This is a genomic window from Rhizobium sp. WYJ-E13 (genome assembly GCF_018987265.1).
Taxonomy (GTDB): Bacteria; Pseudomonadota; Alphaproteobacteria; order Rhizobiales; family Rhizobiaceae; genus Rhizobium.
In genome coordinates, this window is the sequence record NZ_CP076853.1 from 167,489 (window position 1) to 223,493 (window position 56,005).

54 protein-coding genes and 2 tRNA genes (2 of these 56 cut by a window edge) are annotated in these 56,005 nt (G+C 60.7%); 31 read left to right on the forward strand and 25 right to left on the reverse strand.

Annotation, left to right across the window (positions count from 1 at the left end; genetic code table 11):
* Together KQ933_RS00835 and KQ933_RS00840 are read left to right on the forward strand one after the other, a co-directional pair.
* On the forward strand, positions 1–284 hold the 3' portion of the coding sequence (locus KQ933_RS00835) for a DUF952 domain-containing protein (protein WP_216756945.1). It extends 70 nt beyond the left edge of the window; 284 of the gene's 354 nt are visible here — the last part of the coding sequence; the start codon falls outside the window, past its left edge; it ends in the stop codon at positions 282–284.
* Positions 281–1,369, forward strand: coding sequence for a quinone-dependent dihydroorotate dehydrogenase (locus KQ933_RS00840; RefSeq protein WP_216756946.1), 1,089 nt, complete (start codon positions 281–283; stop codon positions 1,367–1,369). The genes KQ933_RS00835 and KQ933_RS00840 overlap by 4 nt, the downstream gene beginning before the upstream one ends.
* Here the strand turns inward: KQ933_RS00840 and KQ933_RS00845 are convergent.
* From KQ933_RS00845 to KQ933_RS00855, 3 genes are read right to left on the reverse strand one after another with little or no spacing between them, the layout of a single operon-like run.
* The gene (locus KQ933_RS00845) at positions 1,345–2,691 is read right to left on the reverse strand and encodes an MATE family efflux transporter (RefSeq protein WP_216756947.1); all 1,347 of its coding nucleotides are present in this window, start codon (positions 2,689–2,691) and stop codon (positions 1,345–1,347) included. The two genes, KQ933_RS00840 and KQ933_RS00845, sit on opposite strands and share 25 nt — an antisense overlap.
* Positions 2,692–2,723: 32 nt before the next feature.
* On the reverse strand, positions 2,724–3,221 hold the full coding sequence (locus KQ933_RS00850) for a CAP domain-containing protein (RefSeq protein ID WP_216756948.1): 498 nt from the start codon (positions 3,219–3,221) through the stop codon (positions 2,724–2,726).
* A 1-nt stretch (position 3,222) separates the two neighbouring features.
* The gene (locus KQ933_RS00855; RefSeq protein WP_007821228.1) at positions 3,223–3,489 is read right to left on the reverse strand and encodes a DUF6460 domain-containing protein; all 267 of its coding nucleotides are present in this window, start codon (positions 3,487–3,489) and stop codon (positions 3,223–3,225) included.
* A 140-nt stretch (positions 3,490–3,629) separates the two neighbouring features.
* On the opposite strand from KQ933_RS00855, the gene KQ933_RS00860 reads away from it, so the two are divergent.
* The 3 genes from KQ933_RS00860 (at position 3,630) to KQ933_RS00870 (ending at position 5,672) form a co-directional block, all read left to right on the forward strand.
* A complete protein-coding gene (locus tag KQ933_RS00860) occupies positions 3,630–4,562 on the forward strand; it encodes a class I SAM-dependent methyltransferase (RefSeq protein WP_216756949.1) in 933 nt (310 codons plus the stop codon).
* 195 nt (positions 4,563–4,757) lie between these two features.
* The gene (locus tag KQ933_RS00865; RefSeq protein WP_216756950.1) at positions 4,758–5,393 is read left to right on the forward strand and encodes a YitT family protein; all 636 of its coding nucleotides are present in this window, start codon (positions 4,758–4,760) and stop codon (positions 5,391–5,393) included.
* A 108-nt stretch (positions 5,394–5,501) separates the two neighbouring features.
* Positions 5,502–5,672 (forward strand): hypothetical protein, encoded by a 171-nt coding sequence (locus KQ933_RS00870; protein ID WP_183729246.1) that lies wholly within the window; start codon positions 5,502–5,504, stop codon positions 5,670–5,672.
* Positions 5,673–5,737: 65 nt separating this feature from the next.
* Here the strand turns inward: KQ933_RS00870 and KQ933_RS00875 are convergent, their stop codons facing one another.
* Positions 5,738–6,199 carry a carboxymuconolactone decarboxylase family protein gene (locus tag KQ933_RS00875; RefSeq protein WP_216756951.1) on the reverse strand — a complete coding sequence of 154 codons (462 nt, stop codon included), beginning with the start codon at positions 6,197–6,199 and terminating at the stop codon, positions 5,738–5,740.
* Positions 6,200–6,248: 49 nt separating this feature from the next.
* The gene (locus KQ933_RS00880) at positions 6,249–6,749 is read right to left on the reverse strand and encodes an Rrf2 family transcriptional regulator (protein ID WP_216756952.1); all 501 of its coding nucleotides are present in this window, start codon (positions 6,747–6,749) and stop codon (positions 6,249–6,251) included.
* Positions 6,750–6,845: 96 nt separating this feature from the next.
* On the opposite strand from KQ933_RS00880, the gene KQ933_RS00885 reads away from it, so the two are divergent.
* Both KQ933_RS00885 and pdeM read left to right on the forward strand, forming a co-directional pair.
* A complete protein-coding gene (locus KQ933_RS00885; protein WP_216756953.1) occupies positions 6,846–9,356 on the forward strand; it encodes a ligase-associated DNA damage response DEXH box helicase in 2,511 nt (836 codons plus the stop codon).
* Between the two features lie 35 nt (positions 9,357–9,391).
* The gene (gene pdeM, locus KQ933_RS00890) at positions 9,392–10,117 is read left to right on the forward strand and encodes a ligase-associated DNA damage response endonuclease PdeM (protein ID WP_216758801.1); all 726 of its coding nucleotides are present in this window, start codon (positions 9,392–9,394) and stop codon (positions 10,115–10,117) included.
* Positions 10,118–10,155: 38 nt separating this feature from the next.
* Here the strand turns inward: pdeM and KQ933_RS00895 are convergent, their stop codons facing one another.
* Positions 10,156–10,737 (reverse strand): transglycosylase SLT domain-containing protein, encoded by a 582-nt coding sequence (locus KQ933_RS00895; RefSeq protein WP_216756954.1) that lies wholly within the window; start codon positions 10,735–10,737, stop codon positions 10,156–10,158.
* 57 nt (positions 10,738–10,794) lie between these two features.
* Positions 10,795–11,736 (reverse strand): alpha/beta fold hydrolase, encoded by a 942-nt coding sequence (locus KQ933_RS00900; protein ID WP_216756955.1) that lies wholly within the window; start codon positions 11,734–11,736, stop codon positions 10,795–10,797.
* An 86-nt stretch (positions 11,737–11,822) separates the two neighbouring features.
* Here KQ933_RS00900 and KQ933_RS00905 point away from each other — a divergent pair, with 86 nt between their 5' ends.
* On the forward strand, positions 11,823–12,419 hold the full coding sequence (locus KQ933_RS00905; RefSeq protein WP_216756956.1) for a TetR/AcrR family transcriptional regulator: 597 nt from the start codon (positions 11,823–11,825) through the stop codon (positions 12,417–12,419).
* On the opposite strand, the gene KQ933_RS00910 is transcribed toward KQ933_RS00905, so the two are convergent.
* The 8 genes from KQ933_RS00910 to KQ933_RS00945 form a co-directional block, all read right to left on the reverse strand.
* Positions 12,406–12,966 (reverse strand): dihydrofolate reductase family protein, encoded by a 561-nt coding sequence (locus KQ933_RS00910; RefSeq protein ID WP_216756957.1) that lies wholly within the window; start codon positions 12,964–12,966, stop codon positions 12,406–12,408. The two genes, KQ933_RS00905 and KQ933_RS00910, sit on opposite strands and share 14 nt — an antisense overlap.
* A gap of 236 nt (positions 12,967–13,202) precedes the next feature.
* The gene (locus KQ933_RS00915; RefSeq protein WP_216756958.1) at positions 13,203–14,003 is read right to left on the reverse strand and encodes a TIGR02186 family protein; all 801 of its coding nucleotides are present in this window, start codon (positions 14,001–14,003) and stop codon (positions 13,203–13,205) included.
* Positions 14,003–14,926, reverse strand: coding sequence for a sulfite exporter TauE/SafE family protein (locus KQ933_RS00920; RefSeq protein WP_216756959.1), 924 nt, complete (start codon positions 14,924–14,926; stop codon positions 14,003–14,005). The genes KQ933_RS00915 and KQ933_RS00920 overlap by 1 nt, the downstream gene beginning before the upstream one ends.
* Before the next feature lie 225 nt (positions 14,927–15,151).
* The gene (locus tag KQ933_RS00925; protein ID WP_216756960.1) at positions 15,152–18,871 is read right to left on the reverse strand and encodes a peptidoglycan-binding protein; all 3,720 of its coding nucleotides are present in this window, start codon (positions 18,869–18,871) and stop codon (positions 15,152–15,154) included.
* Positions 18,872–19,154: 283 nt separating this feature from the next.
* Positions 19,155–19,520, reverse strand: coding sequence for a VOC family protein (locus tag KQ933_RS00930; RefSeq protein ID WP_216756961.1), 366 nt, complete (start codon positions 19,518–19,520; stop codon positions 19,155–19,157).
* Positions 19,521–19,608: 88 nt separating this feature from the next.
* Complete coding sequence (locus KQ933_RS00935) at positions 19,609–20,310, reverse strand: SDR family NAD(P)-dependent oxidoreductase (RefSeq protein ID WP_216756962.1); 702 nt, start codon at positions 20,308–20,310, stop codon at positions 19,609–19,611.
* Between the two features lie 78 nt (positions 20,311–20,388).
* On the reverse strand, positions 20,389–21,072 hold the full coding sequence (locus KQ933_RS00940; RefSeq protein WP_216756963.1) for a DNA-3-methyladenine glycosylase I: 684 nt from the start codon (positions 21,070–21,072) through the stop codon (positions 20,389–20,391).
* A gap of 72 nt (positions 21,073–21,144) precedes the next feature.
* Positions 21,145–21,534: a hypothetical protein gene (locus tag KQ933_RS00945; protein ID WP_216756964.1), complete on the reverse strand. Its 390-nt coding sequence runs from the start codon at positions 21,532–21,534 to the stop codon at positions 21,145–21,147.
* Positions 21,535–21,754: 220 nt separating this feature from the next.
* On the opposite strand from KQ933_RS00945, the gene KQ933_RS00950 reads away from it, so the two are divergent.
* The 3 genes from KQ933_RS00950 (at position 21,755) to KQ933_RS00960 (ending at position 27,149) form a co-directional block, all read left to right on the forward strand.
* Positions 21,755–23,548, forward strand: coding sequence for an acyl-CoA dehydrogenase C-terminal domain-containing protein (locus KQ933_RS00950; protein WP_216756965.1), 1,794 nt, complete (start codon positions 21,755–21,757; stop codon positions 23,546–23,548).
* A gap of 166 nt (positions 23,549–23,714) precedes the next feature.
* Positions 23,715–24,923: an acetyl-CoA C-acetyltransferase gene (locus KQ933_RS00955; protein WP_216756966.1), complete on the forward strand. Its 1,209-nt coding sequence runs from the start codon at positions 23,715–23,717 to the stop codon at positions 24,921–24,923.
* 12 nt (positions 24,924–24,935) lie between these two features.
* Positions 24,936–27,149 carry a 3-hydroxyacyl-CoA dehydrogenase NAD-binding domain-containing protein gene (locus KQ933_RS00960; RefSeq protein WP_216756967.1) on the forward strand — a complete coding sequence of 738 codons (2,214 nt, stop codon included), beginning with the start codon at positions 24,936–24,938 and terminating at the stop codon, positions 27,147–27,149.
* A 162-nt stretch (positions 27,150–27,311) separates the two neighbouring features.
* Here KQ933_RS00960 and KQ933_RS00965 read toward each other — a convergent pair whose 3' ends face one another.
* Positions 27,312–27,623 (reverse strand): helix-turn-helix transcriptional regulator, encoded by a 312-nt coding sequence (locus KQ933_RS00965; RefSeq protein ID WP_216756968.1) that lies wholly within the window; start codon positions 27,621–27,623, stop codon positions 27,312–27,314.
* A gap of 259 nt (positions 27,624–27,882) precedes the next feature.
* Between KQ933_RS00965 and KQ933_RS00970 the strand changes: the two genes are divergently transcribed.
* The gene (locus KQ933_RS00970) at positions 27,883–28,905 is read left to right on the forward strand and encodes an LLM class flavin-dependent oxidoreductase (protein ID WP_216756969.1); all 1,023 of its coding nucleotides are present in this window, start codon (positions 27,883–27,885) and stop codon (positions 28,903–28,905) included.
* Positions 28,906–28,923: 18 nt separating this feature from the next.
* On the opposite strand, the gene KQ933_RS00975 is transcribed toward KQ933_RS00970, so the two are convergent.
* Positions 28,924–30,111: an MFS transporter gene (locus KQ933_RS00975; RefSeq protein ID WP_216756970.1), complete on the reverse strand. Its 1,188-nt coding sequence runs from the start codon at positions 30,109–30,111 to the stop codon at positions 28,924–28,926.
* Positions 30,112–30,347: 236 nt separating this feature from the next.
* Here KQ933_RS00975 and KQ933_RS00980 point away from each other — a divergent pair, with 236 nt between their 5' ends.
* Positions 30,348–30,911: a TetR/AcrR family transcriptional regulator gene (locus tag KQ933_RS00980; RefSeq protein WP_216756971.1), complete on the forward strand. Its 564-nt coding sequence runs from the start codon at positions 30,348–30,350 to the stop codon at positions 30,909–30,911.
* A 3-nt stretch (positions 30,912–30,914) separates the two neighbouring features.
* Here the strand turns inward: KQ933_RS00980 and KQ933_RS00985 are convergent, their stop codons facing one another.
* Positions 30,915–34,415 carry a PAS domain-containing hybrid sensor histidine kinase/response regulator gene (locus KQ933_RS00985; protein WP_216756972.1) on the reverse strand — a complete coding sequence of 1,167 codons (3,501 nt, stop codon included), beginning with the start codon at positions 34,413–34,415 and terminating at the stop codon, positions 30,915–30,917.
* A 219-nt stretch (positions 34,416–34,634) separates the two neighbouring features.
* On the opposite strand from KQ933_RS00985, the gene mscL reads away from it, so the two are divergent.
* Together mscL and KQ933_RS00995 are read left to right on the forward strand one after the other, a co-directional pair.
* Positions 34,635–35,072, forward strand: a complete 438-nt coding sequence (gene mscL / locus KQ933_RS00990; protein WP_183728382.1) for a large conductance mechanosensitive channel protein MscL — start codon at positions 34,635–34,637, stop codon at positions 35,070–35,072.
* A 122-nt stretch (positions 35,073–35,194) separates the two neighbouring features.
* Positions 35,195–36,361 (forward strand): pyridoxal phosphate-dependent aminotransferase, encoded by a 1,167-nt coding sequence (locus KQ933_RS00995; RefSeq protein WP_216756973.1) that lies wholly within the window; start codon positions 35,195–35,197, stop codon positions 36,359–36,361.
* On the opposite strand, the gene KQ933_RS01000 is transcribed toward KQ933_RS00995, so the two are convergent.
* Entirely contained in the window at positions 36,358–37,038 is a 681-nt protein-coding gene (locus tag KQ933_RS01000) for a Type 1 glutamine amidotransferase-like domain-containing protein (RefSeq protein ID WP_216756974.1), read from the reverse strand. The genes KQ933_RS00995 and KQ933_RS01000 overlap by 4 nt on opposite strands.
* 474 nt (positions 37,039–37,512) lie before the next feature.
* On the opposite strand from KQ933_RS01000, the gene galE reads away from it, so the two are divergent.
* From galE to KQ933_RS01015, 3 genes are all read left to right on the forward strand, one after another.
* Positions 37,513–38,547 carry a UDP-glucose 4-epimerase GalE gene (gene galE, locus KQ933_RS01005; protein WP_216756975.1) on the forward strand — a complete coding sequence of 345 codons (1,035 nt, stop codon included), beginning with the start codon at positions 37,513–37,515 and terminating at the stop codon, positions 38,545–38,547.
* 110 nt (positions 38,548–38,657) lie between these two features.
* The gene (locus KQ933_RS01010) at positions 38,658–40,613 is read left to right on the forward strand and encodes a bifunctional diguanylate cyclase/phosphodiesterase (protein WP_216756976.1); all 1,956 of its coding nucleotides are present in this window, start codon (positions 38,658–38,660) and stop codon (positions 40,611–40,613) included.
* Between the two features lie 67 nt (positions 40,614–40,680).
* Entirely contained in the window at positions 40,681–41,742 is a 1,062-nt protein-coding gene (locus tag KQ933_RS01015; protein WP_216756977.1) for an enoyl-CoA hydratase/isomerase family protein, read from the forward strand.
* Positions 41,743–41,826: 84 nt separating this feature from the next.
* Here the strand turns inward: KQ933_RS01015 and KQ933_RS01020 are convergent, their stop codons facing one another.
* Together KQ933_RS01020 and KQ933_RS01025 are read right to left on the reverse strand one after the other, a co-directional pair.
* Positions 41,827–43,887, reverse strand: a complete 2,061-nt coding sequence (locus KQ933_RS01020; protein WP_216756978.1) for an ATP-dependent helicase — start codon at positions 43,885–43,887, stop codon at positions 41,827–41,829.
* Positions 43,888–44,099: 212 nt separating this feature from the next.
* On the reverse strand, positions 44,100–44,384 hold the full coding sequence (locus KQ933_RS01025; protein WP_216758802.1) for a hypothetical protein: 285 nt from the start codon (positions 44,382–44,384) through the stop codon (positions 44,100–44,102).
* 211 nt (positions 44,385–44,595) lie between these two features.
* On the opposite strand from KQ933_RS01025, the gene KQ933_RS01030 reads away from it, so the two are divergent.
* The gene (locus KQ933_RS01030) at positions 44,596–44,814 is read left to right on the forward strand and encodes a BON domain-containing protein (protein ID WP_253958262.1); all 219 of its coding nucleotides are present in this window, start codon (positions 44,596–44,598) and stop codon (positions 44,812–44,814) included.
* An 83-nt stretch (positions 44,815–44,897) separates the two neighbouring features.
* Positions 44,898–45,161 (forward strand): hypothetical protein, encoded by a 264-nt coding sequence (locus KQ933_RS01035; protein ID WP_216756980.1) that lies wholly within the window; start codon positions 44,898–44,900, stop codon positions 45,159–45,161.
* 235 nt (positions 45,162–45,396) lie between these two features.
* On the opposite strand, the gene KQ933_RS01040 is transcribed toward KQ933_RS01035, so the two are convergent.
* Both KQ933_RS01040 and KQ933_RS01045 read right to left on the reverse strand, forming a co-directional pair.
* Positions 45,397–45,639, reverse strand: a complete 243-nt coding sequence (locus tag KQ933_RS01040) for a DUF982 domain-containing protein (RefSeq protein WP_216756981.1) — start codon at positions 45,637–45,639, stop codon at positions 45,397–45,399.
* Between the two features lie 148 nt (positions 45,640–45,787).
* A tRNA-Thr gene (locus KQ933_RS01045) sits at positions 45,788–45,862 on the reverse strand.
* A 154-nt stretch (positions 45,863–46,016) separates the two neighbouring features.
* Between KQ933_RS01045 and KQ933_RS01050 the strand changes: the two genes are divergently transcribed.
* The 11 genes from KQ933_RS01050 (at position 46,017) to KQ933_RS01100 (ending at position 53,411) form a co-directional block, all read left to right on the forward strand.
* The gene (locus KQ933_RS01050; RefSeq protein ID WP_216756982.1) at positions 46,017–46,226 is read left to right on the forward strand and encodes a hypothetical protein; all 210 of its coding nucleotides are present in this window, start codon (positions 46,017–46,019) and stop codon (positions 46,224–46,226) included.
* A 116-nt stretch (positions 46,227–46,342) separates the two neighbouring features.
* A complete protein-coding gene (murA, locus tag KQ933_RS01055; RefSeq protein WP_216756983.1) occupies positions 46,343–47,635 on the forward strand; it encodes a UDP-N-acetylglucosamine 1-carboxyvinyltransferase in 1,293 nt (430 codons plus the stop codon).
* Between the two features lie 114 nt (positions 47,636–47,749).
* On the forward strand, positions 47,750–48,187 hold the full coding sequence (locus KQ933_RS01060) for a DUF2948 family protein (RefSeq protein WP_216756984.1): 438 nt from the start codon (positions 47,750–47,752) through the stop codon (positions 48,185–48,187).
* Between the two features lie 34 nt (positions 48,188–48,221).
* Complete coding sequence (gene hisD / locus KQ933_RS01065) at positions 48,222–49,520, forward strand: histidinol dehydrogenase (RefSeq protein ID WP_216756985.1); 1,299 nt, start codon at positions 48,222–48,224, stop codon at positions 49,518–49,520.
* A 4-nt stretch (positions 49,521–49,524) separates the two neighbouring features.
* Positions 49,525–49,998 (forward strand): UPF0262 family protein, encoded by a 474-nt coding sequence (locus tag KQ933_RS01070; RefSeq protein WP_216756986.1) that lies wholly within the window; start codon positions 49,525–49,527, stop codon positions 49,996–49,998.
* A complete protein-coding gene (locus KQ933_RS01075; protein WP_216756987.1) occupies positions 49,995–50,480 on the forward strand; it encodes a low molecular weight phosphatase family protein in 486 nt (161 codons plus the stop codon). Before KQ933_RS01070 ends, KQ933_RS01075 begins: the two co-directional genes overlap by 4 nt.
* Before the next feature lie 120 nt (positions 50,481–50,600).
* Positions 50,601–50,819, forward strand: coding sequence for a translation initiation factor IF-1 (gene infA, locus KQ933_RS01080; RefSeq protein ID WP_003545338.1), 219 nt, complete (start codon positions 50,601–50,603; stop codon positions 50,817–50,819).
* Positions 50,820–50,877: 58 nt separating this feature from the next.
* Positions 50,878–51,498 (forward strand): Maf-like protein, encoded by a 621-nt coding sequence (locus KQ933_RS01085; protein ID WP_216756988.1) that lies wholly within the window; start codon positions 50,878–50,880, stop codon positions 51,496–51,498.
* 122 nt (positions 51,499–51,620) lie between these two features.
* Entirely contained in the window at positions 51,621–51,833 is a 213-nt protein-coding gene (yacG, locus tag KQ933_RS01090; protein ID WP_216756989.1) for a DNA gyrase inhibitor YacG, read from the forward strand.
* A gap of 175 nt (positions 51,834–52,008) precedes the next feature.
* Positions 52,009–52,084: transfer RNA gene (locus KQ933_RS01095), tRNA-Phe, on the forward strand.
* 520 nt (positions 52,085–52,604) lie between these two features.
* Complete coding sequence (locus KQ933_RS01100; RefSeq protein ID WP_216756990.1) at positions 52,605–53,411, forward strand: Ku protein; 807 nt, start codon at positions 52,605–52,607, stop codon at positions 53,409–53,411.
* Positions 53,412–53,436: 25 nt separating this feature from the next.
* Here KQ933_RS01100 and ligD read toward each other — a convergent pair whose 3' ends face one another.
* Together ligD and KQ933_RS01110 are read right to left on the reverse strand one after the other, a co-directional pair.
* Positions 53,437–55,962: a DNA ligase D gene (ligD, locus tag KQ933_RS01105; protein ID WP_216756991.1), complete on the reverse strand. Its 2,526-nt coding sequence runs from the start codon at positions 55,960–55,962 to the stop codon at positions 53,437–53,439.
* A gap of 2 nt (positions 55,963–55,964) precedes the next feature.
* Positions 55,965–56,005, reverse strand: the final stretch of a protein-coding gene (locus KQ933_RS01110) for a Ku protein (RefSeq protein WP_216756992.1). Its footprint extends 802 nt past the window's final position; 41 of the gene's 843 nt are visible here — the last part of the coding sequence; its start codon lies off the right edge, out of view — the gene reads right to left on this strand; it ends in the stop codon at positions 55,965–55,967.

Consider the following 56,005-nt stretch of genomic DNA (forward strand, 5'->3'; position numbering starts at 1 on the left):
TTTTTCATGGCGCGGGCATCGATCAGAAGGACGGCTTCATCCATTTCTCGACGGCAGATCAGGTCAAGCAGACCGCAGCCCTGCATTTTGCCGGTCAGACCGGCCTTGTCCTCGTTGCTATCGATGGCCGCAATTTCGGCGACAAACTGCTCTTCGAACCCTCGCGCGGCGGCGCGCTTTTCCCGCATCTTTATGCCGATCTGCCGCTTTCGGCGGTGCTTTGGGAGGCGGCCTTGCCGCTCGATGACGCAGGCGCCCACATCTTTCCGGAGCTCGCACCGTGATCGATCCTTTCAAGAGCATCGCCCGCCGCGGCCTCTTTCTCTTTGATCCCGAAACCGCGCATGGCATGTCGATCGCGGCGCTGAAATCCGGCGTCGTGCCTGCCTGCCGCTTCGCGCCGGACCCGCGCCTGCGCCAGACCGTTGCCAACATCGACTTTCCCAACCCGCTCGGCATGGCTGCGGGCTATGACAAGAATGCCGAAGTGCCGGAAGCCCTGCTGAAGCTTGGCTTCGGTTTCACCGAGATCGGCACCGTCACGCCGAAGCCGCAATCCGGCAATCCACGCCCGCGTATCTTCCGCCTTGTGGAAGATGAAGGCGTCATCAACCGCCTCGGCTTCAACAATGAAGGCCATGAAGCAGCCTTCCGCCGTCTCTCGCAGATCGGCCGCGCCGGCATCGTCGGCGTCAACATCGGCGCCAACAAGGACAGCGATGACCGGATCGCCGATTATGTCGCCGGTATCCGCCGCTTCTATTCCGTCGCCCGCTATTTCACCGCCAACATATCCTCGCCCAACACGCCGGGCCTGCGCGATCTGCAGGCGCGTGAAAGCCTCGCCGCACTTTTGTCGGCCGTGCTTGCTGCACGCAACGAAGAAGCCGAGAAGGCCGGTCGAAAAATCCCGGTCTTCCTGAAGATCGCCCCCGATCTGACCGAGGAAGGCATGGATGACATCGCCGCCGAAGCTCTCTCGCATGCGCTGGACGGTTTGATCGTTTCCAACACGACGCTTTCTCGTGACGGCCTGAAGGACCGGGTCCAGGCGAAGGAAACAGGGGGCCTTTCCGGCGTGCCGCTGTTCGAGAAGTCGACGGTCGTGCTCGCCAAGATGCGCAAGCGTGTCGGTTCGGCCCTGCCGATCATCGGCGTCGGCGGTGTCTCATCGGCCGAAACCGCGCTGGAAAAGGTCAGAGCAGGGGCCGATCTCGTACAGCTCTATTCCTGCATGGTTTATGAAGGTCCGGGCCTTCCCGGCACGATCGTGCGCGGCCTGTCGAAACTGCTCGATCGCGAAAAGGTTGCCTCGATCCGCGATCTCAGGGATATCAGCGTCGATTACTGGGCGGCGCGAAACGTCTGAGCTGCGCGCGGCTTCACCAGCACCGCCAGGAAGAAACCACGAAACAGCAGGAAGGCGTTCATCGCCAGCCACAGGCCGTGATTGCCGAAGAGCGGCACGAAGACGGCGAGCATGGCGAGATACCCCGCGAACGACATCAGCATGCGGTTACGCATGTCGACGGACCATGTCGCGCCGATGAAGACGCCGTCCATCAGGAAGGCGAGCGCGCCCGTCAGCCCCGTCACCGCCGCCCAGGGCATATAGGTCTCGGCGGCTGCCTGTACCTCCGGCGAACTCGTCAGCCCGGCAATGAGGGCAGGACCGGCAAAATAGAAGAAGGCGGAAATGATTGCTGCGAGCCCGAAGGACCACAACGTCGTGAGCCTCAGACCGCGGTCGAAGGCCGGCCTATATTGCGCACCGATCGCCCGCCCGGTGATCTGCTCCGCGGCGTTGGCAAGACCGTCGAGATAGTAGCCTGACAACAGGAAGAAGTTCATCAGCACTGCATTGGCCGCAAGGGTAATGGCACCGAAGCTGGTGCCGATGCGGGTCATGATCGCGAAGGAGCCGATCAGCACGAAGGTGCGGATCAGGATATCGCGGTTCAGCGCGAAAAGCTCGGCAAGCTTGGCGCGCGAAAACACCTCCGTCCGGTTTGGCCGATGTGCCCGATCGAAGCTGCGCAGCACGATGAAGAGACCGGCAAGCGCGCCCGCCGTTTCGCCCGCCATCGTGCCCCAGGCGACACCGGAAACACCCCAGTCGAGCGACAGGCCGAGATAGATGGAAAGCAGGATGTTGATGCCGTTGATCAGCGCCTGCAGCAGCAATCCCGTGCGACCCTGTCCGCGGCCAAGCACGAAGCCGAGCAGCGCGTAATTGGCAAGTGCTGCCGGTGCGGCGAGAATGCGGATCGAGAAATAGGTGCTGGTCGCCTCGGCAATACGGCCCTCGGCCCCCATCAGCTTCAGTCCGACAAGGATCAACAGCGGCGACAGCACGAGAAGGGCCAGGCCGGAGCCGAGCGCCGAAACGATCGCCCGCCAGAAGACAGCTTGCTGCTCATGCGCATCGCGCCGCCCGAGCGCCTGTGCCGTCAGCCCGGTCGTAGACGCCCGCAGGAAATTGAAGCTGCCCATGATGAGGTCGAACAGCATGGCGCCGATGGCGAGCCCCGCCAGCGCTTCCGGATCACCCATACGACCGACGACGGCGGTATTGGTAATGCCGAGCAGCGGCGTCGTCATGAAGCCGAGCGTCATCGGAATGGCGATCGACAGCACCAGTTGGTGCGTCACGTCGAATGCCAATGCGTTTCTGGGTCTGCCGGTATCCATATTCGCCTCTTGGGGAGAGAGGCGGAATCGCCTCAGCTGGAAAGCACCATGGCCCAATAGGGCAGGTTCCTGGAAGACGTATTATGTGCAACGGCAACGCCGAGACCGCTATAGCGCCCGAGCATGTTTTCCAGATGGTGGGGCGAGTTGATCCAGGCGGTGACGACCGCATCGACGCTCTGCTGGCCCGAAGCGATGTTTTCGGCGGCCGGCAGTGCAACGCCGCTCGCCTTCACGCGGGCGCCGAAACTGTCCGACATGCCCATCAGATGCTTCATCCTGCCCGCACTTGCCATGCGCTTGGCCTGGAAGATCGCGGCGGCACTTGCATGCGGATCGACGCTGAGCGGCGGCAGGCCGTTCTTGGCGCGCAGCTGGTTGACGAGCGGCAGGGCCGAAGCGGTCTGGTCCGTGGCGTCGGACGGCGTGCTCGCGAGTTTCGGAGTGGTCGTGCAGCCGGCAACGCCGGCCACCAGTGCAAGACCTGAAAGCTGCAGCAAGCCGCGGCGTGAAAGGATGATTGAAGCCATGTTATTTTCGATAGCTGAAGAGACGGATGATGATGAAGATCGGGATGACGATGGTGGCGCCGAGGATCAGATAGTCGCCGACGCGGCCAAGCGCAGAGAAGCCCTGCCGCCATAGATGGATCACGAAATCACGAAAGTTGTAGATAAGTTCCCAGGGGGTCAGCCCGAAGATGGCCATGACGAAGCCGACGATCAGCGAAACCACCAAGAGCTTGATGATCGTGCGGCCAATGGAATCGCCGAGGAACCTGTTCACCTGATCGGACATGCGCCATCTCCTGTTTGCCTTGAGATACGGTCGCGGCGATTCGCCCGCAAGCCTTTTCCGCCAAGACAGCACCGCCTCTGAAATAGGACTTGAGTTTTTTTGTGGCCGAAGCCAAATGCCGCCAGCCAAAGGGTCCAATCATGCAGCCAAGCCAGCTTTCCTCCGGCGACGTCATCGCCGACCGCCGCGCCGATTACGCCAGGATGCTGGATGAGGGCGGCGAGCCGGAAGCGGCGGCCGAACTGATGGAGCAGGCACTGGAACTGACGCCGGCCTGGGCAGCAGGCTGGTATCGCCTCGCCACATACCGCGAAAAGGCAGGCAAGGCGGACGCTGCCGTCGAAGCCTACCGCCGCACGCTTGAACTCGACTCCGAAGATATTTTCGGCGCTGGCTTGAAGCTCGCCTTGCTCGGCGACACTGAGACGCCAGCCCAGCCGTCGAGCCGCTATGTCGAGCGCCTCTTCGATGACTATGCCGACCGTTTCGAGACATCCCTCGTGGAGAAGCTGGATTATTCCGTCCCGCAGAAGCTTGCAGCACTCGTCGCGTCCACCGGCCGGCAATATCAATACGCTGTCGATCTCGGCTGCGGCACGGGCCTGCTCGGCCCTGAAATCCGTACCCGGGTCGCACAACTCGAAGGCTTCGACCTCTCGCAGAACATGCTGGTGAAGGCTGCCGAAAAGCACGTCTACGATCATCTTGCGCAGGCGGACTTGTCGCTGTCGCCCGAAGCCTCCGGCCTCTTTGCGGATGGCGCCCGGCATCGCGCCGACCTCGTAACCGCCGCCGATGTGCTGATGTATCTCGGCAATCTGGAAAATGTCTTCGCGATCCTCGACGAGCTCCTGGCTCCTTGCGCCGACTTCGCCTTTTCCGTGGAGGACGGTGGCGAAGGAAATGGTTTTCATCTGGCGCCGTCGCTGCGCTATGCCCACTCCGAGACCTATGTCGAAGGGCTTGCCGTCGCCCATCGGCTCCAAATCCTCAAGACGGTCAAAACCACCATTCGCAAAGATGGCGGCAAACCGGTTCTCGGTATTCTATTCCTTACGCGCAAGACCGCCTGAGCGCATATTTCTTGCGATTTTGAAATAGGTCAGCATTGCTTACGTATTTCGCTTGCGCACCACCTTGGAAGGCCTGATAATACGGCCATTCAGCGAGAGGCGACGCGCTCCCTGGAGCGCAACACGCGCCGCATCCACCCAGACATTCCCTTCTCCTCCGGTCGGCCCGGAGCAGCCGCTATCGGAGATCGCGACATGAGCCAGCTCATCAATGCCCTTGGGTTCTGGAATACCACCGCGACACGTCACACGCCGGTCGAGGATGTGCAAGGTGTGTTCTCCGGCAGCCTCGTTTCCGCGCTCGGTCTTTACATTCTTGCCAGCGCCGGCCTTCTCACCGGCAGCACCGCCGGCATTGCCTTCCTGCTGCATTATGCCTTCGGCGTGAATTTCGGTCTCGCCTTCTTCCTGCTCAACCTGCCCTTCTTCTATCTCTCGTGGAGGAGTCTCGGCATGGCCTTCACGATCAAGACCTTCATCGCCATCGGTTTGACCTCGGCATTGACCAGCCTGCAGCCGAAGGTCATGGAAATCGCCGCCATTCATCCGGCCTGGGCAGCTCTCCTTGGCGGCCTGCTACTGGGTTACGGCCTTCTTGCGCTCTATCGCCACCGCGCCAGCCTCGGCGGCGTCGGCATTCTCGGCATCTATATGCAGGAGCGTTTCGGCATCCGCGCCGGCCTCGTACAGCTTGCCATCGACATGTGCGTCTTGGCGGCCGCATTCTTCGTCACCACGCCGCCGGTCGTCTTCTATTCCGTGCTCGGTGCAGTTGTTCTCAATCTCTTCGTTGCGATCAATCACAGGGCCGACCGCTACATTGCGCTCTAGGCAGCTCTAACCTTACAAATCGGTAAGCCATTATAAACAAAACGTAACTTGCCTGTGATCGGCCCCGGCGCGACACTTTTCCTTGCGCCGGATATGATGAGGTAAGCTATGTCAGATTTGGAAAAGCTTGTCAGACGCCGCATGCAGGAAGAATACGCCAAGGGCTCTTCCGCAAAGGAAATCGCCAAGGTCGTTCGTGACATATTCAACAGCATCGACCTCTCGGGCAAATTGCCTGAAGCTGTTGCCATGAGATCCGATACGCACCACGGACGATGAAATATTCAACCGACCCGATCTCTCGGGTCGGTCACCGGACAAAGCTCCCTATCAGCAAAGAGATATCAGGCTGCCTTCTGCGGCGCATCGATCGGATGCTGGCTGCGGAAGCCGACGGCAAGCCGGTTCCAGATATTGATCGTGCCGATCGCAACCGTGATCTTGGTCATTTCCGCTTCCGAGAAATGCGCCTTCAATGCTTCGTAATCGGCATCCGGTGCACCGGTCTCCGCAATCTTCGTCACCGCATCGACCCAGCCGAGCAGGGCGCGTTCACGGGCGTCGTAAACCGGAGATTCCCGCCAGACGCACATCAGGTTGATCCACTGTTCGGAAAGGCCGTGATGGCGTGCTTCCTTCGAATGCATATCGACGCAATAGGCGCAGCCGTTGATCTGCGAAGCGCGAAGCTTGATCAGGTGAATGAAGCGCTTATCCAGTCCGGATTCCTGCACATATTGCTCCAGCGCGACGACGGCCTTGTAGGCATCCGGAGCGGCTTTGCCGAAGTTGAAACGTGCTTGCATGATATGTCTCCTTAGGTTTGGAATTGGGGGTTGGGGTTTGTGTTGCGGCTCAGCGAGCCGTATTTCTCTCGTGTATTTCCATGAAGGCGCAGCCTCTGGCGGCGATCCCGCCGTCATCATCCGCGGAAAGTTCGGCCAGGATGTCGGCGATGCTGGTGTTTGCGAGTTCGGCGCGGTAGGCGCGCTCGGCCCTCAGCATTGCCGCCGTGATCTGGCAGGGTTTGGTGAAATAGCGCTGCGGCAGCGGGTTCGGTCCGCGCTGACGGATCTCCGAACAGCGGAAAGCCGGTGCCGGTCCCTCGACTGCGAGCACGATCTCAAGCAGCGAAATATCCTCCGGCTTCTTCGCCAGCCGGTAACCCCCCTTCGGCCCCGGTACCGTCTCCAGAATTCCGGCTCCCGAAAGCGCCTGCAGGTGCTTCAGCAGATAGCTCGTCGACACGCCATGGAATTCGGCAAGGGCCGCCGCCGAAAGCACGCCGCCAGCCGAAAGCCCTGATAGTACCGCCGTGCAATGAATGCTCTGTTCGACGCCGTCACCAAGTTTCACAGCTGATCTCCTTTAATCGTAGATATTATTTATCCATGATTATCGCGAGGAGTCAATAGCGCTTCTATTCGCCCGCGTTTGAACTACATTTGCCCCGTGGATCAGATCGAAACCGACCTCAGCCTTGCCTTGCCCGCTCCCTTCCTCCGCTGGTTTGCGGAAAAGGGCTGGCGTCCCCGCGCCCACCAGCTCGAGCTCCTGTCTCGTGCCGAAGCTGGCGAGAGCACGCTGCTGATCGCGCCGACCGGCGCCGGCAAGACACTCGCCGGTTTCCTGCCGTCGCTGACCGATCTCACGCGACGCGGCAAGATCCCGCCGGGTTCGGCATTTACCGGCATCCATACGCTTTACATCTCGCCGCTGAAGGCGCTGGCCGTCGATATCGAGCGCAACCTCACGAAGCCCGTCACCGAGATGGGCTTGCCGATATCGATCGAGAACCGCACAGGCGATACGCCGAACGCCAAGCGCCAGCGCCAGAAGCTCAATCCGCCCGATATATTGCTGACGACCCCGGAACAGGTGGCGCTGCTCCTGGCAAACCGGGAAGCCGAACGTTTCTTCAGGGATCTGAAATACGTCGTCTTCGATGAGCTGCACTCGCTGGTCACGTCCAAGCGCGGCCACATGCTCTCGCTCGGCCTTGGCCGGTTGCGCCGGCTGGCACCCGATCTGAAAACGATCGGCCTCTCGGCCACCGTCGCCAATCCCCTGGATCTACAGAAATGGCTGGTGGCGCAGGAGGAGGGCAGGGAAAACCATGCCGGCCTCGTTCTCGTCGAAGGTGGCGCCAGGCCCGATATCTCCATTCTCGACACCGAAGAGCGCATTCCCTGGGCGGGCCATTCCGCCAAATACGCAATCCCGGATGTTTATCGCCAACTGATCGACCACAAGACGACGCTGCTCTTCGTCAATACCCGCTCGCAGGCCGAAATGCTCTTTCAGGAGCTCTGGACGGTCAACGAGGAAAACCTGCCGATCGCGCTCCACCACGGTTCGCTCGATGTTGCCCAGCGCCGCAAGGTCGAAGCCGCCATGGCCGCTAACCGGCTGCGGGCCGTTGTCGCAACCTCGACGCTCGATCTCGGCATCGATTGGGGCGATGTCGATCTCGTCATCCATGTCGGCGCGCCCAAGGGAGCCTCGCGCCTTGCCCAGCGCATCGGCCGCTCCAATCACCGCATGGACGAACCATCAAAGGCAATCCTCGTGCCCGCCAACCGCTTCGAGGTCATGGAATGCCAGGCCGCACTCGATGCGAACTATATCGGCGCGCAGGACACGCCGCCCGTCGGCCGCGGTGGACTTGATGTGCTCGCCCAGCACGTGCTCGGCATGGCCTGCGCTGAGCCCTTCGACATGCTGGAACTCTATGACGAGATCACCAGCGCCTCGCCCTATGCCGACCTTTCGTGGGAAACCTTCGAGCGCGTCGTCGATTTTGTCGCGACCGGCGGTTATGCGCTCCGCACCTACGAGCGTTACGCCCGTATTCGCAAGACCAAGGAGGGTCGCTGGCGCGTCTCCAATCCGCAGGTCGCCCAGCAATATCGCCTGAACCTCGGCACCATCGTCGAGGATCCGATGCTGAATATTCGCATGGCCAAACGCGGCGAGGGCGGCAGGCTCGGTCGCCCCGGCGCCGTGCTTGGAAAAGTCGAGGAATATTTCCTCGAACAGCTCGCTCCCGGCGACACTTTCATCTTCTCCGGCAAGGTTTTACGCTTTGAGGGCATCAGGGAGAACGAGGCGCTGGTAAGCCAGGCCTATTCCTTCGATCCGAAAATCCCTTCCTATGCCGGCGGAAAGTTCCCGCTCTCGACCTACCTTGCCGATCAGGTCCGCTCGATGCTGGATGATCCCGATCGCTGGCCCCGCCTGCCGGACCAGGTGCGCGACTGGCTCTCGCTGCAGAAGGAAAAATCCTTGCTGCCGAAGCGCGACGAGCTGCTGATCGAGACCTTCCCGCGCGGCAGCCGCGGTTACATGGTCATCTATCCCTTCGAGGGGCGGCTGGCGCACCAGACGCTCGGCATGCTGCTCACACGCCGGCTGGACAGGGCAGGGGCAAAACCGCTCGGTTTCGTCGCAACCGATTATTCCCTCGCCATATGGGGCCTGGAGGATCTAGGTCTCAGGATCGCCAATGGCCACCTCAGCCTCTCTGACCTCTTCGATGAGGATATGCTGGGTGACGATCTGGAATCCTGGCTGAACGAATCCTTCCTTTTGAAGCGTACCTTCCGCAATTGCGCCGTGATTGCAGGCTTGATCGAGCGGCGCCATCCGGGCAAGGAAAAGACCGGCCGGCAGATCACCGTCTCCGCCGATCTGATCTACGATGTGCTCCGAAGCCACGAGCCCGACCACATCCTGCTGCAGGCAACGCGGCAGGACGCAGCGACCGGTCTTTTGGATATTTCCCGCCTTGGCGATATGCTGAGGCGAATCAGGGGCCACATCACCCACCGGGCGCTGGACCATATTTCGCCGCTCGCCGTGCCGGTCATGCTGGAAATCGGCCGGGAATCGGTGCCGGGTCAGGCCCACGATGCGCTGCTTGCCGAAGCCGCGGACGATCTGATCGCCGAGGCCATGTCCTGAGAAATCGGGCCTGAATTATTGGGAATACGAGAGTGATGAACCGCTTGGCGCTCGCGCGCGACATGATTGGTCTTGCCGCAATACCGGGCGTCGAAACCGCCGTTCACGGTGTCGCTGCCGTCTGTGATCCCTTGGGCGCGCTCTATCTGCCGGATGCCGGCATTCTCGTCGTCTCTGACCTGCATCTGGAAAAAGGGGCAGCCTTCGCCCGCCGCGGCATGATGCTGCCGCCCTACGATACGCTGGCGACGCTCACCGTGCTCGCCGCCGTCATTTCCCGTTATGATCCAAAGATCATCATTTCGCTCGGCGACAACTTTCACGATCGCGTTGGCTCCGAATATCTGCCGGATTCTTTCCGCACGCTGATCGTCGAAATGGCCCGCAGCCGCGAATGGATCTGGATCAATGGCAACCATGATCCCGATGGCACCGTCGACCTGCCCGGCACCTGTTCGGACGAGCTCTATTATGCCGGCCTGACCTTCCGCCACGAGCCGCGTGACGGCCTGCAAAAAGGCGAGATCGCGGGCCATCTGCATCCGGCTGCGACCGTCCGCCGCCGCGAGAAATCCGTCCGCCGTCCCTGTTTCGCGACAGATGGCGACCGCCTGCTGATGCCTGCCTTCGGCGTCATGAGCGGTGGCCTGGATCTCGGCCATAAGGCCATGAAGGGCCTTTTCGACAAGACCTCGCTGATCGCCCACCTGCTCGGTCGTGATCGGATCTACTCGGTCCGCTATGGCAATTTGCGCGGCTGACACGCGCTACCTTCTGACTTGGGGAGATGGGAAGAGGCTCAATTACATCCCTGCAATTGCTGCTGATAGGTCCCGGCCATCCTTGCGAACTTCTGTGCCGTCTGCTGCAACTGACCATTGCTGCGCCAATCGCCGCGCTTGTAGCCGGTCGGGCCGGAATAATAGGCGAGGTAAAGGCTGTAGGCGTCGTTGAGCGGAATGCCCGTCGCTTGGGCGTTGCTGTAGTGGTACCAGCCAATGAAATCGATCGCGTCGGCGAAGTTTGTCCTCGTTGCAGACCAGTTGCCTGTGGCGGACTGGTAGTGATCCCAGGTTCCGTTCAGCGCCTGCGAATAGCCATAGGCCGTCGAGGGCCGTGTCCAGGGAATGAAGCCGAAGAGCTTGGTGCGCGGCGGTCGTGCATAGGGCTGGAAGCCGGATTCGACATACATGGTCGCCATCAGGATCGGCACCGGCACGCCGTATTTCTTCTCGGCACGCTCCGCAGCCCCCTGCCAGCTGGTGAAGAGACCATCCTTCTGATCGAAAACAGCGCAGATATTACGCGTCTGGCGCGGCGCCGTCGCACAGCCGGCAAGCAAAGCCAGCCCGACGACCGCAAGCACGGTGGGAGTACGCATGATACAAACCTCTCATTTCCGAGAGATTACTAACTCGTAAACGTTAAAGAGCGGTTTTTATGCAAATACGAGATGTTCCGGTGGTCTTTTGCCGGGCCAGGGATTGGTCCCGTCCCGCAGCCAGAGCAGGGTATCGAGCCAGAAACCGGTGGCGTGGCGCGCATGAAAAAGATCGAAATGCCCGATCCTCGGAAATCCGAGATCTTCCGGCCTCAGCAGCACCTCCTCCACTTGGGCATTGCGATAATGGGAAAACCCGCGGCGAATGGCCTGAACGGTGGCGATCTCGTCGTCCGAAACGGCGAGGCTGAGGACCGGCGCACGAAAGCTGTCGAAGCGATTGAACGCCACTGTCCATTCTCTCGCCGCGTGAGGATCTTTCCATCCCCGCTGAAAAGCCCAGTCGAGCGCGACGTCCTTCGGCAGATCCTCAAGCCAGCCAAGGCGCCGTCCGGGAAAGTAGCCGAAGAGCAATGTGGTTGCCGGCATGACGACGTGCCATTTCAGGAACAATCGCCACCGGTGTGCTGCCGCATAGTCCCGCGGATTGCCATATTGGGCGCCGACCGCCAGCATGCGTGTGATACGGCCGGCATGCGCCGAGACACCCGGTAGGAACCCGCCGATACTGTGGCCGACGACGAGAAGCGCTCGACCGGGCCGCCGGCTTTCCATGAAAAGCAGCGCCGCATCGAAATCCAGCTCGCCCCAGTCCTGCCAGCGATAGCCCGATCCCTTTAATCGCTCCGGACGGGACAGGCCGATACCGCGATAGTCATAGGTCAGTACATCAAAACCATGTTCGGCGAGAAAGCGCGCATAATAGTGATAGTAGCGTGCCGCAACCCCGGTCGCCGGATTGATGACGACGCTCCCATTGGCACCACTACGGGCGCCGTTCCAGATATGACCGCGGAGTTCAACTCCGTCACGGCAGTGGATCGAGACGGCTTCCGCTTCTCGTGCGAACTCGCTCTGCCTCCGTTTGCTCTCCGGCATTCGTCATCTCCTCTGCGGATATTTCGGCAGGACGATAGGCAGATGCGTGCGTTGATGACACTCACTAGTCGGTATACATTGGCTGAATGGCAAGATCAGGAATCGATACGCGCGAACGCATTATCGCGGCCGCTGCAAAACTCTTCTATAACGAGGGTGTCAGGGCGGTCAGCGTCGATGCCGTGGCCGAGAAGGCTGATGTCACGAAGCGCACCCTCTATTATCATTTCGACAGCAAGGACGACCTGATCGCCGCCTATCTCGAAACCCGCGACCAGCCCAACCTTGCTGTCTATCGGCGGTGGTTTGCGGAGACGGACGGACATCTGCCAGCGAAGATAAAGGGCATTTTCGACAATCTGGCCCGCTCGGCCCGGCATCCGAAATGGAAGGGCTGCGGTTATCTCAGAACATCGGCCGAGCTTGCAAACATGCCTGGCCATCCCGCCATCAAGGTGGGGGCCGCACACAAGAAAAATGTCGAGCAATGGCTGGCGGCTCTCTTCGAGGAACAGCATCTCGCCGCGCCGCCAAAGCTTGCCCGCCAGATCGTTCTGCTGCTCGACGGCTCCTTTGCCGCCGTGCTCCTGCATCGCGATCCGACCTATATGGAAGCTGCAGGAGAAGCGGCCGCAGCCTTGGTGGCTGCGGCCAGCGCGGGCAAAATGATCAGGCTGCCCTGACCGGCTCGTAGCGCAGGATCACCGCGCCGCTCTTCGTCACCGAGGACTCGAGCAGTTTCAGGGGTTGCTGCGCGTCCGCCGGCTTGAAATGCGGATTGCCGCGGCCGAGGATGACGGGCACCAGGCAGATGCGGATTTCATCCACCAGTCCCGCCTTCAGCAGGGTATCGGCAAGCTCGGCGCTGCCGAAGACGAAGATCGTCTTGCCGTCCTGCTCCTTCAGTCTTCTCAGTTCGGAAACCGGATCGCGAACCACGCACGTATTGTTCCAGTCCGCCTTTTCCATGCTCCGCGAGACGGCGATCTTGGCAATGCTGTTCATATAGGCCTTGATCTTGTCTTCACTCTCGGCGCTCGGCCAATAGGCCGCCATGCCCTCATAGGTCTTGCGGCCGAAAACCAGCAGATCACCTTCTTCGCCGAACTGCTCAGCATATTTTTCAAGCTCCGGCCCCCAGGCCAGATTGTGGAATTCGATATCCCACGGCTTCGTCCCTTCGAAATAGCCGTCCAGCGTCATCAGGTTCCAGACAACCAGTTTCCTCATCTCCTCCTCCTTCCAGGCCGCGCCTTCTTTAAAACCGGTTGCCATAAACAACTGGTTGTAAAGATAAGCAGACTGATAGTGAAATGTAAGCGGTATTCGCGGAAGAAAGTGGAAGAGCCTCACGCTTCAGCTGAATCGAGTTTCTGGACAGGTTTTGCCGCCGGGCACGTATCCGTGCCCGGATATTCGATCGAAGCCTGTCTGAAAGTCGTCGCCGGACGACGGAAACCCGCCGATCAATCCTTGCGGAAGATCAGACTGGCGCCCCATCCCGTCAGCACGGCCAGCAGCACCGCAAAGCAGCCATAAAAGATTGGCTGCTCATGCGCCGCATCGGTGATCGTCTGTTCGATACCCGTCTTGATGACGCGCAACGGCTGCGACTTCTGCGTCACGAACTTCCCGCTCTTGAACAGGTAGGCGCGTACGGTGTGCACGCCGTTCGGGATGTTCGCCGGCAACCGCAGGCTTGCCTTGAAGAGATTGGAGGAGACGAAGCGAACGCCGCTCGGGTCACGCTCGTAAAGCCCGCCTACCTGCTGCAGGCGCCGGAAGGCAGTGCGGAATTCGTTGAGACTGTTGAAGTTGCCGGCAAAATCGATCGGTCGCAGCGGAATATGGTCGATGCCGATACCCTCTCCGGTCAGGTCGAGCGGTGTCGTTATGTCGTCGATGGAGCGCGAACTCGACATCGAATAGGAATGCGGCACGTCGGCGAAGGTCATCGACGAGGCATTGATCCAGATGCCGAAGACCCGCTCTTTCCTGCGTACCGTGGCGTCTTCGCGCGGACCTTCCAGAACCACGACAACGTCATACTGGCCGATGGCAAGCAGCAGGTCGTCTGTGTTCGTCACAGCGCCGAAAATCGTCAGGTCCGCGCCGCGGAAATCGGAGGTGATGGCGATTTCGCTGGTAGAGGTGCCGATTTCCAGCCCCTCGCGCTCGACCTGTGTCCCCTGCCCAGGCAGCATCTGCGCCGCCACCAGCGATGGCAGCAGAAGCGCAAGCAGCAAGGGCAGAACACGCCAGGGCATCAGTTCCCCACTCCCATGACCACCGAATAGATATCTTCCGGCGTCACGACCAGCGCGACGGCGAGACGTAGGCCCACCGCGAGAACCAGGAGACCGAGCAGCGCGCGCAGCTGTTCGCCGCGCAGCCGCTGCCCGACGCGCACGCCATATTGCGCGCCGATGACGCCGGCGAGCATCAGGAAGAAGGCGAGCACGATATCGACGGAGTAGTTGGTCGCCGCCTGCACGATCGTCGTATAGGCGGTCACGAAGATGATCTGGAAGAGCGAGGTTCCGACGACGACATTGGTCGGGATGCGCAACAGGTAGATCATCGCCGGCACCATGATGAAGCCGCCGCCGACGCCCATGACCGAGGTGAGGATGCCGATCGCAAATCCGAGCGTCACGATGGGGATGACAGACAGATAGATCTTCGATTTCTTGAAGCGCACCTTCAGCGGCAGCTTATGCACCCAGTGCTGATGGCCGGGCCGGCGCGGAACCGGTGGCTCGTTGCGGGCGGCGCGGCGCATGGCGTTGACGCTCTCCCACAGCATCAGCCCGCCGACCGCGCCGAGGAAGACGACATAGAGAAGCGAGATGAAGAGGTCGAGCTGGCCGATCGCACGCAGCAGCGAGAAGATCCAGATACCGACTGTCGCCCCCGACAGACCGCCGACGAGAAGCACCGAGCCGAGCTTCAGGTCGAGGGAGCCGCGCCGGAAATGCGTGATCGCCCCCGATATCGAAGAAGCCACCACCTGGTTGGCGCCTGTCGCGACGGCGACGACCGGCGGAATATTGTAGAAGATCAGGAGAGGGGTGATCAGAAAGCCGCCGCCGACGCCGAACATGCCGGACAGGAAGCCGACAGCTGCCCCCATGCCGAGAATGATGAAGATGTTCACCGACAATTCTGCGATGGGCAGATAGATTGTCAAAGCCGACCCCGATTATCGCCGCGCCCGCCGCGGCGGCCTGTGTCACGTTCCCGTTCGAATGGCGCATCCTACTGTGAAATCGTTGCCAGAGGCTTTCGAAGGAAAAAAGCGCAACCAGCCGGATGCAGGCCCCGATATGTCCCGCATAATCCGGCTTTTTTCAGGTTTTGTGACAGCCGGTTCCAAAAGCCGGAAAGCCCGGTGGCGGAGTGCCGCCGAGGTGTCTTAGATGGCCTTGGCGCGCGGTTTGTTGCGCTCCAGAAGCGCCTTCACAGTATCGTCGTTGACCTTGCCGCTCGGTTCCTGGCCGATCGACTTCTGGAAGTTCTTGATGGCGGTCACCGTCTTGGCGCCCATCTCGCCGTCGGGCGGGCCGGCGTCGAAGCCGTTATTGTTCAGGATCGCCTGGATGTTGCGGATCGCCTTCTTCATGTCGACGGTTGCCGTCTTTGGGGCAGCGCCGTTTGCCCAGGTGTCCGGGATTTCGATGCCGTTCGCCTTGTTGTCGAGCGGCTGCGGCTTCCAGAGGTCGGCCTTGGCGCGGGCGCGTTCGAGTTGGCCCGGCTTCATGGCATTGGCCACTTCGTCGCGCTTCTGGGCGGCGTCCTTGTCGCCTGCTTTGGCGGCGATCGCGAACCACTTGTAGGATTCTTCCAGATCGGCCGGAACGCCATTGCCGCGGGCGCAGAGGATGGCGAGGTTGAACTGGCTGTCGGTGATGCCGAGATCGGCCGCCTTCTGGAACCAGGAGGCCGCCGTCGCATAATCCTGCTGGCCGAGCGCGCCGGAGGCGTAAAGCACTGCGAGATTGTGCATGGCGCCGGCATTGCCCTGGCTTGCGGCTTGCTCGTAGAGAGCCTTGGCCTTCTGCACGTCGCGATCGACGCCGTTGCCCTTCTCATACAGGCTGCCGAGGCGGTATTGCGCCGGGGCGAAGCCCTTGTCGGCCGAAAGCTGATACCAGCTCGCTGCCTGCTTCTGATCGGCGGCGAGGCCGTTGCGGCCCTCGGTATAACGCGCGCCGATCTCGAAGAGCGCCAGTGCATCGCCGTTGCGTGCCGCATCGGCAAGCGGCTGTGGCTGGATCGTGTCGGGAACGATGATCGAGGCAGCCGCAGGAGCTGCTGGCGTATTCGGAACGAAGCCGGAGGCATCCTGTGCCGGTGCCTGGTCGAATCCTTCCGCACCTTCGCCGTCGAGCGGCGCGGTGTCGGTCAGGTGATCGGACACTGCGGGAGCAGCCGCCTCGGGAGGAATTGTCTCCGGTGCGATTGCCGGCGGCTGGACGGCCATTTCCGGTGCCGATGCTTCCGGCGCAACCGGCATTGGGGCTGCCATATTGGCCTGCGGTGTTTCGGTGGCGTCGGTCAGGGCCGAGACTTCAGCCGGCGGTGGGGCCTTTTCGCCTGTCGTCAGCGTGCGGGCGAGCGGGAAAGCCATGATGGCGAGCAATACGGCGCCGACTGCCAGCAGGATCGGCCGGCGGAAGCGCTGGAAGGTGCCGCCCTTGCCGGTTTTTTCCGGCTTTGCGGCGCGGCGTTCGGCGCGCGTCGCCGGCTTTGCGTTGCTGTCGATTTCCATGGCGGCGGCCTGCGCGGCGCGGCGCGCGGCGGCGATATAGTCCGCACGATCGTTCTCGGTGGCCGGCTTGCCGCGCTGGGCGTTCTGGCTGGCGCGTACGCGCTCCAGGATCTTCTTCACGTCGGGAGCGCCGGAGCCGGGTTCCAGCAGCTCGTTTGCCGCTTCGGCCGGCACCACATCGACGGGATCGATCGATGGAGCCGGATCGATAACCGTGCGCTCGGCAGCTTTTGTTTCCGTTTTGCGGGCAGGCATCAGCTTGCGGCCGAGGCTTGCGAGCAGGCTGCCTTTGGCGGGAACGGCCGGCTTTTCCGGCTGGATGTTGGCTTCGATTGCGATCGCGCTGGTGCTGTCGGCCAATGCCGCTTCCGATACGCGGCCTGTCGGCTCTTCGGCGATATCAGCCGTATGCAGCACGGGCGAAGCCTTCGGCGCTTGCATTACCGGAGCTCTGGCCGGCTCCCTGCCGGCATCGACCAGCGCGTAGGGATCGAAGTCGAAATCGGCATTGGCAGCCGGCATCCTCGCGGCAGGGCGCACCCGCTCTTCCATTGTGTCCAGCCGGTCGGCGATGTGCACCAATGTCTCGTGCAGGGCCTGGAAGGTCTTGTGGGTGCGCTCCTCGCCGTCCCGGCTCAAATCTTCCAGATGCCGCAGATCTTCGGCGAGCGCGGCCAGCGCCGACATATCGGCTGCCGCCGGCGCGGTTCCCTGTACCCCGCCGTTGCGCGAATAGGCGTCGACGACGGCCTCCGCCGCCTGTCGCGCGGCTTCGATGATATATTCGTCGTTCGTCGCGATGTAGTCTTCGATCGCGCCCATGCGGCGGTCGAGATCCGCCGATGCCTCGGCGTTCTCGCGCGGCGCGCTCAAGAGGTCGGAGAGATTGGCGATCTGGTCTTCGAGGTTCTTCAGCGCGCGCGCGTCGGTTGGCGCAGCCGCCGTGCTTTCCTCCAGCCGAGCGGCGATGTCGCTCAGCCGACCTTCGAGACGATGGAAGGCGCTGTCGTCGATTTCCACTGCCGGGGCAGGGCGGATTTCTATCTCGTCGATACGCCGTGCGAGATAATCGAGCCGCTTGGCGAGCGCATCGTTGACCGAGCCGCTTTCCAGCGCGTCGATCTTGCGGGAGATGTCGGAAAGCGCGCCGGTCAGATCCTGTTGCGGCGGAGCCTTCTGGGTACGCTCGAGCAGGTAGGAAAGATGCTCGAGCCGCTCATCGAGACGCGAAGTCGCCTCGGTCTTGGCAAGATCTTCGACACGCGCCGTCAGCGCCTCCAGCCGGCTTGCCATCTCATCGGCGGGGTTGGGGTGGCTCATGGCGGCCCTGCCCATCAGCTCGATCTGTTCGCCGAGTGCGGAGAGACGATTTTCCAGCCGCTGCATCAGCGCCGGGTCGGTGCCGGCGGAGACACGCCCGCTGGCGGCGATCGCGCGGCTGATCTCGTCGAGCCTCGTGTCCATGGCCGCGAATTGTTCGGACATGATCCGGTCGTGCGGCTGGATCATGTTGCCGAACTGCTCGACGGCAGAGGCAATCGTGATGAGCTTGTCTTCCAGCGCCCGCACTGCCGGGCTTTCGCCCATGCCGCCGAGATGGCGCTTGATGTCATCAAGCCGGTAGGCAAGCGAGACCAGCTCTTCCTGGAGCCCGACCGTATCGAGCTCTGCGAGGCGGCCTTCCACATTGTCCCAGCGCCGTTCAATGTGGCGCAGCGAATCCTCGCGCGCCAGCCCGTCCATCAGCGAACGCAGTTCTTCGAATTCGTTGCGCAGGCCAGCGGCTTCCGGCCCGACCGAGCGGCTGGTGAGCTGCGCGATGCTTTGCGAAAGGCGGCCCATGTCGGCGCGGAGGTCGTCGGCGAAATGCCGGTCCTGTGCACTGGTCTTGATCTCGCGCAGCTCGCTGCGCAGCGCGTTCATTTCGCGCGTCACGCCTTCGGAAATGTCGCGCTTCAGGTCCTGCCGCAGGTTGACGAGCGCCTGGGCGATTTCCGTCATCGTGTCGTCGGATGCGCGGTAGGGCGGTGTTACCGGCTGCGGCGCCGAAGCGCGCTGCGGGGCAGGGACCGATTCACGCAGGAGGGCCGGCGCTGGTTCGCGCGTATAGGCCCGCTCGCGGTTTTCCCTGCTGGCGTCGAGCGCGCGCTGGCGCTGGCGGATTTCCGCAAGTGGATCGGCTGCGCGCGGCGCGGGGGAGCTGGCATAGAGATCGCGTTCGGGCGCCGTGCTGCGTGGCCGCTGCTCGCGCCCGCTGCCCATCAGGCCTTCGATCCGCGCTTCGAGCCCCTCGATGGTGCGGTTCAACGCGTCGAGCGAGGTCCTGTCGGAATGCCGGGAAGAATGTGATCGCGATCCGTTCATGTTCTTGCTCGCTTCGATTGCCCGGTCAGGGCTCGATCAATGCCTTTCCGAAACGCACCAAGGCGCGCGCCGGAGAGCGCCGTTCTTAAGGAAATAATCAATTAGACTTTCCTCAAGCTTGACGGACTGTTAGCGGCACTCCTGAAACGCGAGACAAAGAAAAGGAATGCAGATCGCCAATGCTCACCGCGCACCTTTTACGAAACGTGGTAAAGAACTCGTTAACCTCGATGAGAATTTTTTAACTTTTGCTTTTTTGGGCCAATTGCGGGCGCCGAAACCTTTAAAGCGGCCGCTTGTACTGCAACTCGATCTTCACGCCCTCAGGCCCGTAGATGAATACCTGTCCGAGATCAGTATCCGGAATATCGCGATATTCGTAGCGATAGCCGCCGGCTTTGATGCGAGCGAGCGCCGGTTCGAATTCGAAGAGGCTGAAGGCCACATGATTGAAGATGCCGGGTGGAAAATCACCTGCCCGCTCTGTCAGGCTCAAATGGATCACCGGCTTGTCGTCGAGATAAAGCCAATGGCCGCGCGAGGAAAAGGGTGGCCGATAGCCTTCCTTCACGCCAAGAATGTTCTCGAAAAAAGCGATCATGGCAGGCGCATCGCGTGTATCGATCGTCACATGGTCCAGACGCAGCATCGTTCCCTCCCAGGCTGTCGAAGCCGGTCCGATCCTACCGGTTTCGACGCCTTCGGGAAAGCATGTATGCTCAATGAGACCGGCTGGATCAGAAGTTCTCCGTCCACGGCCGCAACTCCACCTCCTGCGACCAGGCGCTGCGGTGCTGCAGCAGCACGTCGATATAGGACTGCGCAATCGCATCGGGCGAAAGCGTACCGTCGGGCTTGTCTTCCCTATCCGGCCTTGTGGCGGAGCGCACGGCACCGTCAATGATGAAATGCGCCACATGGATCCCGAGCGGCCCAAGCTCGCGGGCGGCACTCTGCGCCAGTCCGCGCAACGCGAATTTCCCCATGGCAAAAGGCGCCGATTGTGCATAGCCCTTGATGCTGGCCGTCGCCCCTGTCAGCAGGATCGCGCCGCGCCCCCGGGGGATCATGCGTTTTGCAGCCTGTTGCGTGACGAGGAATCCGCCGAAGGCACTCGTCGCAATCGCCTGTTCCACGTCGGCAGGATCCAGATCGGCAATCGGCCCGCGCACGCGACCGCTGGCATTATAGATCACGATATCGGGCTCGCCGATTTCGGCATCGACACGTTCGAACAGTGCCGAAACTGCCGCCGGCTGCGCGGCATCGGTGGCGAAAGCCTTGGCTCCTGTTTCATCGAGCAACGGCCCGAGCTTGCCGATATTGCGCGCTGCAAGGCCGACCTTCACGCCGCGTTCTGAAAGCTTGCGGGCGAGCGAACCACTGATGCCGGAACCGGCGCCGACGATCAGCGCGCTGCGATAGGGAAACTCGACCATGAGATCTTCTCCTTCGGATGAACCTTTGGGAGAAGTAGGCAGTCCCGGCCTTCCAAAAAACGGCCGGCCTGAAATATTTCACTCCTTGGGGGCGTCGATCGAAAGCCCGCAGATGCGCGAGAGATAGGCGAGCGGCAGTTCCGTTTCCCTGGCCCAGCGGTTGAAGGTCTGTTGGATCAGTTGCTGGTCCTTCTTGCCGGTTCCGGATGCTGAAAGCGGCACGCCCGCATCCCGCAGGCAGGCCAGAACATCTGATGTCATGATGAAGCCGTCGCGGCCGATGCCGCGCAGGAAATATTGACCGGTGGCTCCGCCCAGCCGGTTGCCGCGTTTGTTGAGTATCTCAAGCAGGCCAATATGATCCTCGCGCGGCCAGTCGGCGAAGAAGGCGCCGGCGCTGCCTGCCTCGTTCGCCAATTCTCGCACGAAGGCGGCGTTGGCGCGTACCGACATGATCTTCGCGCCATTCTTGACGATGCGGTCATCAACAGTCAGATCATGCCAGTATTCGTCGGGAGCAATGTTGAGCGCGGCGGGATCGAAGCCATCGAAGGCCTCTTCGAAGCCAGGCCATTTATTGTCGATCACCTTGTGCACGAAGCCGCTGTAGAAAATGCGCCTGGTCATCTGCGACAGTATGCGGTCGTCAGGCAGGGCGCGCAGCGCCTCGTCGTCCGGCATTGCCGGCAGCATCGCTATCAACGCATCGGCGCCGCCTTTTCTCTGCTCGGCGCGCTGACGGATGATATCGAAATCGCTCAAGGCTCGGCTCCCGGAATAGAGGTTGCTGGCGCAAACCTATTCCGGGAACTGCCTTTTCTTCAAGATCAATGCTCAGGCGGCGACGGGTTCGCGCACGTCATCGAGCAGGAAATGCACGACCAGATAATCGGTCCTGTAGTGACGACCGCTATCGCCGACCTTCTCTTCTGAGCCGCCATCGGCGGGGTGCCAGGGGTGATAGTGCGGATTGGTGGCGATCAGCGTTATCGCCTTGCCGGCATAGGGGCCTTCGGCCGGCCGGAAGCGCATTTCGGCGAGCGGCCAGATACGCTCATAGGTTTCCATGGGAATGCGCACTCTCAGTGCCTTGCGCGGAGCAGGCGGCTCGTCATGCGCAACCAGCCTTTCGCCTTTGACCGGCTCGACCACCACGGGTTCGATCGTCACTTCCTCCGCCGCATCGAAAATGGAATTGAACTCCGCAGGCCACATTCTTCTCATGAAATAGCTCCTCCCAAGCTGTTTCTGCAGGTCCGGATGAATGTAGCGCGCTTAGCCGGAGAAGAAAACGGGGGCGACAGCATTCTGTTTGAAGCGCCTGCTTGATCCACTTCACAAAATTGCGCGTACGCAAAATTTGACGTTTACGCAAACGTCAATATTTTGTAAGAGAGTCTCAAGGCCGGAGCAATCCGGTTACCGAATTGGAGGAATTCGAACCATGCCAGTCTACAAGGCCCCGGTGAACGACACGCTCTTCGTGCTGAACGACGTGCTGGGTCTCGAGCGATACAATAATCTCCCGGGTTTTGCCGATGCCACGCCTGATATGGTGGAGGCTATTCTGAGTGAGGCCGCGAAGTTGGCCGAGGAAGTTGCGTTGCCCGTGAATTATTCCGGAGATCAGGAAGGCTGTACGCGCCACGACAACGGCACGGTGTCGACGCCGAAAGGCTTCAGAGAGGCCTATCAGGCCTATCGGGAAGGTGGCTGGATCGGGCTTGCCGTGCCGGAAGAGTTCGGCGGTCAGGGCCTGCCCTATACGCTGCATACCGCGGTCGGCGAATATACTTCTGCCGCCAATATGTCGCTCATGATGTATCCGGGGCTGACGCAGGGTGCCATCGCCGCGATCCTCGCCCACGGCACCGATGAACAGAAAAACACTTATCTGCCGAAGATGGTGGATGGCACGTGGTCCGGCACCATGAACCTCACCGAGCCGCATTGCGGCACAGATCTCGGCATGCTGCGCACCAAGGCGGTGCCGCAGGGCGACGGCAGCTACAGGATCTCTGGCCAGAAGATCTTCATCTCCGCAGGCGAGCACGACCTGACCGACAATATCGTCCACTTGGTCCTCGCTCGCATCGAGGGTGCGCCTGAGGGCACCAAGGGCATCTCGCTTTTCATCGTCCCGAAATTCCTCGTCGGCAAGGAGGGTGCACTCGGCGCCCGCAACGGCGTTTCCTGCGGCGCCATCGAACACAAGATGGGTATCCACGGCAACGCCACCTGCGTCATGAACTACGACGAGGCGACGGGCTTCCTGATCGGCGCAGAGAATCGCGGCCTCAACGCCATGTTCGTGATGATGAACGAGGCCCGTCTGATGGTCGGCCTGCAGGGCATTGCCATTTCCGAGATCGCCTATCAGAACGCTGCCAGCTACGCCCGCGATCGCATCCAGGGCCGCTCGCTTTCAGGCCCTAAGGCGCCGGACAAGAAGGCCGATCCGATCATCGTCCATCCGGATATTCGCCGCGCATTGATGACCATCCGGTCGTTCAACGAGGCCGGCCGCGCTTTCCTGCTCTGGACTGCGCTCAAGTCGGATATCGCCCACCGGGCCACCGATGAGAGGGAGCGCCAGACGGCTGACGATATTCTCGGCCTCGTCACGCCGATTCTCAAGGGCGTCATGACCGACAAGGGCTTCGATCATGCCGTCATGGCTCAGCAGGTCTTCGGCGGCCACGGCTACATTGAAGAGCACGGCATGAGCCAGTATGTGCGCGATGCCCGCATCGCCATGATCTATGAAGGGGCGAACGGCATCCAGGCGCTCGATCTCGTCGGCCGCAAGTTGGCGCTGAACGGTGGCCGCGCTGCCATGGCGCTCTTCAAGGAGATCGGCGATTTCTGCGAGGAGAACCGCAACGACGAGCAGTTGACCTTCTTCACCAAGCACCTGAAGAAGGGCTTGAACGATGTGCAGGGTGCGACCATGTGGTTCATGCAGAATGCCATGGCCAAGCCCGACAATGCCGGCGCCGGCTCCACCGATTACATGCACCTCTTCGGCCTCGTCATCATCGGCTATATGTGGGCGCGCATGGCCAAAGCCGCCAACGAACGTCTTGCCGCTGGCGATGCGCGCGAGGATTATCTGAAGAACAAGCTGATCACGGCGAAATTCTTCATGGAGCGCATCATGCCCGAAACCGCATTGCGCAAGGCCCGCATCGAAACCGGCGCCGACACCATGATGGAACTGGCCGCCGAAGCGTTTTGAGCCGGTTCTCCCTTGTGGGGAGGGCTGGGGGTGAAAGGCGGTCGGCGCAGCCGGCGAAACGATCCGGTGGATCGTTTCGAGCGCCGAACGCCCTGAGCTTGAGCGAAGGGCCGGATAGTCTTCGCAGATTTCATAGGCGCGTCTGCGCCGCCAGGGAGATGAGACAATGACCGAGGTTTTCATTTACGATCACGTCCGCACGCCCCGCGGCCGCGGCAAGAAGGATGGCGCGCTTCATGAGGTGCCCTCCGTGCGTCTCGCGGCAAAGACGCTGGAGGCGATCCGCGACCGCAGCGGGCTGAATACCGAAACGGTCGACGACATCATCATGGGCTGCGTCGATCCGGTCATGGATGCTGGTGCCGTCATTCCCAAGGCCGCTGCTTTCGAAGCCGGTTATTCGACGAGGGCGCCCGGCATGCAGATCTCCCGCTTCTGCGCCTCAGGCCTGGATGCGGTGAATTTCGCCGCCGGCAAGATTGCACAGGGCGCCGATGACATCGTCATTGCCGGCGGCGTCGAGAGCATGTCCCGCGTCGGCCTCGGCATGTCCGGCGGCGCCTGGTTCATGGACCCCTCAGTCAACTTCCCCGCCTATTTCATGCCGCAGGGCGTCTCGGCCGACCTCATCGCCACCAAATACGGCTTCTCTCGCGATGACGTTGACGCTTACGCCGTCGAAAGCCAGAAGCGCGCGGCGAACGCCTGGGAAAAGGGCTGGTTCGAGAACTCGGTCATCCCGGTCAAGGACCAGAACGGCCTGACCATCCTTGCCCATGACGAACACATGCGCCCCGGCACCGACATGCAGGCGCTCGCCTCCCTCAATCCTTCCTTCCAGATGCCGGGCGAAATGGGCGGCTTTGAGGCCGTCGCCATCCAGGCCCATCCGGAAGTCGAGCGCGTCAACTATGTCCACCATGCCGGCAATTCCTCCGGAATCGTCGATGGCGCAGCTGCCGTCCTGCTCGGTTCGAAGGCGGGAGGAACAAGCATGGGCCTGAAGCCCCGCGCCCGCATCAAGGCTTTCGCCAATATCGGCTCCGACCCGGCCTTGATGCTGACCGGCCCCGTAGATGTTACCGAAAAGCTCCTGAAACGATCAGGCATGACGCTTGCCGATATCGACCTCTTCGAATTGAACGAAGCCTTCGCCGCCGTCGTGCTGCGCTACATGCAGGCCTTCGATATCGAGCACGACAAGATCAACGTCAATGGCGGCGCGATTGCTATGGGCCATCCGCTCGGCGCCACCGGCGCCATGATCCTCGGCACCGTGCTGGACGAGCTGGAGCGCCGCGATCTCAACACCGCGTTGGTCACCCTCTGCATCGGCGCCGGCATGGGCACGGCAACCGTCATCGAACGCGTCTAAGGGAGAGAGACGATGAGCTACACCAACTTCACCGTCGAGACCGATGCGGATGGTATTGCCCTGGTCACCTGGGACATGCCCGGCAAGTCCATGAACGTCTTCACCGAAGAGGTGATGAACGAACTCGATGCCATCATCGATACGACCGTCGCCGACAGCGCCGTCAAGGGCGTCGTCATCACCTCGGGCAAGTCCTCCTTTTCCGGCGGCGCTGATCTGTCGATGATCAAATCCATGTTCACCCTCTACCAGCAGGAGAAGTCGGCAAACCCTGACGGTGCTGCGCAAAAACTCTTCGATCTCGTCGGTCGCATGACCGGCCTCTTCCGCAAGCTCGAAACCTGCGGCAAGCCCTGGGTCTCGGCCATCAACGGCACCTGCATGGGCGGTGCCTTCGAAATGTCGCTCGCTTGCCACGGCCGCGTCGCCTCCAATGCCAAGAGCGTCAAGATCGCCCTGCCGGAAGTCAAGGTCGGCATCTTTCCCGGTGCCGGTGGCACGCAGCGCATCTCGCGTCTGACGGATGCCCAGTCCGCCTTGCAGATGATGACGACAGGCCAGTCGCTGAACGCTTCGCGCGCCAAGGCCATGAACCTCGTCCATCAGGTGGTCGAGCCGGATCAACTGATCCCCGCCGCAAAGCAGATGATCAAGGATGGCTTGAAGCCTGTTGCCCCCTGGGACGAAAAGGGCTTCAAGGTTCCCGGCGGCGGCATCTGGACACCCGCCGCAGCCCAGCTCTGGCCGGCAGCGCCCGCGATCCTGCGGCGTGAAACATCAGGCAATTATCCGGGTGCCCTCGCCATCCTGAAATGCGTCTATGAAGGCCTGCAGGTACCCTTCGATACGGCGCTCAAGATCGAGCAGCGCTATTTCACGCAGGTGCTGCAGACCACCGAGGCCTTCTCGATGATCCGCTCGCTCTTCATCTCCATGCAGGAACTCAACAAGGGCGCCCGTCGCCCGGCAGGCGTTCCGAAGACGGAGCTGAGGAAGGTCGGCGTCGTCGGCGCCGGTTTCATGGGCGCCTCCATCGCTTACGTCACGGCAGCCGCCGGCTTCGAAGTCATCCTGATCGACCGCGATATCGAGGCTGCCACCAAGGGCAGGGGCGTTGGCGAAGGCCTCGTCAAGGATTCTATCGGTAAGGGTCGTCTTACACAGGACGAGGGTGCCGCGCTGCTTTCCCGCATCACACCCTCGGCGGACTATACCGATTTGAAGGATGCCGATCTCGTTATTGAAGCGGTCTTCGAAGACCGCGCCGTCAAGAAAGCGGTCATCGAACAGGTCGAGGCCGTCATCCCGGAAACCACGATCTTTGCCTCCAACACTTCGACCCTGCCGATCACGGGCCTTGCCGAAAATTCCAAGCGCCCGGAGCAGTTCATCGGCGTACATTTCTTCTCGCCGGTCGAAAAGATGATGCTGACCGAGGTCATCCTTGGCAAAAACACCGGCGACCGGGCGCTCGCCGTGGCGCTGGATTATGTCGCCGCCATCAAGAAAACGCCGATCGTTGTCAACGATGTCAGGGGCTTCTTCGTCAACCGCTGCGTCTTCCGCTACATCCACGAAGCCTATGACATGCTGATCGAAGGCGTGCCGGCGGCAATGATCGAGAATGCTGCCAAGATGGCCGGCATGCCGGTCGGCCCGCTGTCGCTGAATGACGAAGTGGCGATCGATCTCTCGCAGAAGATCCTCAAGGCCACGGTCGCCGATCTCGGCCCCAAGGCCGTCGACGCGCGCCACCTTGCCCTCATCAACAAGCTGGTCGACGAACTCGACCGCCGAGGCCGCAAGAACGGCAAGGGCTTCTACGAATATCCAGCCAAGCCCGCCAAGAAGTTCCTCTGGCCTGAGCTGAAAACACTCTACCCACAGAAGCCGGCCGACGAGATCGACGTGAGCATTCTGAAGCAGCGCTTCCTGGTAACGATCGCGCTCGAAGCTGCCCGCACCATGGAAGAAGGCATCGTCACCGATCCGCGTGAGGCCGACGTCGGCTCCATCCTCGGCTTCGGCTTTGCGCCCTATACGGGCGGTGCGCTGAGCTATATCGACGGCATGGGCGTCAAGGCCTTCGTAGACCTCGCCGAAAAGCTGGCCTCCGCCTATGGCGATCACTTCAGGCCGACACCGCTGCTGAAGGACATGGCCGCCAAGGGCGAAACCTTCTACGGCCGCTTCGATCCCTATCCGGCGACTGACCGGGCTGCATAAGCAACGAGGCGGCAAGGCTCGCTGCAGCCTTAGCCGCGCTCCCGTTCTTGTTAAATCCAGCCCCTGTGCGATGAGGAGCTTCAAGCTGGCAGTAGCGATGATGCGATCCACGCAGATTCGTATGCAGGCATATAAGATCCGTGGAAGTTCTGCCCACATTCCTTAAACGGCGAGGCGGAAATCTTCTATCTGACTATCGTCAAACATCTGGCGCAGCATCTCCAGGATCACATGGACCTTGTCGGATTTGACCGAGTAGTAGATCGTCTGCGCATCACGCCGCGTCTTGACGAGGTCCTTGCTGCGGAGCTTGGCAAGGTGCTGGGAGAGGGCGGATTGGCTGATGCCGATTATATCGGCAAGATTGTTGACCGCGACCTCACGCTCCGCCAGGGTCTGCAGCACCCTCAGCCGATGGGCATTCGCCATGACCAGCAACAGCTCGGCTTTCTTTTCATAACTGTCGGTATTCATGAGTTTCCCTTCGCAATTGATAAACGGTAATTTCACATAACTAATACAGAATTATCTTAATATGGCAGAAAGGCGTAATTTTCCCTCTCTGCCTTCTAAACGCTTCCGGATAGGCTCGCTCTTTCGAGCAGGCGCTCCTGCCGCATTCATATTTCATCAGGCATTGCGGCTCACAAATCTCTCGCATAGCGCCTATATGCGTATCCGGAATCATGCAAAGAAAAGTGCCACCGCACATTTCAGTTCAAGCGATGGAATCATGAAGAAGATCGGTTTTCTCTCTTTCGGGCATTGGACGCCCTCGCCGCAATCTCAGACGCGCTCGGCAGGTGATACGCTGCTGCAGTCGATAGACCTCGCCGTCGCCGCCGAGGAATTGGGGGCGGATGGCGCCTATTTCCGCGTTCACCACTTCGCCCGCCAGCTTGCCTCGCCATATCCGCTGCTTGCGGCTGTCGGCGCAAGGACGAGCCGCATAGAGATCGGCACGGCTGTTATCGATATGCGCTACGAAAACCCCCTCTACATGGCGGAGGATGCCGGTGCGGCCGATCTGATTTCGCGCGGGCGCCTGCAGCTCGGCATCAGCCGCGGCTCGCCCGAGCAGGTCGTCGATGGCTGGCGCTATTTCGGCTACAACCCGCCGGAAGGCCAGAGCGATGCCGATATGGGCCGCCGCCATGCCGAGGTCTTCCTGGAAGTGCTGAAGGGCGAAGGTTTCGCCGAGCCCAATCCACGGCCGATGTTCCCCAATCCGCCCGGCCTATTGCGCCTCGAGCCGCACTCCGAAGGCTTGCGTGACCGCATCTGGTGGGGCGCGGGCTCGAACGCCACGGCGGTCTGGGCTGCCAAGCTCGGCATGAATCTCCAGAGCTCGACGCTGAAGGACGATGAGACGGGCGAAGCGTTCCATATCCAGCAGGCCAAGCAGATCCGTGCCTATCGAGATGCCTGGAGGGACGCCGGCCATGCCCGCGAGCCGCGCGTTTCCGTCAGCCGAAGCATCTTCGCGCTGGTGAACGATCGCGACCGCTCGTATTTCGGCTATGGCAATGATGGGCAGGACAAGATCGGCTTCATCGACGAGAATACCAGGGCGATCTTCGGCCGCTCCTATGCCGCCGAGCCTGATGCTCTCATCGAGGAGTTGAAGAAGGACGAGGCGATTGCCGAGGCCGACACGCTGCTGCTCACCGTGCCCAACCAACTCGGCGTGGAGTATAATGCCCACGTCATCGAATCGATCCTGAAATATGTCGCCCCGGCGCTTGGCTGGCGCTGATGATACTGCGCGACGGCGTCATGCCGTCGCCGTTTCTCTGGTGTTCCGCACCGCCATCAGCCCGGCAAGGCTGACGAGGATGATGGCTGTGGCATAGATATCCGTCGTTGCTCCATAGCCGATCGACTTGACGAGGAAGCCGGCAAGGATCGCCGGCAGGCTGAAGGCGAGATAGCTCTGGATGTAGAAGGCCGACAACAGGCCGGCCCGCTCTTCCGGCTTGGCCAGCGGCATGATCGTCCCGATAGAGCCGAGAAAGTTTGTGCCGAAGCCGGCACCGGTCAAAAGCGTGCCCATCAGCAACAGCGGCACGCTGGCGAGATGCACACCTGCCACGACTGTCAGAATGCCGAGCGTCTGTGCACTCACGCCGAAGGCGAGATTGGCCTTCGGGCTGCGGCTGCGACGCAGGAACACGGAGACTGCGCCTGATAACATCAGTGCAGCAACGACCGCCCCGCCCGTCAGTGGTGCGCGGCTGCCTGTGGTGGAGGCGACCAGCGAAGGCACGAGCGACAGGTAAAAACCACCGAGCGTCCAGTTGGCAATATTGATCGGCGTCACCAGCGACAGCGACCGCTTCACCTGCTGCGGAATGGAAATGGCCGGCTTCAACGATCCGAAGACGCCAGGCCGCGTGCCGCCCGTCTCCCGCGTCAACCACAGCGCAATGGCCTGCACCGCAAAGGCGGCAAGCAGCAGGGCATAGACGAGATGCAACGGTTCCGGTCCGTACTGGATCAGCGCACTGGTGCCGATCGTTCCGATCGCCATGCCGGAAAGCGGCGCGATCGAATTGACGATCTGCCCATTGGCCCGGTCGATATCGACAAGAGCGGCGCCGAGGGAGGCACCGGCTATACCGGTGGCGATACCCTGCACGATGCGTGCGGCGATCAGCCATTCCGGACCGCTGGCGATGGAAAACAGCGCCATGGCAATGATTTCGAGGATCAGCGCGCGGAAGATTACCGGTCGCCGCCCGAGATGATCGGAGATCGAGCCGGCAATCAGCAATGCTCCAAGCAGCGCGAAGGCGTATACTGCAAAAATGACAGTGATGAGGATGGGAGAAACGGCAAAGGCTTCCTGATAGATGCGATAGAGCGGCGTGGGCGCCGCCGACGCGCCGAAGAAGACGGCAAGCGTCAGAGCGTGGAAGCCCATGGGCGACGAATTCTTGATGGATTCGGGAGCGGCGACCATATATAAGCCCCTTAAAGCTAAGTCGTTGCGTTAGCTCTATCTAGGCAAGGCAAAACATAAAAGCAAATAATTTGCGTTAATGGATATATGAAAGTTTCTGAACTGTTGATGCTGGAGCAATTCCAGCAAAAGTGTGCAGCGGTTTTGCGTCCGCGACAGGCGAAAAAAAACCTGGAGCGTGCCAGGCGGATCTGAAAGATCGCAGCACGCTTTAGGGGGAGGAGGTTGGGTTCGAAATGGCAGTGAAAGAGAATATCCGTCCCGGTGGCAGAAGTGCGCGTGTCCAGGCTTCGGTGCATGCGGCAGTCCGCGAACTCCTGGCAGACATGAGCCGCGCGGAGATCACTGTTCCGCTGATTGCGACACGCGCAGGCGTGACCCCGTCCACCATCTACCGCCGCTGGGGTGACCTGCAGGAATTGCTTGCCGATGTCGCCGTCGAGCGTCTGCGTCCCGACATGGAGCCGGTCGATACCGGCAGTGGCGCCGGTGACCTGGAAGCCTGGGCCGAGCAATATGCGGAGGAAATGTCCTCCGGCCCCGGCCGCGAATATATCCGGGACGTGCTCTCAGCCCAGACAGGTGACAATGCCAATAAATGCTGCAACTTTACCCGCCAGCAGATCGAGACGATTGCCGGCCGGGCGAAGGAGAGGGGTGAGGTCTTTCCCGATGTCGATGTCGTGATGGACCGCGTGGTCGCCCCTATCATGTACCGCATCCTGTTCGGTGATGTCCCGACCGCCGCCCGTGTGCAGGAGCTTGTCGGCCACGTCTTCGGCCGGCGTAAGGCCGCCTGATCTTCACTCGGCGGCGGTGCGCTTCAAGCCGGAAATCTGTGTGATGTAGGCGCGCAATGCCGCCGGGCGCACCGGCTTGTGTTGTACCGCGATGCCGTGCTTTTCCGCCTCGGCCCGCACTTCCGGTGTCCGGTCGGCGGTAACGAGCAGGGCTGGAATATCGATGCCGAAATGCTGCCGCAGGTGCAGGATCGCTTCGACCCCGGTTCCGTCAGCGAGATGGTAATCGGCAATGACGAGGTCCGGCGGCTGCCGCATCGAAAGCATCCGGACAGCGGAAAGCGAATCCACCGCCTGCGTTTCACAGCCCCATCCGTCGATCAGCAGCCGCATGCCTTCGAGGATCTTCGGTTCGTTGTCGATGCAGAGGATGCGCAGATCCTGCAACGGCTGCGCCGTCCGGTCGACGGGAAGTATGGCTGCAGCGGTTTCCGCACTCTTTGAGATATCGAGCGGAATGAGGATTCGGAATTCCGTACCTTTGCCATGGGTCGAATAAAGCTCGACTTTATGGCTGAGCACGCGGGCGATGCGGTCGACGATGGAGAGCCCGAGCCCCAGGCCCGATGCGGTTTTGGCGCCCTCATCGAGCCTCGCGAATTCCTTGAACACCGTCCGGAATTTCGAGGGCGGAATGCCGATGCCGGAATCCATCACCTGGATCACCACTTGATTGCCACGCCGCCGCGCGCCGACCAGCACCTTGCCGCTGACGGTATATTTGATGGCGTTGGAGACGAGGTTCTGCACCAGCCGCCGCAGCAGGTTCGGGTCGGAGCGAACGCGCAGGGACGTCGGCATCACTTTGAGCTTCAGCTTCTTCTCGCGTGCGATCGGCGCAAAATCGGTCTCAATGCGTTCCAGCAGGTCGGACAGCGGCACGGATGCCAGCCGCGGCCGCATGGCGCCGGTATCGAGGCGGGAAATATCGAGCACGGCGCCGAGAATGCTCTCAACCGATTCCAGCGCAGAATCGATATTGCGCACGATCGGGCTGTTTTCCGATTGCGCCATGCGCTCGACGAGAGCGGAGGAGTAAAGCCGGGCGGCATTGAGCGGCTGCAGGATATCGTGACCGGCAGCGGCAAAGAAGCGGGTCTTGCCGATGTTGGCCTCGTCTGCCGCAGCGCGCGCCTCGCCGAGTTCCCGGTTGACGCGGGTCAGTTCTGCGGTTCGCTCCACGACGCGCTGCTCCAGCGTCTCGTTTGCCTGCTTCAGTGCCCGGTCGGCGGCGACGCGCTGAGTGATGTCGGTAAAGGTCGCGACGATACCTTTGTCCGGCATGGCATTGGAGCGCACTTCGATGATGCGTTCGCCGCCTCCGAGCACGAGCGGGAAGGGCTTGTCGAGCGTCAGGAAGTGCCGCACGGCCTGTGACTGGTCGCCGGGTGCGATATCGCCGCGCTGGCTCAGGATGTTGACGATCTCCGAGAGCGGAAAACCGACCTGACCGGCATTTTCCGGCAGGTCCAGCAATTGCCGGAAACGTCGGTTCCAGATGGTCAGCCGATTGGAACTGTCGAAGACAGCGATGCCCTGGTCCATCTGTGAAAGTGCGGTCTGCAGCATGTCCTGATTATATTGCAGCGCTTCGCTCGCCTGATCGAGCAGCCATGCCGTATCGGACGAGGCATCCTCGATCTTCTGCAGGATCAGGGACAGCACCAGCCGCGCCGAGGAGGAGCCGATGGCGCTGCCGAGAAGCTGCTCGGTGAAATGGATAAGCGCCATGTCGGCCGGCTGGTCGTCCTCCAGTTTGCGCCCGGAACTCTGCTCGTAGGTCGCAAGCGAGCGCTGCATGCGCTCCTCGCCGAGATAGCGGGCGATCGCCGTCTTGAGATCGCCGACGCTGATGCGGGTCTTCCAGCCGCGCGTGGCAAATTGCGAGCGCGAATGCCGCTTGACGAAGATGCCGGCCTGGATGCGTTCCAGTGGTTTGGCGTTGCGTGTCAGCGAGCCGACGATGAAGGCGGCGGTGTTGACGAGCAGGCTCATCGCCGTCGCATTGACAAGCGGATCGGTATCCGGGCCGGTAAAGAGCGTCGTGCCGGGAAAGATGAAGCCGAGGAAGGTGCTTGCCACATAGGAATAATCCGGGCCTCCGAGGGACGGCAGGAACAGCAGGTAGACCCAGATGATGAAGCCCGACGATAGGCCGAGGATGGCGCCGCGCGCATTCGCCCGCCGCCAGATCATGCCGCCGAAGAGGGCGGGTGCAATCTGCGCGATGGCGGCAAAGGAGAGCAGGCCGATCGAAGCAAGCCCTGCCGTGCTGTCCGTCGAGCGATAATAGGCATAACCTAGCAGCAGCACGGCGAAGATGGCGCTGCGGCGGATATTGAGCAGGCTCTTTGCGAAGTCGTCGCGCTGGCTCGCAAGACCCGCGAGCTTCCGGCGCAGGAAGAACGGCATGACGATGTCGTTCGACACCATGATGGAAAGCGCCACGGAATCGACGATCACCATGGCGGTCGCCGCTGAAAAACCGCCGATGAACGTGATCAGCGAGACTGCAGGCATTTGCCCTGCAAGTGGCAGGGTAAGAACATAAAGATCGGCGTTGCCGTTGCCTCCGAAGATGAGCAGCCCGCCGATGGCGACCGGCAGCACGAAGAGATTGATGGCAATCAGATAAAGCGGAAAGAGAATACCCGCGAGCCGGAGCTGCTTTGCCGTGCGGTTTTCGACGACGGTGACATGGAACTGGCGCGGCAGCATGATGATCGCAAAGGCGGAGAGCAGCGTCAGCGTGATCCATCGGCTGAGCGGGGTCTGATAGTCGAGTGCGCCGGTGACCAGGGTGTTCTCCGATCCCTTCTGCCACAGGTCGCTTGGCCCGTCGAACAGGAACCAGATGACGCAGACGCCTGCCGTCAGGAAGGCAACGAGCTTCACCATCGATTCCATCGATACCGCGAGGATGAGCCCGTCCTGATGTTCGGTCGCATCGGTGTGGCGGGTGCCGAACATGATGGCGAAGCAGGTTAGCACCAGCGTGACGATCAGCGGCAGGTCGAGGAAGTAGAGATTGCCGCTGCCGATGCCATAGTCGGATGGATTGACCATGGCCGTGACGGTCGCCGAAATGGATTTCAGCTGCAGCGCGATATAGGGAATGGTGCCGATGAGGCAGATCAGCGCCACGATGGTGGCAACCGTGGAATTTTTGCCGTAGCGCGCGGCAATGAAATCGGCGACGGAGGTCAGCTTCTCGGCCTTGGCGAGTTCGATGATACGCCGGAGCAGCGGCATGCCGAGTGTGAAGACGAGGATCGGCCCGATATAGATGCCGGCAAATTCCAGCCCGTTATGGGCAGCTAAGCCGACGCCGCCGAAATAGGTCCAGGACGTGCAGTAGATCGCCAGGCTGAGTGCATAGACCACCGGCCGGCCGCCTTCCGGCACACCGAATTTCCGGCTCCGGCGATCGCCATAGCTTGCCACTGCGAAAAGCAGCAGAAGATAACCCAAGGCAAACGCAAATATGATCCAGCCTGGAAGCATTGACCCTCCGCCGGCGGACAATCCGCCGTCCTCCGGAACAGTTTGAAGATTAGGGCAATTCAGCAAGTTTGAAAATTGCCGCGGCCTTGGTCTTAAGTTCTACGCGGAAGGGGACAGTGTTCGAATATTTCCAATTGTCGATTGATTAATTGAGATGGAGGTGTAGCTAATGAAAACAACGGCATGTCTTTGAAAATGCATCAAGGGGAGACAGATCTGATGCTCAATGAGTTCAAAGCATTCATCGCCCGCGGCAATGTCATGGATCTTGCTGTCGGCGTTATCATCGGCGGCGCCTTCGGGGGCATCGTCAAATCTCTGGTCGACGATATCATCATGCCGATCGTCGGTGCGATCTTCGGCGGTTTCGACTTCTCCAACTACTTCATTCCGCTGTCATCCAAGGTCACTGAGACGAGCCTTGCCGGCGCCCGCGCTCAGGGCGCCGTTTTCGCGTATGGCAGCTTCATTACCGTCCTCATCAATTTCCTGATCCTCGCGTGGATCATCTTCCTGATGATCAAGGCTGTGAATATTCTGCGCGAGCAGGTCGAGCGCAAGGAAAAGCAAGCGCCGGCAGAGGTTCCGCCGCCGCCGGCGGATGTCGCGCTGCTGACGGAAATCCGCGACCTTCTCGCCAAACGCCCCGCCGTCTGATCTGGTCCCGAGCCCGTCCGCCCCGGCCGGGCTCAATCATCACGAAAATCGATATGCCATCACGCATTATCATGGGATTTGCGCCTGCAAATCCGCTATGAAGGCGTGAACTGGAGATATGCATGTCGATTGTAAGCAGCCTCAGCCCGCGCGCCATTGCAGCGCCAGAAAGCGGGATCGTCGAAGTCGTCAACTATGCCCGCGGCCGTGAAGGCCTCCTGCCGCTCTGGGTCGGCGAGGGTGATCTTCCTACCCCCGATTTCATCAATCAGGCCGCCATGCAGGCGCTCGCCGCCGGCGAGACCTTCTACACCTGGCAGCGCGGCATTCCCGAGTTGCGCCAGGCGCTGTCGGATTATTATTTCAGGCATTTTGGCATCCGCCTTCCGGTCGAGCATTTTTATGTGACCGGTTCGGGCATGCAGGCGATCCAGATTGCCGTTCAGGCAATCACCTCGCCCGGCGATGAATATGTCTATCTCACCCCAGCTTGGCCGAACATTGCCGCTGCACTCGAAATCGCCGGCGCCCGATCGGTTGGCGTAGAGCTCCAGTTCGAAGGTGGCACCTGGGCGGTTGACCTCAACCGCATCGAGACGGCCATCACGCCGAAGACCCGCGGCCTCTTCATCAACACGCCGTCGAACCCGACTGGCTGGACCGCGACGAAGGACGATCTGGCCGATATCCTGGCGCTGGCCCGCAAGCATCATCTCTGGATCATGGCCGACGAGATCTATGCCCGTTATTTCTACGCTGGTGGCCGGGCGCCCTCTTTCCTTGATGTGATGGAACCGGGCGACAAGGTGATGTTCGTCAACTCCTTCTCCAAGAACTGGTCGATGACCGGTTGGCGCGTCGGCTGGATTGTTGCTCCACCGGAAGCCGGGCAGGTGCTGGAAAACCTGATCCAATATTCCACTTCGGGCGTTGCTCAGTTCATGCAGAAGGGCGCGGTCGCAGCCCTCAACGAGGGTGACGCCTTCGTGCAGACGAACATCGACAAGGCAACCCGCTCCCGCGATATCCTCTGCGATGTACTGATCGCCACCAATCGGGTCGAAACACTGAAGCCCGATGGCGCGCTTTACGCCTTCCTCAAGATCGACGGCGTCACCGACAGCCGCAAGGCTGCGATCGACATCGTCGACAAGACCGGTGTCGGCCTTGCCCCTGGCACGGCCTTCGGACCCGGCGGCGAACTTTTTCTGCGCGCCTGCTTCCTGCGCGATCCGGCGCAGGTGACAGTCGCGGCCGAACGGCTTTGCGACTATATCCTGAAGCTCTAGACGGAGCGACGCATCGCTTCCGGCAGTACTGGTAGCAGCGTCACATTCCGGCCCTCGACGACGATGACTTCGCCGTCTCTCAGCGGCTGAAAGGGCGTGCCGGCTTCTTCAAGGAAGTTGACCGTCTTTTCGGCGGCTTCGGCCTCATCATGGTCAGAGCGGTAATGCGGGACGATGGAGAAATCGACGAGTCCGAGACCGTCCCACAGGATTGCTTCGTCGTAATCAGGTGCAAGCTGCTGCGGATCGTCCATGATGTCGATACCCTTTAGCGATGGCGTTGCAACGACCGCCCCGGCGCTGAAGCCGCCATAGACGAGCGCATCCTGGCGCAGCAATTCCCCGATGATGCGATCGAAGCCGCTCTGCCGCATGGCCCGCCGCAGAAGAAATGCATTGCCGCCGACTGCCCAGACGAGGTCGAAGCCGGCGAGCGCCTTTCTGAGTGTATTCGGCCGTCCAAAATATTGCCGCAAATCCAGTTCTTCCGCCTGGATCCCCCAATCGGCAAGCTCTGCCTTGGGATCATAGATATTGGCCTCATAGGCACGCCGGGCCTTGGTCGGAATGAAGTCCAGCGCGTTCTGGATGACGGCGGCGCGCCGTCCGCCATTGAGAAGTTTCCTCAGCCGGAAGGCGCTGGCGCCGAGCCGGTAGGATGAGAGGTAGAGTCTCATCGTTGCCGCTCCCTGTTTTGGAGAAGCGGGTTACGAACCGGCATTGAGAGAAGATCTTGTGCCACGAGAAGTCCTTTGTATGGGGCGGACACCGGGGCAGAAACAAAAAACCCCGCGCGTGTCCGGCGGGGTTGGATCGGGTAAAGTGAACAGTTTCAGGTCACAAGCCGACACCCCCACCGCAAAGGGTGGTCGTCATGCCCATCGTCATAACCTGAAACGCGTAGTTGTTCATGCACCTACCTTGACTTGCCGTGGACGCCTTGTCAACGCGATCGGAAAAGGGGTGGCAAAAGGCGTTTTTGTCCCGAAACCGGCTGTTCGATAAAATTGTAGAAATTCCTGAAATCCGCCTCTAACCACATCTCCAAACATACTGGCTGCAAAGGCTTTCCGAGGCCGCTTGATAATAAAATCGGAAAGGAAAAGGCCGTTCTGATGCTCCCGAAAAAACATAAAACAGGGAATGCAGACATGGCGGTTCTGGTGACGGGTGGGGCTGGATATATCGGCAGCCACATGGTTTGGACGCTGCTCGATGCCGGGGAAGATGTGGTCGTGCTCGATCGGCTCTCCACCGGTTTTCGCTGGGCTGTGGCGCCGGCCGCGCGCTTCTATCTCGGCGATGTCGCCGACACGGACGTTCTGAAGAAGATCTTCATCGAGAACGATATCGAAGCGATCATCCATTTCGCCGGCTCTGCTGTCGTCCCTGTATCGGTTACCGATCCGCTCTCCTATTACGATAATAACTCGGGTAAAACGCGCGTGCTTCTGAGCGCCGCCATCAAGGCCGGCATCCGCAACTTCGTCTTCTCCTCGACGGCCGCCGTCTACGGCCAGCAGAAGAGCTCCGCTCCGGTGAAGGAAACGGCGCCGCTCAACCCGGAAAATCCTTACGGTCAGTCCAAGCTGATGACCGAAATGATGCTGCGTGATGCCGCCGCCGCCTACGATTTCGATTATGTGGCGCTGCGCTACTTCAATGTCGCCGGTGCTGATCCGCATCTGCGTACCGGCCAGTCGACCTCCGGCGCGACCCATCTCATAAAGGTCGCCTGCGAGGCAGCGCTTGGAAAGCGCGACAGCATCGCCGTCTACGGCTTCGATTACCCGACCCATGATGGCACCGGCGTGCGTGATTATATCCATGTGAGCGATTTGACGGCGGCGCATTTGAAAGCGCTCCAGCATCTGCGCCAGGGTAGGGGGCCACTCGTCGCCAATTGCGGTTATGGCAACGGCTATTCCGTGCTCGATGTCTTGAACATGGTCACCCGCCTGAACGGCCACTCCTTCAAGATCAATATGGCGCCGCGCCGGCCGGGCGACGCGGCAAGCGTCGTCGCCGATGCGACGCTCGCCCGCCGCGTGCTGAACTGGACGCCGAAACACGATTCGCTGGAAACCATCGTCCGCAGTTCGCTCGATTGGGAACTCTTCCTGATGAACAAGAGCGTCGACGATCTGCACAGCATTCATCGCGCGCTGGCTGCGGCCTCCTTCTGAACTTGCAACCGAGCATTTACCATCCTCGCGCAGATGCGAGGGTCTGACGTTAAGTGAATAAGGAATAATCAAGCTTTCTCTGGCTCTCTTCCGCCAAAGGAAAAGGGATCATGAAGAACTTCATAGCATCATTGCGGCTGCAAAAAGATAATCCGAAGTTTCTGGTGGCGCAGTTCAAGGCTTTGTCATCACAGATTCCGATTTTGTACGTTCTTCTCGTCATCAATGCCCTGGCCGTGGCTATCACGCATATCAAGTCGGCGCCTCTTTGGCTTTCGCTCTACATTCCCGTCAGTCTCAGCATCGTTTGCGTCTTCCGCCTCTGCTGGTGGGAGATAACAGGCAAGGAAAATGTCACGCCGGAGCGTGCGCTGAGGCTGATGAAGGTGACGCTGGTCGGCGCCGTTATCCTCACGATCGGCTTCGGCGGCTGGGCTGTTGCGCTCTATCAATATGGCGATGCCTCGCAGCAGGGTCAGATCGCCTATTTCCTCGTCGTAACCGGCATTTCCTGCGTCTTCTGTCTGATGCACCTGCCGCTCGCAGCGGCGATTACAACGGTCATCACGTTCACAGCGATGATCGTGACCTTCCTGTTTTCCGGTAACCCGGTTTTCGTCGCGACGGCAGTCAGCGGCCTTTTCCTCGTTCTGCCCTTTCTGCGCGTCATAAACAGCTATTTCCAGAATTTCGCCCATCTGGTCTGGCTTGCCGAGGAACTCAAGCAGAAGCAGGCGGAAGCCGAGGAACTGAACCTCGTCAATAGCCGCAATGCCATGCAGGACCAACTGACCGGTCTTGCCAACCGCCGCAGTTTCTTCCTCTCGCTCGAGAAGATGCTGCAGAAGAATCCGGCCGCGCCGCCCGTCATCGGCATCCTCGATCTCGACGGCTTCAAGCCTGTCAACGATGTCTTCGGCCACGCGGCCGGCGATCTCGTGTTGAAGGAGACGGCGCGCCGCTTCGTCTCGCTGGTCGGCGATCAGGGTATCGTCTCACGCCTCGGCGGCGATGAATTCGGCATCATTTTCCCGTCTGATATGACGTTGAGGGGCGTCTCCGACCTCGGTCTGGCGCTGTGTGCCGCCGTGCGTGATCCCTATGAAATTCCTGACGGTTCAGTGCGTGTCTCCGGCTCCTGCGGCATCGTTTATCCTGATGCGGGCGAATACAGCGCCGAAGATCTCTACGAAAAGGCGGACTTCGCGCTCTATCAGGTCAAGAGCAAGCGTACCGGCGGTGTCGAACTCTTCTCGCCGGAGCACGAAAAAATCCTGACGCAGCGCTATCTGATCGAACTGGAGCTGCAGGCGGAGAATTTTGCCAAGGAGTTGAAGCTCGAATATCAGCCGATCATCGAACTGCGCAGCGGCCGTGTCGTCGGTTTTGAGGCGCTTGCGCGTTGGGACAGCGCGCGCTTCGGCCGTATCAGCCCGGATGCCTTCATCCCGGCTGCCGAGCGCACTGCCGTGATCGGCCGCGTGACGCGCATTCTCTTCGGCCAGGCGCTCGACGCGCTGAAGATCATGCCGTCGCACCTGCGCGTTTCCTTCAACCTCTCGGCCCGCGATATCTGCGACCACGAAACATCGATGGTCCTGCTCGCCATGATCACGCGCTCCGGCGTCGATCCCAAACGCATCGAATTCGAGATCACAGAGACGGCGCTGCTGTCGGACTTCGACACCGCCGATCAGGTGATCGGCGTGTTGCGCGCTGCCGGCATCTCGATTGCGCTTGACGATTTCGGTACGGGTTACTCGAGCTTGAGCCACATCCACCGCCTGGCCTTCGACAAGCTGAAGATCGACAAGGCCTTCGTGATGAATTTCGATCGCGATGCGCGCTGCATGAACATCACCCGCTCCGTCGCCAATCTCTGCCAGAACCTTGGCATTGCCTCAGTGGCCGAAGGGGTCGAAAGTGAGGACGTGGCAGAGTCGCTGAAAGGCATCGGTGTGCGCCTGGCGCAGGGCTATTATTTCTCTCGGCCGCTGCCGCTGGAACTGGCAATCGACTACGCGGTCAGGCGCGATGTCAGCGTTTCGCAGTCTCTCTCGGCCTGATTGATCAGCCAGCCACTGGAACCTCGGCCTAACCCCGTTTATTGCTAGGGCAGGAGTGAGGTGGACCATGGACAACGGCAATCAGAGCGAAGTCATAGTTGAACGACGTGGTACGGCAGGTCTTGTCCGGCTGAACCGCCCAAGGGCGCTGAACAGCCTGACCATCCCGATGGTGCGTGCAATTGCCGCCGCACTTGACGATTTCGCCGGTGACCAATCCGTGGCAAGCGTCGTCGTGATGGGCGAGGGTGAGCGCGGCTTCTGCGCCGGCGGCGATATCCGCGCCATTCACCTCAGCGGGCGTGCCGGCGACGGCTTGGCGGAAACCTTCTGGCGCGAGGAATTTCGCCTCAATTACCGTATCGCCAACTATCCGAAGCCTTATGTGGCGTTGATGGACGGCATCACCATGGGCGGCGGCGTCGGGCTTTCCAGCCACGGTCGCCACCGTATCGTCACCGAACGCACCCGCCTTGCCATGCCGGAGACCGGCATCGGTTACTTCCCTGATGTCGGCGCCACGTGGCTGCTGCCTCACATGCCAGGCGAAAGCGGTACATGGATGGCCCTGACGGGGCTCGATATCAATGCCGCCGATGCAATCCATGCCGGACTTGCCGATTTCTATATGCCCTTCTCGCGTCTCGAAGAGGCAATTCAGCGTCTCTCGGATCTGCCCGTGGGAAGCTCGTCAGACGATGTCGACGCGGCGCTGCGCAATCTGTCGGATCAACCGGGCGAAGGCAGACTGCAGGCCAATGCGGCGATGATCGACCGCGCCTTCCACTTCAACAGCGTTGAGGCGATCGCTTCGGCGCTTGCGAGGGAAGAAGGTGAATTTGCCGCCGAGACCCGCCGCGTCATTCTCACCCGCTCACCGACGAGCCTGAAGCTTGCGCTCCGTTTGCTGCGTGCCGGACGCCAGAGCCGTACACTTGCCGAATGCCTCGCCCGTGAGCTTGGCGCCTGCATGCAAATCCTGCATGGCCACGATTTCTACGAGGGCGTACGCGCGGCCGTGGTCGACAAGGATCGCAACCCGAAATGGTCACCGCCGACGATCGCCTTGGTCAACGACGAGATGATCGCCCGGTTTTTCGAACCACCCAAGCCGCCGCTCGCGCTTTAGCGCCATCTGGTCAGGAGAGGCCCTATCTCTTTCTTTTACGCAATTCCGGACGCAAAACCGCTGCGCATTTTTGCTGGAATTGCTCTAACGCCACATGCCGCGCATGCGCGCGCCGACATCGATGCGCACCTGCCGCGCCTGCTGGGCTGCTGCCGTATCGGCTTTCACCTGAGGCCAGCCGCAGACCTCGAAGAATTGCAGCAACGTGGCGGGAATGAAGCGGCTGCGCGACGCATAGACATGCCGGTCGCCCTGCGAATTCTGCCCATAGGTGAAGAAACGCTGCGGCACGACGAGATCGAGGCTGTCCTTGGCGCGTGTCATCGCCACATAGAGCAGCCGTCGCTCCTCCTCTATTTCGGCCGTCGTGCCGACCGCAAGATCGGAAGGAATACAGCCGTCGATGACGTTCAGCATGAAGACCTTTGTCCATTCCTGCCCCTTGGCCGAATGGATGGTCGAAAGGATGAGGTAATCCTCGTCGAGCAGCGGCACACCCGCCTGATCCGAGGTGGCATCGGGCGGATCGAGCGTCAGTTCCGTCAGGAAGCGTTCGCGGGAGGCGTAGCCGCCGGCGATCTGCTCGAGCTGTATGAGATCGGCAAGCCGGGCGCTCGCATCCTCATGCAGCCGTTCCAGATGCGGCTCATACCATTTCCGCACCAGTTCGATCTCGGCAGGCCAGCCGGCCTTGCCGGTTTTCAGTTCCTGCATGGTGGAAACGAACGAAGTCCAGTCATCGCCCGAGCGTGGCGGCGCCGGCATGGCGGCAAGCGCCGTCACCGGGCTCGCGTCTTCCGCCATATGGTCCAGCACCTTTTGTGCCGTGGAAGGGCCAATACCCGGCAAGATCTGCATCAGCCGGAAACCTGCCACCCGGTCGCGCGGATTCTGGGCAAAGCGCAATGCTGCCAGCATGTCTTTCACATGCGCACTGTCGAGAAACTTCAGTCCGCCGAATTTCACGAAGGGAATGTTGCGGCGGGTGAGCTCCACTTCCAGCGGACCGCTGTGATGCGAGGCGCGGAAGAGCACGGCCTGGCTTTTCAGCTTCACGCCCTCTTCGCGATTGTCGAGAACCTTATCGGCCACATAGCGGGCTTGATCATTCTCGTCGCGCACCGTGACCAACCTCGGCCGCTCCGGCGACTCCCGCTCCGTCCAGAGGTTTTTGGTAAAGCGTTCCGAGGCAAGGTCGATGACCGCGTTGGCGGCGGCGAGGATCGGCTGCGTCGAGCGATAGTTGCGGTCGAGCGTGACGATGTTGGCGGCCGGGCTGAAGGAGGCCGGAAAATCGAGAATGTTGCGCACCGTCGCGGCCCGGAAGGAATAGATCGACTGCGCATCGTCGCCGACGACGGTCAGTCCGTGGCCGGTGGGTTTGAGGGCAAGCAGGATCGAAGACTGCAGCCTGTTGGTGTCCTGATACTCGTCGACGAGCACATGATCGAAGCGGCTGCCAATATCCTCGGCGATCATGGGCTCGGCCACCATCTGTGCCCAGTAGAGCAGCAGGTCGTCGTAATCGAGCACGTTCTGGCTCTGCTTCGACTCGACATAGCAGGCAAAAAGCTCGCGAAGCTGCTTTTCCCAGGTGGCACACCAGGGAAAGGTGTCGCGCAGCACCAGCGGCAGTTCCGTCTCGGAATTCACCGCACGCGAATAGATCGCCAGACAGGTGCCTTTCGTCGGAAACCGGCTTTCTGTCTTGGAGAAGCCGAGATCGTGGCGCACGAGGTTCATCAGGTCGGCGCTGTCTTCCCGGTCATGGATTGAGAAGGCCGGGTCGATGCCGATCTGTTCGGCATAGTCACGCAGCAGCCGCGCGCCGATGCCATGAAACGTGCCGCTCCAGGCGAGCGCATCAGCCATGATGCCGGAATTCTTGCCGAGAACCTCGCCGCAGATGCGTTCGACGCGCCGACCCATTTCGGCGGCCGCCCGGCGCGAAAAGGTCATCAGCAGGATGCGGCGCGGATCGGCGCCCTTGAGGATGAGATGGGCAACGCGATGGGCAAGCGTATTCGTCTTGCCGGAACCGGCGCCGGCGATGACCAGCAGCGGCCCGGCCACATGGCTGCCGTCAGTGAGTGTGCCGTGCTCCACGGCCATGCGCTGCTGGGGATTGAGTCTTTCGAGATACATCCAGCCGTCCGGTTGGGCTTCGTGGGAGAATCAGCGCCCGCGAATAAAATCAGATGTTCCTTGGATGTTCTCGATTGGCGCCGCTGTCAAGCAGGTGCGGACTGCCGTGCACTGCAGCATCGGCTCGCAAATCGACCGATTTTCGGAAAGCCCGATGCGCCAGTTCATAGACGTAGAGCCTCCTCTTTGCGTCTGAATGGACGCACGGCGCTCTACTGCGGAAAGTCCGGCACGATCTGGCGTCGCACCAGTTTCAGGCTGCGGTCGGGCTGGAGGATATAGGTCTCGTAGACGTGCTGGCCCCACTGATCGTAAAAGTCGTTATAGACGGCGCTGCCGATCGGCGACTTCGTCAGCTTCGTGCGCGGCTGACCGCCATAGGTGATGCTGCCGGGAATGGGCTCCAGCGCAGGCGCGTCCGCGGCCGAGCAGCCGGCCAGCAAAGGCGCGGCCAGAAGGGTCGTGGCAAGAAGAAGGGCGGGCACCAGCGCTTTCATCATCGTTTCCTTCGGCTGCAATTGCTTGCGGCGGCTCCTGACGTCTCCTGGCAAGGGCCGGCGTCAGGAGCACCGCCACGGCGACTATGCCTCCAGCCGGCAGCCCGTGGCAACAAAACGTCGTGTTCATGCGTTAAATCCCTATTAGCCAATGTCAGGAACGGTCATGGTGCTGCGGTTTCACAGCTTGCCACCCCACGAGGAAGCCCGGATGACGGACCACAACGCCGCCGCCTTGCGCGCGTCCGTAGAAAGCGCCCTGCATGCCGCAGCCGATCTCGACGCGACTGACATCATCGTCATCAGCGTTGGTTCCAGCGTTATTCTCGAAGGTTTCGTTCGGCAATGGGGCGATAGCGTGCGAGCGCTGGCAATTGCCGAGGAGGTTGTGGGAAGCGGTTATGTGCATTGTCGCTTGCTGGTGAGATAAATCCAGGTTCCCTCCACGAGTCTCCAAGGAACCAACTCTCCGTCTCGCGTGTTGAAAAGCTGATATCAATGCTGGAGACAATAATGCAAACGCTTATACGCCCGTGGGCTGCGGCCCTTCTTCTGGGGGGCGGCGCCTTTGCCGGCTCCGCCTATGCCTCACTCGAAACAGATATGAATTATTCGGCTCTGCCGAAGGACGAGATCGCGTTGAACGAATATACCAGCGCCGCCGTCTGCAACCCCGCCGAACCGCATTTTCTGCCGTCCTTCATCCGCGCCGCGGATGGCACAATCATCGGTGTAGGATATATTCAGGTGAAGGATGGGAATACTTCGAATTGCTGATGGAATATTCGAAGTTTCTTTCGGACGAGGCTCGTCTGCAGTCTCCCGTAGAGGGTGACGAGCCTCTAACCATCATCATGATGGCTGGCGTCGTTCTATGGATGAACAGATGAGCGGCGCAATCTCTTTCGAGACAAAGCCCCGCGCGAGCTCCGCGCAGGGTTACGTGAAAATTAAGCATTGCTCCGTTTCGGAACGGATGGGGCTCTTGTTGTCCGATATCGCCGCCGAAAGTTTAGTGCACTTTAAGCTTTGCTTCTTCGGCCGCCGCCATGAACTCTGCGCGAGCCTCTTCGACGCTCTTTCGGCCATCGAGTGCGGCCCGGCAGGCGCTGCGTGCCTTCAAATATCGCAGTCCGCGCACGGCAGGCCAGTGTTCGGCAAGGCATGCCAGGGCATCGAACGGTCCGTTAACCGTGCGCGCCCCTGCCTCTTCGAAACCGACCTTGATCGGACCATTCCATCGTTCAGTCGCCATCGATGCTCCTCCAGCATGTCTCGATAGAAACATTGACGAAGCCTTCGAGTTCCCTCCGCGAAGACTTCAGAATGCTAATATTCTAGCGAGATTTTTACCGGCAGCAATGGCGCCGATTGGTGCAGTGGATAATGCTAAGGGAGAAAACTGGTGCTGCCGAGTGGGATTGAACCACCGACCTCACCCTTACCAAGGGTGTGCTCTACCACTGAGCTACGGCAGCAGGACCAGACGCGTGAAGCGGAAACGCTCAATTCGCGTGAACGGGGCGCCTATTGCCACAGCTTCGGCAGGAGCGCAAGCAGCAAATTCCAACTTCTCTGGGAATAACGGCTGGCCCACTTTTGGAACGGCGCGAATTCGGTTAATTCTGGTGCATGAACGAAGAGACTGAAAAGGGCCGGCAGAGCCGGAAAGAGGCCATAGAGGCCCAGGCGGCATTGCGCCGCGAGCGGGCGGCCGAAAAGCTGAGAGAAAATCTTTCCAGACGCAAACAGCAGGTGCGCGCCCGCCGGTCCGGCCAGGCGGACGAGACAGATGGGCTGCCCGCCGCAAATAAGCCCGCCGCAAAAATGGACGAATCGTAATGTTCGGTCCGCGTCGAATTGAAGCGTCGGGGGATTTGCTCTAAACACCCCCACTTCTTGCCTTGCCCCCCACAGGCAAAACTTTTTAGAAAGGCGGGCCTCGCCCGTAAGTGCACATGGATCGTATCAGAATTGTCGGCGGTAATGAGCTCAATGGCATCATTCCGATTTCCGGCGCCAAGAATGCCGCGCTGCCGCTGATGATCGCCTCGCTTTTGACGAGCGATACGCTGACGCTGGAAAACGTACCGCACCTTGCCGATGTCGAATTGCTGATGCGCATCCTCGGCAATCACGGCGTCGACGTTGCCGTCAACGGCCGCCGCGAGCGACAGGAAGATTCCTACGCACGCACGATCCATTTCACCTGCCGCACCATCGTCGATACGACCGCTCCCTACGAACTGGTCTCGAAGATGCGCGCCTCCTTCTGGGTCATCGGTCCGCTTCTCGCCCGTGAGGGCCATTGCCGTGTTTCGCTGCCGGGTGGCTGCGCCATCGGCACGCGCCCGGTCGATCTCTTCATCGAGGGCCTGACCGCGCTTGGCGCAACGATGGAAATCGACGGCGGCTACATCAACGCCAAGGCACCGCAGGGCGGCCTCATCGGCACACACTATACCTTCCCGAAAGTATCCGTCGGTGCGACGCATGTGCTGATGATGGCGGCAACGCTCGCCCGCGGCACGACGGTGATCGGCAATGCCGCACGCGAGCCCGAGGTTGTCGACCTCGCCAACTGCCTGAACGCCATGGGTGCCAAGGTTTCCGGCGCCGGCACCTCGACCATCACCATCGAGGGCGTCACCTCGCTGTCCGGCGCGCGCCATCGCGTCCTGCCTGATCGTATCGAGACCGGCACCTATGCCATGGCCGTTGCCATGGCCGGCGGCGATGTCGTGCTCGAAAACACCGATATCGCCCTCCTGGAAACGGCGCTGGAAACATTGCGCCGCGCCGGCGCGGAGATCTCGTCGACCAACAATGGCATGCGCATCAAGCGCAATGGCGCCGGCATCCAGCCGGTGGATATCGTCACCGATCCTTTCCCAGGTTTCCCGACCGACCTGCAGGCTCAGTTCATGGCGCTGATGACCCGCTCCTCCGGTATCTCGCATGTCACGGAAACCATCTTCGAAAACCGCTTCATGCATGTGCAGGAACTCGCCCGCCTCGGCGCGAAGATCTCGCTGTCGGGCCAGACGGCAAAGATCGAGGGTGTAGAGCGGCTGAAGGGCGCCCCTGTCATGGCGACCGATCTTCGCGCCTCCGTTTCCCTCGTCATCGCCGGCCTTGCCGCCGAAGGCGAAACCACGGTTTCCCGCGTTTATCACCTCGATCGCGGCTTTGAGCGGCTGGAAGAGAAGCTGACCCGCTGCGGCGCCATCGTCGAACGCGTCAGCGAGTAAGAAAAGGGCGCTTATGCGCGCTTTATCCCGGTTGCGTATTTGGCCGCCGCGCCTTATTTCCGTTGTCTGACAGATCGCCGCGGCTGCGGCCGAAAGACATGGGATAGAGGCTGGATGACCGACCTGAAGCTCGTTGCGCTCGATAGTGAAGACCTTGCCGTCATTTCCGCGCATATGCAGGACAGCGTCTTCAAGGTCGCCGATATCGACTGGTCGTCGCGCGATAAACAGTTCGCGATCGCCGCCAACCGCTTCGTCTGGGAAGAGGCAGCCCGCAAGCGCAAGGGTTTCGAACGCCACCGCGCGGCCCTCGTTTTTAAGCGCGTGCTTTCCGTCCGCTCGATTGGCATCGATCGTTCGCGGCGCGACGATGTGCTGTCGCTGCTCGCTTTGCGTTTCGAGCAGAAGGGCGAGGGGCCGGAAGGTGCCCTCGAACTCTCGCTCTCAGGCACGGCCTCGATCGTCCTCGATGTCGAATGCATCGAGGTGCAGCTTGCCGATATCGGCGGCGCCTGGGAGACGGGCTCCAAGCCGCGCCATCCCGGCACCTGAGCGCAACAGTTTCGAGTAGAGAAGGAACACCGCCTTGGCAATCTGGCTCAATCAGGCATCCGACGGTTTCGAGCAGCGGTTCGCGGCCTTTCTGACCACCAAGCGTGAGGTCTCCGAAGACGTCAACGCCGTCGTACGCGCCATCATCGATGGTGTGCGCGCCCGCGGTGATGTGGCGCTCGCCGAATATTCGAAGAAGTTCGACAGCATCGACTACGCCACCGTGCCGATGCGTGTCACCGAGGCAGAAATCGAAAACGCCGTCGAGGTCGTTCCCTCGGAAGTGCTCGGCGCCCTCAAGGTCGCCGCACTCCGCATCGAATCTCATCATCGCCGCCAGCTTCCGAAGGACGAGCTCTACGAGGACGACATGGGCGTCGGTCTCGGTTCACGCTGGACGGCGATCGAAGCTGTTGGTCTCTACGTACCGGGCGGCACGGCGAGCTATCCGAGTTCGGTCCTGATGAACGCCGTGCCGGCAAAGGTCGCAGGCGTGGAGCGCATCGTCATCGCCGTGCCGGCGACGGGCGGTTCTGTCAATCCGGCCGTGCTGGCCGCCGCCAAACTCGCCGGCGTGAGTGAAATCTACCGCGTCGGCGGCGCGCAGGCGATTGCTGCCCTGGCCTATGGCACGGAGACGATCGCCCCGGTTGCCAAGATTACTGGCCCAGGCAATGCCTATGTCGCCGCCGCCAAGCGCCAGGTCTTCGGCACTGTGGGTATCGACATGATCGCCGGCCCGTCAGAAGTGCTCGTCATTGCTGACAAGGACAACAATCCCGATTGGGTTGCCGCTGATCTGCTGGCGCAGGCCGAGCATGACGAGAGCTCCCAGGCCATCCTGATCACCGACGACGAGGAATTCGGCAAGGCGGTCGAAGCGGCCGTCGAACGGCAGCTGAAGACGCTGAACCGTGCAGAGACTGCTGCGGCCAGCTGGCGCGATTTTGGCGCAATCATCCTTGTCTCCGATCTCAAGGATGCCATTCCGCTGGCAAACCGTATCGCCGCCGAACATCTGGAACTTGCCGTTGCCGATCCCGATGCCTTCGTGGACAAGATCCGCAATGCCGGCGCGATCTTCATCGGCGCGCATACGCCGGAAGTGATCGGCGATTATGTCGGCGGCTCCAACCACGTGCTGCCGACGGCGCGCTCGGCGCGCTTTTCCTCCGGTCTTTCGGTTCTCGATTTCGTCAAGCGCACCTCGATCCTGCGGCTCGGCCCGCAGCAGCTTCGCGACCTCGGGCCGGCGGCGATTGCGCTTGCCGTTTCCGAAGGCCTCGACGCCCATGCGCGATCGGTCGCGATCCGCCTGAACCTCGAAAGGTGAGGGAATGGCGAAGGGCGACTTCCGGCTCTGTGACGTTGTCCTTGACGATACGATCGGCCGTTCGACACCTGACGTCGAACACGAGCGGGCGGTGGCGATCTTCGATCTGATCGAGGAGAATTCCTTTAAGCCGTCAGGCCATGCCGGCGGTCCCTATCGGCTGAACATCTCACTGGTCGATTCCAAGCTCGTCTTTTCCATCACCACGGAAAAGGGCGAGGATGTCGCGACCCACATTCTCTCGCTGACGCCCTTCCGGCGGATCGTGAAGGATTATTTCATGATCTGTGAGAGCTACTATGAGGCGATCCGCTCTGCCTCGCCAAGCCGCATCGAGGCGATCGATATGGGGCGGCGCGGTATTCATAACGAGGGCTCGCAGACGCTTATGGACCGGCTTTCCGGCAAGATCGACGTCGATTTCGATACCGCCCGGCGCCTCTTCACGCTGGTCTGCGTGCTCTACTGGCGCGGATGACCGCGATGGAGCCAGGCGTCAAAACAGAGGATGGAAAGCGGCCAGGCGCCATCCTCTTCATGTGCGGGCTGAACGTCATCCGCTCGCCCATGGCGGAAGTGATCGCCCGTAGCATTCTGCCTGCCAATACCTATATACGGTCTGCCGGCGTTCGTGCCGGCGAACGCGATCCTTTCGTCGATGTGGTATTGGAAGAAATAGGCCTGTCGCTTGGCCGCCGCCTGCCGCAGACGCTGGAGGAACTCGAAGACGACTATTTCGACCTCATCATCACGCTCTCACCGCAAGCCCATCACGCAGCACTCGAGTTGACCCGCTCCAGCGCCGTCGATGTCGTCTACTGGCCGACCATGGATCCGACGGTCGCAACCGGAACGCGCGAGCAGATATTGGACAGTTATCGCGAGGTTCGCGATCACCTGGCCGGCCTCATCGAAAGCCGGCTACTCAAGAGAAATGGCATCGCCGCGCAATCGGCGTGAAACAAAAGTCAGAAAGCCCGATCTACGAGGTTCACAAATCCCCGTTGATTGTGTAGTTTCCGCGCAAATTTTTGGGCGCCATGCGCCGCTTTATCCAACACACAGGAAGAAAACCCTTATATGCCGAAAGAAGAAGTCCTCGAATTCCCGGGTATCGTGACCGAACTTCTGCCGAATGCGACGTTCCGCGTGAAGCTCGAAAACGAGCATGAGATCATAGCTCACACCGCTGGCCGCATGCGCAAGAACCGCATCCGCGTTCTCGCCGGCGACAAGGTTCTGGTCGAAATGACGCCCTACGACCTGACGAAGGGCCGCATCACCTACCGCTTCAAGTAAGCTTGGTCTGCGAAGCTCCCACGAGCTCCCGCTCCCGCCTGCCGATGGTCGAGGTTCCATGGCGCTGAAATACAAGCTCATTCTGGCTTCGGGCTCGCCCCGCCGCGTCGATCTGCTCAATCAGGCCGGCATCGAGCCTTCGCGCCTGATGCCGATGGATATCGACGAGGCGCCGAAGAAGTCGGAGCACCCGCGCTCGCTCGCCCGCCGCCTCTCGGGCGAAAAGGCAGAAGCCGCGCTGGCCGCCATTAAGGGCGACATCACCTGGAAGGGCAGTTATATCCTGTCCGCCGATACGGTTGTCGCCGTTGGCCGCCGCATTCTCGGCAAGGCGGAATTCGCCGATGAGGCATCGAATTCCCTGCACCTGCTCTCCGGCCGCAACCACGTGGTCTATACGGGCATCTGCCTGGTCACGCCTGATCGCAAGGTGCGCCAGAAAATCGTCGAGACGAAGGTGCGCTTCAAGCGCCTGTCGAGTTTCGAGATTGAAAACTACATTGCCTCGGGTCAATGGCGCGGCAAGGCCGGCGCTTACGGGATCCAGGGCCTGGCAGGCACCTTCGTGCAGAAAATGGTGGGGTCCTACACCAATGTCGTAGGGCTGCCGCTTTATGAAACCATCCTGCTTCTGACCGGCGAGGGCTTCGATGTCCACAGCCGTTGGCCCGAGGGCTGATCTCCTGCTAGAGCGCCGTGCGTCCATTCCGACGCATAAAAGACGCTCTACCTTGTTGAATCTACGCATCAGGCTTTGCGAAAATCGGAACGATTTTCGGGCCGATGCTGTAGGAGGAAACCATGTCTGATGAAATGAAGACCGGCGGCAAGCTCGCGCCGTTGCGCAAGACGCGCCCTTGCCCGGAATGCGGCAAGCCGTCGAACCGCGAGCACTATCCCTTCTGTTCCAACCGCTGCCGCGAAGTGGACCTGTCGCGCTGGCTGACGGGCTCCTACGCCATTCCTGTCGTCGACGATGAGACGAAGGCAGATTACCCCGACGAGGAAAACTAGGTTTTCCACCGCGAAGCCCTTATTTTTCCTCGCAAATCGCCAAAGTCAGCAAGACCGTCAAAAAACTATCATTTGATGCTTGCCATGGGCGAACAAGATGCTATAACCCCGCTCGCTTCCGGGGCGAACCAAGGCCCTGACATTCCAACCGGAATGTTTCGATGAAGCATGGCTAGCCCAGGTAGCTCAGTTGGTAGAGCAGCGGATTGAAAATCCGCGTGTCACTGGTTCGATTCCGGTCCTGGGCACCATTCCTATCCACGCTTATCAAGTACATTGAGTTCCCCAGCGCTGACGTCTTCGCTTGTCGGGTCATCGTGTTCCGCTTTTCCGATCTGCATCATTCAGACGGGAATGTCGCGCGGTCTGTCAACTGGCGGAAATTCCGGTGGGTGAGGGAATGGCGGAGGTCCGAGGTCGAAGCTTGAGAACCAGCCCGGTGACCCGTATTTGCTCTCGTCGTGCAGATCCGGTGGCGGAAATAGTCCGGTGAACTTTGCGTAGGATATGATCACGCCAAAGAACAGCGTGAGGATAAGAGCGAGTTTTTTCGCGCGCGATACATCTTCTTTTAGCATCTGATTGCCTGATAACTGCGACATCGAACCAGTTGGTACGAAATCATGTCAGTAAGTTGTCGAAACGGATATCCGCTTACCTTCCGTGGCTTCTAGCCATCACATCCCGTTGAAATCTGCGTGTCGGGCCTGGATTCCTCTCAGGCGAGCCGCACCGAGCGGAACCTCCCGCCTCAATCGTCGTTTATGGCGCATGGCCCGTCAAACATTCTGGAAAGGCTACCTCAAGCTCTCGCTTGTCACCGCGTCCGTTTCATTGACGCCGGCGACGACGGAGTCGAGCAAGGTGCGGTTTCATGTGCTGAACCGTGCGACGAAAAACCGTGTCGAAAGCCGGTATGTCGATAGCGTCACGCATAAACCTGTTTCCGAGAGGGATCAGGTGAAGGGTTACCCGCGTGGCGAGGATGACTATGTCCTGCTCGAGGATGAGGAGATCGAGGAAGTGGGGTTGGAGAGCACCCGCACGATCGATATCGACAGTTTCGTGCCGAGCGGATCGATCGACTGGATCTGGTACGACAAGCCGCATTTCCTGGCGCCGGAAGACAAGGTTGGAATGGAAGCTTTCTGCGTGATCCGCGAGGCCATGAGAGCCAACAATGTCGTCGGCATTGCCAGACTGGTGCTCTACCGGCGCGAGCGCGCCGTACTCCTGGAGCCGCAGGGCAAGGGCATTGTTCTGTGGACGCTGCGCTATGGTGACGAGGTGCGCGAACCGGCAGCCGAACTGGACATGAAGGCAAAGGTCGATAGCGAGTTGCTGGCCTTGATGAAGAAGCTGGTCAAGGAAGAGACGAAGGAGTGGAGCCCTTCGATGGTGCAGGATCCGGTTCAGAAACGTTTGAAAGCGCTGATCCGCGGCAAGGAGAAGAGCCTGAAGAAAGCCGCTCCGGCCCGTAAGCCCGCGCCGGTCAAATCGACGGGTAATGTCATAAACATCATGGATGCGCTGAAGAAGAGCCTGGCCGCTGAAGGCGGGCGCGGCAAGCCGCGTTGATCTCCGGCGAGCAGCGCACCAATCATCACCACTTCGACTTGCGCTTCTGCAACGGCTTGGCCGCTGCAAAGAACCCATCCCATGGATCCTTGCTAAGAGCATCGAGGCGCGCAGGCGTGTTGTCGACGGTGAAATAAGCAGGGCCGATCTCGGTTGTGAGTTCACTCCATTCCAGCGGCATGGAGACGGCGGCACCTGGCCGGGCGCGCGTGGAATAGGCGGCAACAGCAGTGTTGCCGCGGCCGTTCCGCAGGTAGTCGATGAAGATCTTGCCGCTGCGCTTCGCCTTGGTCGCGGTTGCAAGATAGCGATTGGGATCATCTTTCGACATGCTGTCGGCCAGCCACTTCGCAAAGCCTTTCACATCCACCCAACCGGCTTTCGGCTCAAGCGGAGTCACCACATGCAGGCCTTTGCCGCCGGAGGTCTTGACGAACGCCGCAAGGCCCTCGCCCTCGATACGCTCCTTCAGTTCGTAAGCTGCCGCTATCACATTTTCCCATGGCACATCCTCGCCGGGGTCGAGGTCCATGGTGATCATGTCGGGCTTTTCCCAATTGTCGGTGGTCGTGCCCCAGGGATGGATTTCCAGCACCGCCGATTGCACCAGCGCTACGACGCCATCGAAATCGGTAACACGCAGCAGCTTCTCGCCGCTCTTGTCCTTGGGGTCGGTGATTTGCGCGATATGCTCGTTCATACCTTTCCAGGCGTGCTTCTGGAAAAAGCGCTGATGGCCGGAAATACCGTCGGGCAGGCGCAGCAGGGCAAGCGGCCGATTGACCACATAGGGGGCCATGAAGCGCCAGACCTGCGCATAATAATTGGCGAGACCTTCCTTGGTGACGCCTTCGTCCGGCCAGTAGATGCGGTCGGGATGCGTTAGTGTCACAGCCGATTTCGGCAGGTTTTTCGCGGTCGTCTTTTCCATCTCGCGCACAACATCCTTTGCCGGCTTGTCCTCCCGCAATCCCCGGAAGGCCGCATGGCGCAGATTACCATCGGCCGACCATGTGCGGAACTCCACTTCGGCAACGAGCTGCGGCTTGACGTAATGCAGGCCGCGCCGCTCCTCGGCGGTCAGCTTGTCGTCGAAGGAATTCTCCTTCATCTCCATCGCCGACAGCCGCTCGTAAAGCATCTGCGCCGTCGCCACCGTGTACCCAGTGCCGACGCGGCCGACATGCTTCAGCGAGCCATCCTCGTAGTAGCCCATGGCGAGCGAGCCGATGGCATTCTTCATCGCGGTCGAGGGCACGTAGCCGCCGATCACGAATTCCTGCCGCTGCGAACATTTGGATTTGATCCATTCACCCTTACGGCCGGAGACATATTTGCTGTCACGCTGCTTGGAGACGACGCCTTCGAGACTGAGCCTGCAGGCATGGTTCAGCACCAGGCCGCCATTTTCATTGAAATGCGCGCTGTAGCGCAGCTTGGCGCTGTCTTTGGGAAGCAGCTTTTCCAGCAGGTGTTTGCGTTCGAGAAGGCTTACATTTAGCAGACTGTATCCATCGAGATAGAGCAGGTCGAAAGCATAGAAGACGAAGCGGTCGTAGCGACCTTGGCTGAGATCGTGCTGCAGGGCGGAGAAATCCGATGCGCCGGTATCGCGCTCCACCACGAGCTCGCCATCGATGATGGCCATTTCGGCCTGCAAAGATGCAAAGGCATCAACGACGTCCTTGCCGAATTTCTCTGTCCAGTCGAGACCGCCGCGTGTCAGCATTGTCACGCGCCCGTCCTCGATCTTCACCTGCAGCCGGTAGCCATCGAACTTAATCTCGTGGATCCACCGCTCGCCGGCCGGCGGTTTCGGCTTGAGCTTAGCAAGCTCCGGCTCGGTGAAGTGAGGCATGGGCGCCTTTTTTGCACCTTTCGGCCAATCCCGATCCGGTGCCGGGGGTTTTGCCTTCCGCGCCGCCGCCTTGGTCTTTGTGGCGATAGCCTTGCCGCCATCCGGTCTGGAGTGCCAGGTAGCATCAGGATTCTCCGCCACCTCTTCGATTTGCCGACCGGTTTTGGCTGATTCGGAGCGCTCTTCGAGAATATCGGCACCGCCCTCATGGCGGGCCTCTGCGTCGTCGCCCTTGATGAGCAACCAGTTCTCGCGCTTCTCGCCGGGCTTTCCATGCATGCGCACCAGATGCCAACGTCCCTTCAGTTTCTCGCCGTCGAGTTCGAATTCCATATGCCCTTTGCGGTAGGCCTTGTGCGGATCGCCTGTTGGCGTCCAGGTGCCGCGATCCCAGACGATGACCGTGCCGCCGCCATACTGGCCCTTTGGAATGATGCCTTCGAAATCGCCATAAGCGAGAGGATGGTCCTCGACATGGACGGCCAGGCGCTTATCCTCGGGATTGAGGCTCGGTCCCTTTGTGACGGCCCAGCTTTTCAGAACGCCGTCCATCTCCAGCCGAAAATCATAATGCAGGCGTGTGGCGTCGTGCTTCTGGATCACGAAGCTGTTGCCCTTCGCGCGGCTCCTCTTTCCGCGCGGCTCCGGCGTGATCTTGAAATCGCGTTTGGTCTGATAGGTCTCGAGCGCCATGATCAGCTCGCCTTCCTCCTGCTTCTATCGGAGGTCTTGCGTG

Bases quoted from the DNA above. Each gene is read 5' to 3' on its own strand.
- KQ933_RS00845 (WP_216756947.1), bottom strand. From the start codon at position 2,691: ATGGATACCGGCAGACCCAGAAACGCATTGGCATTCGACGTGACGCAC.
- KQ933_RS00850 (WP_216756948.1), bottom strand. From the start codon at position 3,221: ATGGCTTCAATCATCCTTTCACGCCGCGGCTTGCTGCAGCTTTCAGGT.
- KQ933_RS00855 (WP_007821228.1), bottom strand. From the start codon at position 3,489: ATGTCCGATCAGGTGAACAGGTTCCTCGGCGATTCCATTGGCCGCACG.
- KQ933_RS00860 (WP_216756949.1), top strand. From the start codon at position 3,630: ATGCAGCCAAGCCAGCTTTCCTCCGGCGACGTCATCGCCGACCGCCGC.
- KQ933_RS00865 (WP_216756950.1), top strand. From the start codon at position 4,758: ATGAGCCAGCTCATCAATGCCCTTGGGTTCTGGAATACCACCGCGACA.
- KQ933_RS00870 (WP_183729246.1), top strand. From the start codon at position 5,502: ATGTCAGATTTGGAAAAGCTTGTCAGACGCCGCATGCAGGAAGAATAC.
- KQ933_RS00875 (WP_216756951.1), bottom strand. From the start codon at position 6,199: ATGCAAGCACGTTTCAACTTCGGCAAAGCCGCTCCGGATGCCTACAAG.
- pdeM (WP_216758801.1), top strand. From the start codon at position 9,392: ATGAACCGCTTGGCGCTCGCGCGCGACATGATTGGTCTTGCCGCAATA.
- KQ933_RS00895 (WP_216756954.1), bottom strand. From the start codon at position 10,737: ATGCGTACTCCCACCGTGCTTGCGGTCGTCGGGCTGGCTTTGCTTGCC.
- KQ933_RS00900 (WP_216756955.1), bottom strand. From the start codon at position 11,736: ATGCCGGAGAGCAAACGGAGGCAGAGCGAGTTCGCACGAGAAGCGGAA.
- KQ933_RS00905 (WP_216756956.1), top strand. From the start codon at position 11,823: ATGGCAAGATCAGGAATCGATACGCGCGAACGCATTATCGCGGCCGCT.
- KQ933_RS00910 (WP_216756957.1), bottom strand. From the start codon at position 12,966: ATGAGGAAACTGGTTGTCTGGAACCTGATGACGCTGGACGGCTATTTC.
- KQ933_RS00915 (WP_216756958.1), bottom strand. From the start codon at position 14,003: ATGCCCTGGCGTGTTCTGCCCTTGCTGCTTGCGCTTCTGCTGCCATCG.
- KQ933_RS00925 (WP_216756960.1), bottom strand. From the start codon at position 18,871: ATGAACGGATCGCGATCACATTCTTCCCGGCATTCCGACAGGACCTCG.
- KQ933_RS00930 (WP_216756961.1), bottom strand. From the start codon at position 19,520: ATGCTGCGTCTGGACCATGTGACGATCGATACACGCGATGCGCCTGCC.
- KQ933_RS00935 (WP_216756962.1), bottom strand. From the start codon at position 20,310: ATGGTCGAGTTTCCCTATCGCAGCGCGCTGATCGTCGGCGCCGGTTCC.
- KQ933_RS00945 (WP_216756964.1), bottom strand. From the start codon at position 21,534: ATGAGAAGAATGTGGCCTGCGGAGTTCAATTCCATTTTCGATGCGGCG.
- KQ933_RS00950 (WP_216756965.1), top strand. From the start codon at position 21,755: ATGCCAGTCTACAAGGCCCCGGTGAACGACACGCTCTTCGTGCTGAAC.
- KQ933_RS00955 (WP_216756966.1), top strand. From the start codon at position 23,715: ATGACCGAGGTTTTCATTTACGATCACGTCCGCACGCCCCGCGGCCGC.
- KQ933_RS00960 (WP_216756967.1), top strand. From the start codon at position 24,936: ATGAGCTACACCAACTTCACCGTCGAGACCGATGCGGATGGTATTGCC.
- KQ933_RS00965 (WP_216756968.1), bottom strand. From the start codon at position 27,623: ATGAATACCGACAGTTATGAAAAGAAAGCCGAGCTGTTGCTGGTCATG.
- KQ933_RS00970 (WP_216756969.1), top strand. From the start codon at position 27,883: ATGAAGAAGATCGGTTTTCTCTCTTTCGGGCATTGGACGCCCTCGCCG.
- KQ933_RS00975 (WP_216756970.1), bottom strand. From the start codon at position 30,111: ATGGTCGCCGCTCCCGAATCCATCAAGAATTCGTCGCCCATGGGCTTC.
- KQ933_RS00980 (WP_216756971.1), top strand. From the start codon at position 30,348: ATGGCAGTGAAAGAGAATATCCGTCCCGGTGGCAGAAGTGCGCGTGTC.
- KQ933_RS00985 (WP_216756972.1), bottom strand. From the start codon at position 34,415: ATGCTTCCAGGCTGGATCATATTTGCGTTTGCCTTGGGTTATCTTCTG.
- mscL (WP_183728382.1), top strand. From the start codon at position 34,635: ATGCTCAATGAGTTCAAAGCATTCATCGCCCGCGGCAATGTCATGGAT.
- KQ933_RS00995 (WP_216756973.1), top strand. From the start codon at position 35,195: ATGTCGATTGTAAGCAGCCTCAGCCCGCGCGCCATTGCAGCGCCAGAA.
- KQ933_RS01000 (WP_216756974.1), bottom strand. From the start codon at position 37,038: ATGAGACTCTACCTCTCATCCTACCGGCTCGGCGCCAGCGCCTTCCGG.
- galE (WP_216756975.1), top strand. From the start codon at position 37,513: ATGGCGGTTCTGGTGACGGGTGGGGCTGGATATATCGGCAGCCACATG.
- KQ933_RS01010 (WP_216756976.1), top strand. From the start codon at position 38,658: ATGAAGAACTTCATAGCATCATTGCGGCTGCAAAAAGATAATCCGAAG.
- KQ933_RS01015 (WP_216756977.1), top strand. From the start codon at position 40,681: ATGGACAACGGCAATCAGAGCGAAGTCATAGTTGAACGACGTGGTACG.
- KQ933_RS01020 (WP_216756978.1), bottom strand. From the start codon at position 43,887: ATGTATCTCGAAAGACTCAATCCCCAGCAGCGCATGGCCGTGGAGCAC.
- KQ933_RS01025 (WP_216758802.1), bottom strand. From the start codon at position 44,384: ATGAAAGCGCTGGTGCCCGCCCTTCTTCTTGCCACGACCCTTCTGGCC.
- KQ933_RS01030 (WP_253958262.1), top strand. From the start codon at position 44,596: ATGACGGACCACAACGCCGCCGCCTTGCGCGCGTCCGTAGAAAGCGCC.
- KQ933_RS01035 (WP_216756980.1), top strand. From the start codon at position 44,898: ATGCAAACGCTTATACGCCCGTGGGCTGCGGCCCTTCTTCTGGGGGGC.
- KQ933_RS01040 (WP_216756981.1), bottom strand. From the start codon at position 45,639: ATGGCGACTGAACGATGGAATGGTCCGATCAAGGTCGGTTTCGAAGAG.
- KQ933_RS01050 (WP_216756982.1), top strand. From the start codon at position 46,017: ATGAACGAAGAGACTGAAAAGGGCCGGCAGAGCCGGAAAGAGGCCATA.
- murA (WP_216756983.1), top strand. From the start codon at position 46,343: ATGGATCGTATCAGAATTGTCGGCGGTAATGAGCTCAATGGCATCATT.
- KQ933_RS01060 (WP_216756984.1), top strand. From the start codon at position 47,750: ATGACCGACCTGAAGCTCGTTGCGCTCGATAGTGAAGACCTTGCCGTC.
- KQ933_RS01070 (WP_216756986.1), top strand. From the start codon at position 49,525: ATGGCGAAGGGCGACTTCCGGCTCTGTGACGTTGTCCTTGACGATACG.
- KQ933_RS01075 (WP_216756987.1), top strand. From the start codon at position 49,995: ATGACCGCGATGGAGCCAGGCGTCAAAACAGAGGATGGAAAGCGGCCA.
- infA (WP_003545338.1), top strand. From the start codon at position 50,601: ATGCCGAAAGAAGAAGTCCTCGAATTCCCGGGTATCGTGACCGAACTT.
- KQ933_RS01085 (WP_216756988.1), top strand. From the start codon at position 50,878: ATGGCGCTGAAATACAAGCTCATTCTGGCTTCGGGCTCGCCCCGCCGC.
- yacG (WP_216756989.1), top strand. From the start codon at position 51,621: ATGTCTGATGAAATGAAGACCGGCGGCAAGCTCGCGCCGTTGCGCAAG.
- KQ933_RS01100 (WP_216756990.1), top strand. From the start codon at position 52,605: ATGGCCCGTCAAACATTCTGGAAAGGCTACCTCAAGCTCTCGCTTGTC.
- ligD (WP_216756991.1), bottom strand. From the start codon at position 55,962: ATGGCGCTCGAGACCTATCAGACCAAACGCGATTTCAAGATCACGCCG.